The organism is Prevotella sp. DNF00663, from assembly GCF_001553265.1.
Taxonomy (GTDB): domain Bacteria; phylum Bacteroidota; class Bacteroidia; order Bacteroidales; family Bacteroidaceae; genus Prevotella.
Genome location: NZ_KQ960593.1, coordinates 57,672 through 115,342, shown reverse-complemented (window position 1 = coordinate 115,342; position 57,671 = coordinate 57,672). Strand labels below are relative to the sequence as shown.

At 44.0% G+C, this 57,671-nt stretch carries 44 protein-coding genes (2 of these 44 cut by a window edge); 19 read left to right on the top strand and 25 right to left on the bottom strand.

Going from position 1 to position 57,671, the window contains the following annotated elements:
* The 4 genes from HMPREF3034_RS01760 to HMPREF3034_RS01745 form a co-directional block, all read right to left on the bottom strand.
* Positions 1 to 355: the 5' portion of an ATP-grasp domain-containing protein gene (locus tag HMPREF3034_RS01760; RefSeq protein ID WP_231725582.1), read on the bottom strand. It extends 455 nt beyond the left edge of the window; 355 of the gene's 810 nt are visible here — the first part of the coding sequence; its start codon is at positions 353 to 355; the stop codon falls past the left edge of the window.
* Between the two features lies 1 nt (position 356).
* Entirely contained in the window at positions 357 to 1,082 is a 726-nt protein-coding gene (locus tag HMPREF3034_RS01755; RefSeq protein ID WP_036895830.1) for a sugar phosphate nucleotidyltransferase, read from the bottom strand.
* A 154-nt stretch (positions 1,083 to 1,236) separates the two neighbouring features.
* A complete protein-coding gene (locus tag HMPREF3034_RS01750) occupies positions 1,237 to 1,998 on the bottom strand; it encodes a GIN domain-containing protein (protein WP_062432663.1) in 762 nt (253 codons plus the stop codon).
* A gap of 291 nt (positions 1,999 to 2,289) precedes the next feature.
* Positions 2,290 to 3,558, bottom strand: a complete 1,269-nt coding sequence (locus HMPREF3034_RS01745; RefSeq protein ID WP_062432661.1) for a Gfo/Idh/MocA family protein — start codon at positions 3,556 to 3,558, stop codon at positions 2,290 to 2,292.
* Positions 3,559 to 3,772: 214 nt separating this feature from the next.
* Here HMPREF3034_RS01745 and epsC point away from each other — a divergent pair, with 214 nt between their 5' ends.
* From epsC to HMPREF3034_RS01685, 12 genes are all read left to right on the top strand, one after another.
* A complete protein-coding gene (gene epsC, locus HMPREF3034_RS01740; protein WP_062432659.1) occupies positions 3,773 to 4,669 on the top strand; it encodes a serine O-acetyltransferase EpsC in 897 nt (298 codons plus the stop codon).
* Positions 4,670 to 4,686: 17 nt separating this feature from the next.
* Positions 4,687 to 6,150 carry a THUMP domain-containing class I SAM-dependent RNA methyltransferase gene (locus HMPREF3034_RS01735; RefSeq protein ID WP_062432657.1) on the top strand — a complete coding sequence of 488 codons (1,464 nt, stop codon included), beginning with the start codon at positions 4,687 to 4,689 and terminating at the stop codon, positions 6,148 to 6,150.
* On the top strand, positions 6,140 to 8,320 hold the full coding sequence (locus tag HMPREF3034_RS01730) for a S9 family peptidase (RefSeq protein ID WP_062432725.1): 2,181 nt from the start codon (positions 6,140 to 6,142) through the stop codon (positions 8,318 to 8,320). The genes HMPREF3034_RS01735 and HMPREF3034_RS01730 overlap by 11 nt, the downstream gene beginning before the upstream one ends.
* Positions 8,321 to 8,371: 51 nt before the next feature.
* Positions 8,372 to 9,640, top strand: a complete 1,269-nt coding sequence (purD, locus tag HMPREF3034_RS01725; RefSeq protein ID WP_036895839.1) for a phosphoribosylamine--glycine ligase — start codon at positions 8,372 to 8,374, stop codon at positions 9,638 to 9,640.
* A gap of 48 nt (positions 9,641 to 9,688) precedes the next feature.
* Positions 9,689 to 10,627 carry a hypothetical protein gene (locus HMPREF3034_RS01720; RefSeq protein ID WP_036895842.1) on the top strand — a complete coding sequence of 313 codons (939 nt, stop codon included), beginning with the start codon at positions 9,689 to 9,691 and terminating at the stop codon, positions 10,625 to 10,627.
* Positions 10,603 to 11,835, top strand: coding sequence for a metal ABC transporter solute-binding protein, Zn/Mn family (locus tag HMPREF3034_RS01715; protein WP_036895844.1), 1,233 nt, complete (start codon positions 10,603 to 10,605; stop codon positions 11,833 to 11,835). Before HMPREF3034_RS01720 ends, HMPREF3034_RS01715 begins: the two co-directional genes overlap by 25 nt.
* A gap of 3 nt (positions 11,836 to 11,838) precedes the next feature.
* Positions 11,839 to 12,549: a metal ABC transporter ATP-binding protein gene (locus HMPREF3034_RS01710; RefSeq protein WP_036895846.1), complete on the top strand. Its 711-nt coding sequence runs from the start codon at positions 11,839 to 11,841 to the stop codon at positions 12,547 to 12,549.
* 336 nt (positions 12,550 to 12,885) lie between these two features.
* Positions 12,886 to 16,242 carry a glycosyltransferase family 117 protein gene (locus HMPREF3034_RS01705; protein WP_062432654.1) on the top strand — a complete coding sequence of 1,119 codons (3,357 nt, stop codon included), beginning with the start codon at positions 12,886 to 12,888 and terminating at the stop codon, positions 16,240 to 16,242.
* A 6-nt stretch (positions 16,243 to 16,248) separates the two neighbouring features.
* Entirely contained in the window at positions 16,249 to 16,860 is a 612-nt protein-coding gene (locus tag HMPREF3034_RS01700; protein WP_036895850.1) for a polysaccharide deacetylase family protein, read from the top strand.
* Entirely contained in the window at positions 16,838 to 17,815 is a 978-nt protein-coding gene (gene queG, locus HMPREF3034_RS01695) for a tRNA epoxyqueuosine(34) reductase QueG (protein ID WP_062432652.1), read from the top strand. Before HMPREF3034_RS01700 ends, queG begins: the two co-directional genes overlap by 23 nt.
* Positions 17,808 to 18,557: a hypothetical protein gene (locus HMPREF3034_RS01690; RefSeq protein WP_062432650.1), complete on the top strand. Its 750-nt coding sequence runs from the start codon at positions 17,808 to 17,810 to the stop codon at positions 18,555 to 18,557. Before queG ends, HMPREF3034_RS01690 begins: the two co-directional genes overlap by 8 nt.
* Positions 18,541 to 19,011: a DUF4112 domain-containing protein gene (locus HMPREF3034_RS01685; RefSeq protein WP_062432648.1), complete on the top strand. Its 471-nt coding sequence runs from the start codon at positions 18,541 to 18,543 to the stop codon at positions 19,009 to 19,011. The genes HMPREF3034_RS01690 and HMPREF3034_RS01685 overlap by 17 nt, the downstream gene beginning before the upstream one ends.
* An 8-nt stretch (positions 19,012 to 19,019) precedes the next feature.
* On the opposite strand, the gene glmM is transcribed toward HMPREF3034_RS01685, so the two are convergent.
* The 8 genes from glmM to HMPREF3034_RS01645 all read right to left on the bottom strand — a co-directional run bounded on the left by glmM (position 19,020) and on the right by HMPREF3034_RS01645 (position 32,481).
* Complete coding sequence (gene glmM, locus HMPREF3034_RS01680) at positions 19,020 to 20,402, bottom strand: phosphoglucosamine mutase (RefSeq protein WP_062432646.1); 1,383 nt, start codon at positions 20,400 to 20,402, stop codon at positions 19,020 to 19,022.
* Between the two features lie 29 nt (positions 20,403 to 20,431).
* On the bottom strand, positions 20,432 to 21,067 hold the full coding sequence (locus HMPREF3034_RS01675) for a DUF4827 domain-containing protein (RefSeq protein ID WP_036895862.1): 636 nt from the start codon (positions 21,065 to 21,067) through the stop codon (positions 20,432 to 20,434).
* A gap of 75 nt (positions 21,068 to 21,142) precedes the next feature.
* Entirely contained in the window at positions 21,143 to 22,180 is a 1,038-nt protein-coding gene (locus HMPREF3034_RS01670; protein WP_062432644.1) for a DHH family phosphoesterase, read from the bottom strand.
* 317 nt (positions 22,181 to 22,497) lie between these two features.
* Positions 22,498 to 23,409, bottom strand: coding sequence for a glycosyltransferase family protein (locus tag HMPREF3034_RS01665; protein ID WP_062432642.1), 912 nt, complete (start codon positions 23,407 to 23,409; stop codon positions 22,498 to 22,500).
* A 99-nt stretch (positions 23,410 to 23,508) separates the two neighbouring features.
* Positions 23,509 to 25,875, bottom strand: coding sequence for a translocation and assembly module lipoprotein TamL (locus HMPREF3034_RS01660; RefSeq protein WP_036895869.1), 2,367 nt, complete (start codon positions 25,873 to 25,875; stop codon positions 23,509 to 23,511).
* Entirely contained in the window at positions 25,872 to 30,497 is a 4,626-nt protein-coding gene (locus HMPREF3034_RS01655; protein ID WP_062432639.1) for a translocation/assembly module TamB domain-containing protein, read from the bottom strand. The genes HMPREF3034_RS01660 and HMPREF3034_RS01655 overlap by 4 nt, the downstream gene beginning before the upstream one ends.
* Positions 30,498 to 31,066: 569 nt before the next feature.
* Complete coding sequence (locus HMPREF3034_RS01650; RefSeq protein ID WP_036895871.1) at positions 31,067 to 31,735, bottom strand: RluA family pseudouridine synthase; 669 nt, start codon at positions 31,733 to 31,735, stop codon at positions 31,067 to 31,069.
* Between the two features lie 74 nt (positions 31,736 to 31,809).
* The gene (locus tag HMPREF3034_RS01645) at positions 31,810 to 32,481 is read right to left on the bottom strand and encodes a DnaJ domain-containing protein (RefSeq protein WP_036895873.1); all 672 of its coding nucleotides are present in this window, start codon (positions 32,479 to 32,481) and stop codon (positions 31,810 to 31,812) included.
* Between the two features lie 98 nt (positions 32,482 to 32,579).
* On the opposite strand from HMPREF3034_RS01645, the gene HMPREF3034_RS01640 reads away from it, so the two are divergent.
* Genes HMPREF3034_RS01640 through HMPREF3034_RS01630 form a run of 3 tightly spaced genes read left to right on the top strand, consistent with a single transcriptional unit; the run spans position 32,580 to position 36,438 of the window.
* Entirely contained in the window at positions 32,580 to 34,337 is a 1,758-nt protein-coding gene (locus tag HMPREF3034_RS01640; protein ID WP_062432635.1) for a bifunctional metallophosphatase/5'-nucleotidase, read from the top strand.
* Positions 34,337 to 35,113 carry an NAD(+) diphosphatase gene (gene nudC / locus HMPREF3034_RS01635; RefSeq protein WP_036895876.1) on the top strand — a complete coding sequence of 259 codons (777 nt, stop codon included), beginning with the start codon at positions 34,337 to 34,339 and terminating at the stop codon, positions 35,111 to 35,113. Before HMPREF3034_RS01640 ends, nudC begins: the two co-directional genes overlap by 1 nt.
* A 23-nt stretch (positions 35,114 to 35,136) precedes the next feature.
* Complete coding sequence (locus HMPREF3034_RS01630) at positions 35,137 to 36,438, top strand: NCS2 family permease (protein WP_062432632.1); 1,302 nt, start codon at positions 35,137 to 35,139, stop codon at positions 36,436 to 36,438.
* 62 nt (positions 36,439 to 36,500) lie between these two features.
* On the opposite strand, the gene HMPREF3034_RS01625 is transcribed toward HMPREF3034_RS01630, so the two are convergent.
* From HMPREF3034_RS01625 to HMPREF3034_RS01615, 3 genes are read right to left on the bottom strand one after another with little or no spacing between them, the layout of a single operon-like run.
* Positions 36,501 to 37,142 (bottom strand): trimeric intracellular cation channel family protein, encoded by a 642-nt coding sequence (locus tag HMPREF3034_RS01625; RefSeq protein WP_036895879.1) that lies wholly within the window; start codon positions 37,140 to 37,142, stop codon positions 36,501 to 36,503.
* A gap of 4 nt (positions 37,143 to 37,146) precedes the next feature.
* Positions 37,147 to 38,103 (bottom strand): D-2-hydroxyacid dehydrogenase, encoded by a 957-nt coding sequence (locus HMPREF3034_RS01620; protein ID WP_062432629.1) that lies wholly within the window; start codon positions 38,101 to 38,103, stop codon positions 37,147 to 37,149.
* Positions 38,104 to 38,133: 30 nt separating this feature from the next.
* Complete coding sequence (locus tag HMPREF3034_RS01615) at positions 38,134 to 39,408, bottom strand: replication-associated recombination protein A (RefSeq protein WP_062432626.1); 1,275 nt, start codon at positions 39,406 to 39,408, stop codon at positions 38,134 to 38,136.
* Positions 39,409 to 39,547: 139 nt separating this feature from the next.
* Here HMPREF3034_RS01615 and HMPREF3034_RS01610 point away from each other — a divergent pair, with 139 nt between their 5' ends.
* From HMPREF3034_RS01610 to HMPREF3034_RS01600, 3 genes are all read left to right on the top strand, one after another.
* Positions 39,548 to 40,366 (top strand): hypothetical protein, encoded by an 819-nt coding sequence (locus tag HMPREF3034_RS01610; protein WP_036895883.1) that lies wholly within the window; start codon positions 39,548 to 39,550, stop codon positions 40,364 to 40,366.
* A gap of 325 nt (positions 40,367 to 40,691) precedes the next feature.
* Positions 40,692 to 42,380, top strand: a complete 1,689-nt coding sequence (locus HMPREF3034_RS01605; protein ID WP_062432623.1) for a putative transporter — start codon at positions 40,692 to 40,694, stop codon at positions 42,378 to 42,380.
* A 175-nt stretch (positions 42,381 to 42,555) separates the two neighbouring features.
* Positions 42,556 to 43,965, top strand: a complete 1,410-nt coding sequence (locus tag HMPREF3034_RS01600) for a threonine/serine exporter family protein (RefSeq protein WP_062432620.1) — start codon at positions 42,556 to 42,558, stop codon at positions 43,963 to 43,965.
* An 82-nt stretch (positions 43,966 to 44,047) separates the two neighbouring features.
* Here HMPREF3034_RS01600 and carB read toward each other — a convergent pair whose 3' ends face one another.
* The 5 genes from carB to uxaC form a co-directional block, all read right to left on the bottom strand.
* Entirely contained in the window at positions 44,048 to 47,272 is a 3,225-nt protein-coding gene (gene carB, locus HMPREF3034_RS01595) for a carbamoyl-phosphate synthase (glutamine-hydrolyzing) large subunit (protein WP_036895889.1), read from the bottom strand.
* 8 nt (positions 47,273 to 47,280) lie between these two features.
* Positions 47,281 to 48,357 carry a glutamine-hydrolyzing carbamoyl-phosphate synthase small subunit gene (gene carA / locus HMPREF3034_RS01590; RefSeq protein WP_036895891.1) on the bottom strand — a complete coding sequence of 359 codons (1,077 nt, stop codon included), beginning with the start codon at positions 48,355 to 48,357 and terminating at the stop codon, positions 47,281 to 47,283.
* Positions 48,358 to 48,377: 20 nt separating this feature from the next.
* A complete protein-coding gene (locus tag HMPREF3034_RS01585; RefSeq protein ID WP_062432617.1) occupies positions 48,378 to 50,264 on the bottom strand; it encodes an amidophosphoribosyltransferase in 1,887 nt (628 codons plus the stop codon).
* A gap of 143 nt (positions 50,265 to 50,407) precedes the next feature.
* A complete protein-coding gene (locus tag HMPREF3034_RS01580; protein WP_036895894.1) occupies positions 50,408 to 51,205 on the bottom strand; it encodes a polysaccharide biosynthesis/export family protein in 798 nt (265 codons plus the stop codon).
* 256 nt (positions 51,206 to 51,461) lie between these two features.
* Positions 51,462 to 52,865, bottom strand: coding sequence for a glucuronate isomerase (gene uxaC / locus HMPREF3034_RS01575; protein ID WP_062432615.1), 1,404 nt, complete (start codon positions 52,863 to 52,865; stop codon positions 51,462 to 51,464).
* 137 nt (positions 52,866 to 53,002) lie between these two features.
* On the opposite strand from uxaC, the gene HMPREF3034_RS01570 reads away from it, so the two are divergent.
* On the top strand, positions 53,003 to 54,037 hold the full coding sequence (locus HMPREF3034_RS01570; protein WP_036895897.1) for an asparaginase: 1,035 nt from the start codon (positions 53,003 to 53,005) through the stop codon (positions 54,035 to 54,037).
* Positions 54,038 to 54,046: 9 nt separating this feature from the next.
* Here the strand turns inward: HMPREF3034_RS01570 and HMPREF3034_RS01565 are convergent, their stop codons facing one another.
* The 5 genes from HMPREF3034_RS01565 to HMPREF3034_RS01545 form a co-directional block, all read right to left on the bottom strand.
* Positions 54,047 to 54,934, bottom strand: coding sequence for an AraC family transcriptional regulator (locus HMPREF3034_RS01565; protein ID WP_036895899.1), 888 nt, complete (start codon positions 54,932 to 54,934; stop codon positions 54,047 to 54,049).
* A gap of 12 nt (positions 54,935 to 54,946) precedes the next feature.
* Positions 54,947 to 55,834, bottom strand: coding sequence for a 4-hydroxy-tetrahydrodipicolinate synthase (gene dapA / locus HMPREF3034_RS01560; protein WP_036895901.1), 888 nt, complete (start codon positions 55,832 to 55,834; stop codon positions 54,947 to 54,949).
* Positions 55,835 to 55,973: 139 nt separating this feature from the next.
* Entirely contained in the window at positions 55,974 to 56,894 is a 921-nt protein-coding gene (locus HMPREF3034_RS01555) for a DMT family transporter (RefSeq protein WP_036895903.1), read from the bottom strand.
* Positions 56,894 to 57,631, bottom strand: a complete 738-nt coding sequence (gene truA / locus HMPREF3034_RS01550) for a tRNA pseudouridine(38-40) synthase TruA (protein ID WP_062432614.1) — start codon at positions 57,629 to 57,631, stop codon at positions 56,894 to 56,896. Before truA ends, HMPREF3034_RS01555 begins: the two co-directional genes overlap by 1 nt.
* A protein-coding gene (locus tag HMPREF3034_RS01545) for a hypothetical protein (RefSeq protein ID WP_036895991.1) crosses the window boundary here: on the bottom strand, positions 57,628 to 57,671 show its 3' end. It continues 400 nt past the right edge of the window; 44 of the gene's 444 nt are visible here — the last part of the coding sequence; the start codon falls outside the window, past its right edge; it ends in the stop codon at positions 57,628 to 57,630. The genes truA and HMPREF3034_RS01545 overlap by 4 nt, the downstream gene beginning before the upstream one ends.

Genomic DNA, 57,671 nt, shown 5'->3' with positions numbered 1-57,671 from the left:
AATAACCGTTTCGTCCCGTTTTTTCCGGCATAGGAACACCCATTGCCGCCATCATTTGCTCCAGTTTGGTACGCGAACAGTTCTCCACACTAACCGGAGAATTAATAACCAAAGTTCCCCGTTGCTCCAATAAGCGAAGCACTTGTAGCGTCTTGGGTAGGCGAGCCATAGAGAATATGATGTCGGCTTCAACACTCTCATCGAGCAATGATTCATCTATTACGACCATATCCATAGCCAAATGGTGTCCGACAGCCTCTAAAATCAGCCGATCTTTCTCCACAGAATTAGGTGAAAAGCGATCGTCTCGACGAACACCTACAACTTTTAACTCTCTCGTGTTCAACTCTTTCAAGTTATTGATTAGACAAAAACGTCTCTGCTTTTACTATATCCGACGCATGATCAACATCCATTACCTTCGAAAAGGCAAATGCTTTCAACCGGCGACCATCTCTAACCAGTCCGCGTTGGAAGTTGCGCATACGACTTTCTCCTCGCTCCATGCAGTCGGCAAGTGTATTGATTGCGCTCCCCGTCAAGCCATATATACCACCCGATATATACCGACATCCCTCTACAGAGTCATCATAGAATCCTGTCACATTCATCTCTTGATCGGTTCCTACATACAGCGGTTTCTCGTCATCAATGTAGTCTGTTACTCCCATCAGCCCATCTTCTCCCACTTCGATAGTCTTTTTAAAAGCTTGAATATAGTCAGAAAACTCATCCTCACGGAAGATTGTATCTACTGTAGTCAGCACGAACGGCCCATGAGTTAGATGCTTACTCAACTCAAAGAAGCTATGCATCGAACTTGGGGTAGACTTTACCAAGAAGTTCAAAGGTATAGGGCGCCCATTCAAACCATCCCTCTCAAGATTAACCAAATGTAAACTTACATCGGACATTTTGCTATTACAGATGACAAAAATCCTCTCTGCATCATTCGCCATAAAGATTCTTATCAGTCTATCAATCAAATGTTCATCCTGAATTCTAACTAGAGGCTTCGGCGCTTCCACCCCCTCTTGGGCCAAACGAGAACCTTCGCCGGCTGCAATAATTGCATAATCCATTAAAACTGTCAATATATTAAACAGTGACAAAGTTAAGCATATTCACTAAAAAGCAAAAACTTTTTAGCACATTTTTGTTTTTCACGATACACATTATGCACACCTAATCTAATAAGTGTGCATAACATACATTCTATTTCACTTGTGTTCTAGTCTATTTCCCTACACGCAAATCAGACACATCAATATCTCCTGTACCACGAAGTGATTGCTTCAACTGCTTGACTTGTCCCTTTAGGGTGATGTCACCCACACCCGCAAGTTCGCAATCTACCGTTCCACAACGATCTAAATTGGCATCTATATCGCCCGTACCATGTACACTAAAATAGGCACGAGCAGCATTTCGTAGGTTCATATCAATATCACCTACCCCCCGTACCTGCACATCGCTGCTCACTGTTTCTACATGTCCGAAGCGCATATCGCCTGCTCCATGAAGCTGAGCTGCAAAATAATCGCATACAATATCAGGCACATTCATATCTCCAGCACCCCGCAATATCAACGATAATGTATCAGTATCCAGTTTGCCATCAACTTCAAAAGAGCCGGCTCCCTTTAATTCGACAGCCGTCAAATCGGGAGATGAGATATAGATAGTAAGTTTTCCATCTTGATTATTGCCAAAAGGGAAAAAGTTAACGCTGTTCTTTTGACTCAAGACAATACGATTTCCGTCGTACGAAACCAATACGTTATTAACCCTATCTTTATCCCCTTCCAATCGTACTCCCAAAGTATCAGCCTGCTGATAAACAACTTTTCCCAACAGACGGGTTTCTATTTGTTCAAAAGGACGAACCTGAATGCGTCGTCCTATCTGCTCTTTCGAGCTGCTATTGCTATACGAACGACAACCTACTGTACCTAAAATAAAGACAGCAACCAATGCCAATGTCAATAATTTCTTCATCTCTATCCGTGTATTTATTTGATTCTAGATGTTTGACGTAGACTTACTTAGAAAAGTTGCAAGCCGATATAAGAAAATAGGATAAACTCATATGCAATCTTCATGGCAATCACCCATTTTACTGCCGAGTACAAACAGCAATGTTGCAAGGGGCTTTCAGCATTTCTGCAGGGGCTTGGCAGCAATATTGCCAAGCCCCTGCAGAAATCCAACTTATCTATCCTAAAGAAATAACAGTTATTGGATTGTAATGCTATTCGACTTACACCACTTCTTCAAATAAAAACAAGACTACACTTGTGCAGCCCCTCTTGTGAAATCTGGAACGCTTACTGGCATCGCCCCATGGGATATGGAGAGAGCCGACAATTCACTCACACAACACCATTCGGCCATATCATACACATCCATATCGAGCGGCAAGCCACGATGTAGACAATAAGCCAACCGATAATCCATATAAAACGACATACCACCACGTGGGTCTAGCTTGTGAGCCAAGGCTTGTTGCTCGCCGAAATAAGTAGGATAATGCACTTGAAGCAGTGGTTCCATCACATCGTTACTCAACACCTGATTAGCAAACTCCAATGGTAATTGCAACTGTTGGAGGCTACCCTCTGCCAACACTACTTGTGGATGAGGATATTTTGAAGCATATCCTTGTGTGCCGACAACTTTATATCCACGACTATAAGGGCGTGGATTCATCACATTATGACTGAGCGTAATAGTTTTTCCACACAATGTTCGAATAAGCATAGTGGTTTCGTCGCCATTCGAGAACTCCTCACATGGTTTATCCATCAGGCGCTGATACACTGCTCCACCGGTATAAGCATCGCTCTGCATAGCCACCAAATAATCGAAGCGATCAGTGCGATGAATATCAAGCAACTGGCAGAGTGGTCCCAATCCATGCGTGGGGTACACATCACCACAATGTGTTCGGTTGTATTCTATGCGCCAAGTCGTCCATTGGTCGGTCATAAAATGAGTGTAACCACCCTCCACATGCACAACATTACCGAATATTCCACGATGATATAACTGCCGAATAGCAGTTTCAAAATAATCGTATACAGAATTCTCCAACATCATACAATGCCGTCGAGTCTGCTCCGCCTTGTCTATCAACTGCCATATATCGGTCAGCGACAAAGCTGCCGGCACCTCTATGGCCACATGCTTGCCATGCTCCATAGCACATAGTGCTATCTTGGTATGGCTCTGCCAATCGGTACATATATATACAATATCGAGACTAGACAATGCACATAGCCGGGCATAACCATCTTGCCCAGAAAATAAAATCACGTTTTCCTTCCCAATGACAACAGCACATTGATTGACAAAATCGATATTAGCATCGCATAATGCTACGATTTCCACTCCATCAATATGCGACCATCGTTTGACAGCCGACTGTCCACGATACCCTAATCCTACAAAACCAATGCGTATTCTATCTAAAGGTTCCGTAGCCAACTGCAATACATCCTGTTGTCCTCTCTTTCGATTTGGTATGATAGTTGAAAGGGGTTGGGAATTCATCTTCATCTTTTCAAATGTTGATTATATGCTGCAAAGATATAGAAAAATAAGAATCTGACAGACAGTTCTGACAAATATGTGATGGTGGGACAAAGGATTACATTGTCTAAAAGTTGCTAAAAATCATAATTCACACATACAAAAAATAGCACATTCATACACTTATGCAGACAAAAAATGATTATCTTTGTTCCCAAATTATTGATACATCAACATCGGAATGAGTCATGAACATCTTACTCGTGTGTTGGCACAGACAGTAGAAGAGCTATCTGAACCACGCTCATTGAAAGGTTTGTTCCATCAACATCGCGACGGCGACCCTATTCCCTCAGGCAAGGTGCTTGAGGAAATCATCGATTTGTCACGTGCAATTCTATTTCCCGGCTATTACGGAAAATCTTCCGTAAATACCAATACCATCAAATTTCATATCGGTGTAAACGTCGAACGCCTTTATAAACTATTGTCCGACCAAATTCTGGCGGGCTTATGTTTCTCCGATTGTGATAAACAAGAGGATGAACATGTGATGGATTCACTTCGCCAATCGGCCGAAGACTTGGCCATGAAGCTCATAGCTAAGTTACCAGAAATCAGACAAACACTGAGCACAGACGTCATAGCTGCTTTCAACGGAGACCCTGCCGCTGACAGTTATGCAGAGATTATATCATGTTATCCGGTGATAAAAGCGCTGACAAACTATCGTGTGGCTCACGAACTATATAAATTAAACGTGCCTTTGATTCCTCGTATGATGACAGAGATGGCACACTCCGAGACCGGTATCGACATCCATCCGGAGGCCACTATAGGCCAATATTTCACCATAGACCACGGTACGGGTGTGGTTATCGGTGCTACCTGTATTATCGGAAATAACGTAAAACTCTATCAAGGTGTGACGTTAGGAGCCAAGAGTTTCCCACTCGACGAGAACGGAAACCCCATCAAAGGCATCCCACGCCACCCCATCTTGGAAGACAACGTAATAGTTTATGCCAACGCTACCGTATTAGGTCGCATCACAATCGGCGACAGTTGCATCATCGGAGCAAATGTATGGGTGACCGAGGACATGGAACCGCAGACGAAGAAATATAAGAAAAATTAAACATAGCAAATTAAACAATGGAATTTGAACTCATTGCCAAGACCTTTATGGGATTGGAAACAGTCTTGGCACAAGAGCTAACCCAACTGGGAGCAAACAATGTACAGATTGGTAGACGCATGGTTTCGTTTACCGGCGACAAGCGAATGATGTATCGTGCGAACTTCCAATTGCACACAGCTATTCGTATATTGAAACCTATCGCACACTTCAAAGCGAAGTCGGCTGACGATATGTACGAGGAAGTAAAGAAGATAGACTGGAGCAAATATATAGAAGAAGGTAAGACTTTCTCGGTTGATTCGGTGGTTTATTCAGAAGAGTTTAGAAACTCACGTTTCGTGACTTACAAGGTGAAAGATGCCATTGTAGACCAGTTTCGTGAGAAAACCGGCAAGCGACCCAATATCAGTGTAAGCAATCCGGACATCAGATTGAATATTCATGTAGCCGAAGATAAAGCCACACTGTCGCTCGATTCCAGTGGAGAAAGTCTTCATCGCCGCGGTTATCGACAAGAGTCGGTAGAGGCACCGCTTAACGAAGTACTTGCAGCGGGTATGATATTGATGACTGGATGGAAAGGCGATACCGACTTTATAGACCCAATGTGCGGTTCAGGTACCATCGTTGTGGAAGCCGCTTTAATTGCTAGAAACATCAGTCCGGGTGTATTCCGCAAAGAATATGCGTTCGAGAAATGGCCCGACTTCGACCAAGAAATGTTCGATGAGATATACAATGACGACTCACAAGAGCGCGAGTTCACACACCATATTTATGGTTACGACATTGATATGAAGGCCGTAAACACAGCAAGACTGAATGTTAGAGCTGCCGGACTTACCAAAGACGTAACGATAGAACAGCAAGATTTCAAGAATTTCACAAAGCCAGAGACCCCTGCTATCATGGTGATGAATCCTCCATACGGCGAGCGTATCTCCACACCTAATCTATTAGGCACTTATAAAATGATTGGTGAACGACTCAAGCATCAGTTTACAGGCAACGAAGCATGGGTATTAAGCTATCGTGAAGAGTGTTTCGACCAAATTGGCCTCAAGCCTTCTATCAAGATACCTGTATACAATGGAAGTCTGGAATGCGAGTTCCGCAAGTATGCTATGTTCGATGGTAGAATGAAAGAATTCCGTTCTGAGGGCGGTATCGTGAAGACTGAGAAAGAAAAAGCAGAAATGGCAGAGAAGCATCGCTTTAAGAAAAACCGCGAATTCAAGAAACGATTGGACGAAGAAGAAGAGAATGAAGCAGCCGATATTCGCTCCTTTAAATTCCATTCATTGGAACGTCGGGAACCTCGCCGGGCTGATGATGACGACTCACGTCCACGTAAACGCTTCACCAACGACCGCAAAGGCTCGTTCGGAAAGAAAGATTTTAAAGGTGGATTCGGTAAAGGTGACCGTCGCACAGGATTTGATAAAAGACGTAAAAGATTTGATAATGATGAAGATTAAGAGTTTACTTACCATTCTATTCATAGCAACCACGACCATGAGTCAGGCGCAATTAAAGCACTTTACCCTTGAAGATCTCAACTTCGGAGGTAACAATTATTATAATATGGTGCCCCAAAACCGTTACACAACATGGTGGGGAGACCAATTGGTGCGACTTGATGCCGACGCATGCAAGACTATTGATGCGAAGAATGGTAAAGAGAAGATACTCTTTAATCTATCAGATGTGAACAAGCATGTGGCCGATAGCTTGGGCAAAGTACATAGTTTATACTATGCAGAGTTCCCCTATAGCGGTAAGACGATAGTTCTATTGACCAACATGAAAAGCCGTCTTCTCTATGATTTTCGGAAGAAATCGGTTGTTTGGTCACAGTCTTTGACTGGACAAGAGCATGCAGATTGGAATGCCATCAGTAAGGCCGTAGCTTATGTGAAAGACTCTCAGCTCTACGTAAAGCAAGGAAATCGCACCGTACAACTAACCACCGATGGCAGTAATGACATCGTTTATGGACAGAGTGTACACCGCGATGAATTCGGCATATCAAAGGGAACATACTGGAGCAACGATGGTAATAAGTTGGCATTCTATCGTATGGATCAGAGCATGGTGGCTTCGTTTCCCCTCGTTGACATCCCCGAAAACGACTGGAAGCCCCAAGATGGGCAATCGCGCATGGCTACCCCTGCTCCGCTAAAATATCCTATGGCTGGCGAGACATCGCACAAAGTGACCGTCGGAGTATACGATTTGCAGAGCGGCCATACTGTTTATTTGAAAGCAGGTGACCCTACCGACCGCTATTTCACGAACATTTCATGGAGTCCAGATTCCAAGATTATCTACATGTTTGAGCTCAATAGAGACCAAAACGATTGTCGATTGGTGAGCTACAACGCCACTACAGGTGATAAGATTGCCGAACTTTATCGCGAGACAGATAGCAAGTATGTAGAGCCTCAACACCCTATCGTCTTTTTACCATGGGATCATTCTAAGTTCATCATGCAGAGCCAAAAAGACGGTTACAACCACCTATACTTGTTCAGTAGCGATGGTACGCAACTCAAACAAATTACCCAAGGCAATTGGGTGGTCATGGATGTGCTCGGATTCAATACCAAACGCCGCGCGATTATCATCTCTAGCAATGAGTGTAAGTCCATTCAAAAGAACACATGGCTTGTAGATATTGAGACAGGAAAGCGTGCTTTGATGGACAATGGTGCCGGTTGGCACACCGCAAAAATCAGCACTAGCGGACAATACATTCTTGATAACTATTCCGAACCGACTGTTCCACGCAACATCGACATCATGAATACGGAGAATGGAAAGCACATCCGCTACTTCACTGCGGTCAATCCATGGAAAGATTACGATGTTCCGGAATACAGTTGCGGCTCTTTGAAAGCCGCAGATGGTACCACCGACCTTTATTATCGTATGGTGAAACCTACCAATTTCGACCCAACGAAAAAATATCCGACTATCATTTACGTTTACGGAGGGCCTCATGCACACAACGTAGATGCCCGTTGGCACTATGCAAGTCGTGGTTGGGAGACTTTCATGGCGCAGAGTGGATACCTTCTTTTCATTCTTGATAACCGCGGAAGTGAGAATCGTGGCAAGGCTTTCGAGCAGGCTACATTCCGCCAACTTGGCCAAGAAGAGATGAAAGACCAAATGCAAGGCATCGCATACTTGAAGACATTGCCCTATGTGGATGCCGATAAGATAGGCGTACATGGCTGGAGTTTCGGCGGATTTATGACCACCTCGCTCATGACCAACTATCCCGACGTGTTCAAAGTGGGCGTTGCCGGTGGTCCGGTTATCGATTGGAAGTGGTACGAAGTGATGTATGGCGAACGCTATATGGACACTCCACAGAACAATCCGGAGGGATATGGCAAGACGAGCTTAATCAAACAAGCCAAGAATCTCAAAGGAAAATTGCAGATAATCATTGGCGAGAACGACCCCGTAGTGGTGCCACAACATGCCAAAGCATTTATCCATCAGTGCATATTAGATGGTACTCAGCCTGATTTCTTCATGTATCCGGGCGAGCCACACAACATGCGTGGGCATCAAAGTACCCACTTACACAAGCGTATCAGCCAATACTTCTTTGACTATCTGCCCGTAAATAAATAACAAGCATATTGGTGTAAGAATCTACATAACCCTTTAAATCCAACAACAACGATGAATATATTATTACTAGGAAGCGGAGGTCGTGAGCACGCCTTGGCTTGGAAGATTGCACAAAGCAACAAAGTAGACCAATTATATATAGCTCCGGGCAATGCCGGAACGGCCAACTGCGGCACCAATGTGAATCTCAAAGCCGACGATTTCGACGCTATCAAAGACTTCGCTTTGCAGAATAATATCCACATGATAGTCGTTGGACCGGAAGATCCATTGGTAAAAGGAATCTACGACAACCTGAAACAGGATGTAAGAACGGCTCATATCCCAGTTATCGGTCCCTCTAAAGCAGGAGCGGTACTTGAAGGTAGCAAGGATTTTGCAAAGGGTTTCATGATGCGACACAACATACCTACGGCTCAATATCGCACTTTCAACGGTACAAATATTGAAGAAGGAGTGAAGTTTCTTGAGACATTGAAAGCACCATACGTGCTCAAAGCCGATGGATTATGTGCCGGAAAAGGCGTCTTGATACTCCCTACACTCGATGAAGCCAAGCAAGAACTCCGCGACATGTTGGGTGGAATGTTCGGCGATGCCAGTGCTTCCGTGGTTATAGAGGAATTTCTCAGTGGTATCGAATGTTCTGTATTCGTACTGACGGATGGTAAAAATTACAAGATTTTGCCCGAAGCCAAAGACTACAAACGCATTGGTGAGCACGACACGGGGTTGAATACCGGTGGTATGGGAAGCGTTTCGCCGGTTCCATTTGCCACTAAAGAGTGGATGCAAAAAGTCGAAGATCGCATCATCCGCCCCACTGTTGAGGGATTGGCTACCGAAGGTATCGACTACAAAGGATTTATCTTCTTTGGCTTAATTAATGTTGATGGCGAGCCAATGGTTATAGAATACAACTGTCGTATGGGTGATCCAGAGACCGAAAGCGTCATGCTGCGGCTCAAGAGCGATATTGTCGAACTGTTCGAGGGCGTTGCCGAGGACAATCTAGACCAACGTTCGATTGAATTCGATGACCGTTCGGCCGTCTGTGTCATGCTTGTTAGCGGTGGTTATCCACAGCAATATGTCAAAGGTTATCCCATTTCAGGCATCAAAGATGTAGAAGATTCCATCGTCTTCCATGCCGGCACAGCTCTTAAAGAAGGCGAGGTTGTCACCAATGGTGGCCGTGTTATTGCCGTTAGCAGCTATGGAAAGGACAAAGAAGAAGCTCTCCAAAAGAGTTTCCGAGGTGCTCAAAAGATTATATTCAAGGATAAATACTTTAGAACTGACATCGGTCAAGACTTGTAATTCAATAACTATTATTCACTAAAAACATAACAAGGAAGGTATAGCAGATTGGTAAACAAGAGTTTACAGAGAAAAATTGCAACCAGTAGATACGCGCTCCCATTGACCAGCATCTATGCTTTGGGAGTGTGTGCCTATGCATTGATGGAGCATCAATTGTGGATTCAAACGGCTTGTTTGGCATTAGCCTCATTCATGATGGTACAACTTAACAATGCATATGCACTTATCCGTATTTATAGTCGTATGGTTTCCTGCTCCTTCCTCGTGCTATGTACGATGGCAGCTTTCTTGCTTCCATCCTTAGAAGGAAGCCTTTTACAGTTATGCATCATCGCTTTCTTCCTGTTTTTCTTTAGAGGATACCAAGATAATAGAGCCACCGGCTGGGTGTTCTATGCCTTTGCGATGTGGGGCATTGCCAGTATCTTCTTTGTTCAAATACTCTATTTTGTACCCATTCTTTGGGTGATACTCTACACCAACATCCTTGCCGGAAGCGTGAAAACCCTATGTGCCAGTCTGCTCGGACTGTCAGTCCCCTATTGGTTCCTAGCTGGTTATGATGTATGGATGGATAACCCTACGGAATTGATTTTGCATTTCCAGCAACTAGCCCTATTCCAACCTATAGGACAAATCCAGCAACTTCCATTCAACCAACTACTCACTTGCGGTTTCTTAATCATTCTTGCCATGACCGGAACTATCCACTTTTTCCGTCATAGCTACAACGATAAGATTAGAACCCGCATGTTTTATGAAGTCTTTGTCGTGATAGATGCAGCCGCGTTTATTTTCATTTTTCTACAGCCTCAACACTATTCTGAGCTACTACGCATCAGCATTATCACCACAGCACCACTCATTGGGCACTTCTTAGCACTCACTCGTACGCGGATAACCAACATTGCTTTCTGTATGATGTTGGTCATAGCACTCACTCTAACAGCCATCAATCTATGGGTTCCATCACTGAGTTTCTAATCAATTGGGGCAATTGGGGCATGCTGTTGGCTGCCTTTTTGGCCGGTAGTTTCTTACCATTCAGCAGCGAAGCCGTTATGCTAGGACTGTTGGCTGCCGGTTTGAAACCTTGGCCTTTAGTATTTTCTGCTACCATCGGCAACGTGATGGGCGGACTCTTCAACTACAGTGTAGGGCGCTTAGGGCGTCTCGACTGGATAGAGAAATATCTACATGTAAGTCCAGAAAACCTTAATCGTGCCACGAAATTCATGGGTGGACGAGGCGCTTGGATGGGATTCTTCGGTTTCATACCTTTCCTTGGAAGTGCCATCACCATTGCATTAGGGCTCATGAGAGCCAATTTTTTTATTTCAACTATTAGTATGAGTATGGGAAAGTTTCTAAGATACGTCATCCTTATCCTGTCAGTGGCCTCACTGACTTCGTGTACGGGTGGCAAAGTAGACAATCAACGCACCATCATGGTGTCCATAGAGCCCCTTCGTTATTTCACAGAACAGATAGCAGGCGATAAGTTCAAAGTCATCACCATGGTACCCAAAGGTGGCAATCCCGAAACCTACGAGCCCACGCCTAAGCAAATGATGGAGCTCTCGAAGAGCGATTTGTTTTTAAAAATAGGCAATATCGGATTTGAGCGCACATGGATGAAGAAACTCATAGCCAACGCTCCGCACACCATCATGGTAGATACATCAGACGGTATAGCCCCTGTGAAGACCCTTAATGGCTTCGACGACCCCCATACATGGATGAGTGCAACCAATGCCCGCATCATTGCCATCAACATTTTCAACAAGTTAAAAGAGATAGATTCGCGAGACAGCCTCTATTTCAAGCAGAATTTGGAAAATCTACTAGACCATATCAGCATGGTAGACAACGAGGTGAGAGAGCATATCACTCAGGAAAAGGCCAACGCTTTTCTCATCTATCATCCCATTCTCACCTATTTTGCCCGCGACTATGGGCTTACTCAAATACCTGTTGAGGAAGAGGGACACGAGCCAAGTGCTGCACAACTGCAACAAGTCATTCGATTAGCCAAGCAAAAACAGGTAAAAGTCATCTTCGTACAAAAAGAGATAGCCAATCGAAATTTGAACGTTGTTGCAGCTGGAGTAGCTGCAAAGCAATCTATCATCAATCCACTAGGCTACCATTGGGATCAAGAGATGGTTCATATTGCAAAACTTTTGAAGTAAGACATGGCACAACCAATCATCGAACTCAACCATATCTCAGCCACCTACGGAGCTGTCATGGCATTGGAAGACGTGTCGTTGAAAGTCTACGACCACGACTATCTAGGCATCATAGGGCCTAACGGGGGTGGCAAAACTACGCTCATGCGCGTCATACTCGGCCTGATGAAGCCACAAACAGGAGAAATTATCTACCGACGCGAAGGCAAAGTTGTAAATGAACTTTCCATGGGTTATCTGCCACAATATAACAAAATAGACCGCAAATTTCCTATTTCCGTATACGAAGTGGTACTCTCCGGACTCAGCAGACAGAAACGTTTTCTACATCCCTACACCAAAGAACAACACCAACAGGTACGTCACGCCATTGAAAGGCTGGAGCTCGAAGGACTCGAAAAACGACACATTGGACAGCTCAGCGGTGGCCAATTACAACGTGTATTATTGGCGAGAGCCATTGTTTCCAATCCCGAAGTCGTGGTATTAGACGAACCCAATACCTACATCGACAAACGTTTCCAAAAACAGATGTACGAGATGCTGCACCGCATCAATGACGATTGCGCTGTCATTGTGGTAAGTCACGACATCGCCGAAATCATTGAGAACGTGAAACACGTAGCTTGTGTCAATCGCACACTGCATTATCATGAACACACCGACATACCCATAACCAAAATAGAACAGCATTTTCTATCTATCAGACCATAGAAGTGGTCTATAAAAACTCACCATTCCTCACTCCTAAATCCCCACTCTTAACTCCAGACCTCGTCAACTTGTCTACTCGTTAACTTGTCAACGAAATGACTGCAAAGCCTCGGCAACTTTCCTGCCTAGCCTCTTCAGCATTTTTGACAAGCCCCTGCAGCAATACTGCCTAGACTCTGCAACAAAATAAGTTTGTGAGTTTATAAGTTCATTAGTTAATGAGTTACGCCATAAGAGAGCCTAAATAGCCATACAATAATGTTTAAAAACGCAAGCAATATTTTGCAATATGCTTGATTTAATCTATCTTTGCAATCATTATTCACAAACAAATTTATGAGACAGTACAAATTAGTGGACAATATACTTGGATGGGTTGCATTCTTTATTGCGGCATTCGTATATTGTTCAACAATTGAACCGACAGCCAGTTTCTGGGACTGTCCAGAGTTTATCACTACTGCATTTAAACTCGAAATCGGACACCCACCCGGAGCACCATTCTTCATGCTCACCGCAAACTTGTTTAGTCAGTTTGTCAACGAGCCTTCACAAGTAGCTCGAATGGTGAATACAATGAGCGCATTATTGAGTGCTACGACCATCATGTTCCTCTTTTGGACCGTCACACACTTAACCCGTAAGCTCATCATGAAGGACTGGGACGAGCTCACAACAGCCAAATTGATCATCATTGAAGGTGCAGGTTTGGTCGGTGCATTGATTTATACATTCAGCGATACATTCTGGTTCTCAGCCGTAGAGGGTGAGGTTTATGCCTATTCATCGGCCTTCACAGCCATTGTATTCTGGCTCATATTGAAGTGGGAAGACCACGCCGACGAACCTCATAGTGACCGTTGGCTCGTGCTCATAGCCTATATGACCGGCTTAAGCATTGGTGTACACCTGCTCAATTTGCTGTGTATTCCGGCTATTGTACTGGTTTACTGCTACCGCAAGTTCCCCAATATCGAACTTAAAGGTTCACTGTTCGCACTCTTAGGAGCGTTTGTCATTGTGGCAGCCGTTCTTTATGGTGTCGTTCCGGGAATCATTACCGTGGGTGGATGGTTTGAATTGTTGTTCGTCAACGTACTCGGATGCCCATTCAATACAGGTGAGATTGTCTACATCATTCTCTTGGTAGCTACCGTCATTTGGGCTATTTACGAGAGCTATACCGATCAAAGTGAGAAACGACAAAATCTGGCTTTCATGCTTTCTGTTGCCATGTTGGGTATTCCTTTCTTTGGTAATGGTGTGGGCGCAGCCGCAGTTGGTATCATCGTATTGGCAGTATTGTGGTTTGCCCTCAACCTCAAAAAGACAGAGGGAAAAGCAAAGGTGAGCTACGTCTCGGCTCGTATAAAGAATACAACCTTACTCTGTATGCTCATGCTGATGATTGGTTACTCCAGCTACGCGCTTGTTGTCATCCGCTCATCGGCCAATCCACCGATGGATCAGAACTCTCCTGAAGACATCTTCACGCTCGGAAATTACCTGAGTCGCGACCAGTATGGCGACCGCCCATTGGTTTATGGACAGGCCTACACATCGCAGGTGGCATTGAAAACAGACGGCAATATGTGCCGACCTGTTACCAAACAGGGTGCACCTATCTATAGTCGCAAGGAAAAAGCCAACAAAAACGAGAAGGATTCTTACTTCATCGTAAGCCATAAAAACAAGTACCAATATGCACAGAACATGTTGTTCCCACGCATGTATGATGCTCCCCACGCCCAAGCCTACGAAGACTGGATGGGCGGTGTAGACGGTTACGACGTGGCATATGATCGTTGTGGGGAAGCCATGACGGTGAAAATGCCTTCACAACTGGAGAATATCCGCTTCTTCCTCTCCTACCAATGCAACTTCATGTATTGGCGTTACTTTATGTGGAACTTTGCCGGAAGACAGAATGATATACAAGGTAACGGAGAATTGGAGCATGGTAACTGGATTACCGGTATTCCTTTCGTGGACAATGCACGACTGGGCGACCAGAGCAAACTGCCCGATGACTTAAAGAATAACAAGGGACACAATGTGTTCTATTGCCTGCCTTTGTTGCTCGGATTGCTCGGATTGTTCTGGCAAGCATGGCGTGGACAACGTGGAATACGCCAGTTCTGGGTGGTATTCTTCTTGTTCTTCATGACTGGTTTAGCTATCGTTATCTATCTGAACCAAACACCTATGCAGCCACGTGAGCGCGATTACGCCTACGCCGGTTCGTTCTATGCATTTGCAATTTGGTGTGGTATCGGTGTCGCAGCAATCTATGACCTCATCAAGAAGTACCTGCATGTAAGTGGAACTGTCGTAGCTGCCGGCGTATCATTGCTGGCATTGCTCGTTCCAATACAAATGGCAAGCCAGACATGGGACGACCATGACCGCAGTGGAAGATACACTTGCCGCGACTTCGGACAGAATTATCTGATGACATTGCAAGATAAAGGCAACCCCATTATCTTTACCAATGGAGATAACGACACCTTCCCGCTATGGTATAATCAGGATGTAGAGGGTGTTCGCACAGATGCACGCGTCTGCAATCTCAGCTATCTACAGACCGATTGGTATATCGATCAGATGAGGCGTCCGGCTTACGACTCCCCTTCTGTGCCTATCACATGGCCTCGACTCGACTACTGTTCAGGTACCAATGAGTATGTATCGATTCAGCCCGAAGCAAAAAAACAGATTTTGGAGTTCTATAAGACCAATCCAGAAGCAGCCAAGAAGCAATTTGGCGACAACCCGTTTGAATTAAAGAACATTCTGAAATACTGGGTACGCTCAAAGGATGCTGATATGCATTTCATCCCTACCGATACCGTATATGTAACGGTTGATAAAGACGCTGTGCGTAAAAGCGGTATGTTAATGGCCAGTGATACCATCCCTGATCGCATGGTTATCTCTCTAGCTAACAAGGATGCGCTCTACAAGGGCGACCTGATGATGCTCGAAATGATAGCACAATGCGACTGGAAACGTCCTATTTACGTGGCTCTGACAGTAGGTGAAGACAACTATATGAACCTTGGTGACAACTTCGTACAAGAAGGATTGGCCAATCGTATTACTCCTTTCACCACCAATAAACCCGGTGCTAAGCGCTACGATACGGAGAAAGTGTACAACAACTTGATGAATCGTTACAAGTTCGGAGGCCTCTCCAAACCCGGACTTTATCTCGATGAAACGGTCATACGCATGTGTTATACACATCGAAATCTATATGCCGAACTGGCCAATCGACTCATTGCCGAAGGACAAAAGCAGAAGGCTTTAAAGGTATTAGAGAAGGTTGACAAAGAGATTCCAAGCTATAATGTACCCTACAGTGCATCATATAACGGGTCTTATCTGTATGCCATAGGGGCTTTGGATTTGGCTCGTGCATATGCTCTTTTGGGCAAAAAGCAGCAATCCATGACCATTATGAATGACGTATGGAAGCATTCTAAGCAACTCATGGAGTGGTACTTGAGCCTCAATGCCGATCGATTTGCACAATCAATGAGCGAATGCCTCCGCGAGATGACTATTATGCGACAAATTGCAGACGACGCTCCTATGGTTGATAAGAAGCTGGCTGGCAAGTGGAACAATATGTTTAACACCGTATTTGCACGTTATCGAGCAAAAGGTGGAATCTTACCAAACAGGGATTAAAGGCGCATGCTAATTGAACAACCTGCTAAATGGCTGCGCTGGTTATATCCCGGTGCTATTTGGAGAATGGATCCTAACGATCATTCAGTGTATCTGACGTTCGACGATGGACCCATTCCCGAATCAACACCTTTCATTCTTGAGACCCTGAAGAAGTACAATGCGAAAGCCACTTTCTTCATGGTTGGCGAGAATGTGTTGCGCCATCACGATCTCTACAACCAAATATTAGAGGACGGACATCAGGTTGGAAACCACACATTCAATCACATCGGAGCTTTCAAACATTGGACATTCACTTACGCTATCAACACGCATAAGGCCAATGAATTGATACATGCCCATCTATTCAGGCCTCCCCACGGTTGGTTAAGACCCAGTGAATACTGGTGGTTGAAGCGTGGTTACAAGATTATCATGTGGGACTTAGTCACTCGCGACTACTCTAAATGGCTGTCAGGCGAGGATGTTTTGAACAACGTAAAGCGTTATGCGCGTAACGGTTCCATCATTACTTTCCACGACTCTCTTAAAAGTATCGATAAATTAAAGTATGCTTTGCCGAGAGCTTTGGAATGGTTGCAAGAGCAAGGATATGAGTTTAAAATCTTCGAATAAGCAAGAATTAAGCGAAATAATAAAAGCCGAGGCTAAAAACCTCGGCTTCTTTGCTTGTGGCATTGCGCAAGCCGACAGAGTAGACGAGGCTACAGCATGTCACGTCAGACGCTGGTTGGATGCAGAATATTATGCCGGTATGGCTTATATGAATAACTATACCGACAGGCGACTCGACCCTCGACTGCTCATGGATGGACTCAAGAGCATCGTATGTGTGGCATTAAACTATGCTCCGGCACATGATTTTGAGGACGGAGAACTTCGTTTTGCCGCTTACGCATTGGGGCAAGACTACCACGATATCGTGAAAAATAAACTCAGAGAGTTGGCAGATAAGATAGGAGTAGAAAACTATCGTGTGTTTTGCGACAGCGCTCCTGTGCTCGAACGATACTGGGCTGCGCAAGCAGGATTGGGCTGGATAGGCAAGAATCATCAATTGATTATTCCCCATGCAGGCAGCATGTTCTTCCTTGGAGAGTTGTTTTTAGACATTGAGTTGGAATACGATGAACCAGCAAAGAACCGATGTGGAAACTGCCATCGGTGTATAGACAACTGTCCGACAGGCGCTCTACAAGAAGGAAAGGAACTCAATGCACTTGCTTGTCTGAGTTATCAGACCATTGAAAATCGCAATGATATACCACAGAAATATGCATGTAAGATGGGAGAAACCATCTATGGATGCGACCGTTGTCAACAAGTATGCCCATGGAATCGCTTCGCTCATCCCAACGATACACCCGAATTGCAGCCCAAAGAAGAACTTTTGCGTATGAAACGGGGCGATTGGATAAATCTAAGCGAGGAAGATTACCGCAAACTTTTCAAAGGGAGTGCTGTCAAGAGAGCCAAATATGCCGGACTCATGAGAAATATCAAGGCCGCTACTTGCGATTATGAAGGAAATGAATTAACTTTGGATACCAAACAACAAGACGATGAATAGCAAACACGTAAACAGTTATCAGGCCACAACCGCATTGATAAGGGCATTCTTCGAAGCCTTTACCATGGGCATCATGGATAGTCTCTACCCTACCGACGACACCGACAAGAAATACAACCCGCGTAACATCAAGCAAGCAATGCTGGAACATTACGACCAGATTGCAGACGCTTTCTTCATGATAATGTTCACCATGTTCATCCGATTGAACTACCGTGACGTAGCAGATGCACAACAACGACTCACCAAAGAGTTTGAAACGAAAAAGCCAACAATGCAAGATTACCTGCGTTTTGCATGTAAAACACAGAAGTTGTACGATGCTATGGTCACTGAATACAAGCAAAATTTCGACTACTTACTGCGTGGAAAGTTCTATGATGTAGCCGAATACCTGAAGCAATATACGCATGGCAACCAACTGTCTGTAGCCAACGAGCCACTTGCTATCAACTTGATGGTGCGCACAATCCTTAAATCCTACACTACAGGCATCAAACTTTCAAAAACCAAGAAAGCCTCACTCCATCAGCCAACTATCCTCCGTTTGCTGATTATCAACATCCATTTACTCATCAATGACAGCCAACTTAAACCCGGAGAAGCCAATTTAAACGAGCTATTCCTCACTGCTTGTGGTAGCGAAACCAACATGAACGTGATGTTGAACACCCTTGATGAAACCTATCAAGAGCTTATCAAAGAAGAAGGAATCGTCTCTACCAATGACCAATCAAATTAGAAAAGAGAACCTCAAAAAGACAGCATTGTATGGCCGTATGAAACAAATAACGCAGTATCTAGACCAATATTATCTAGACGCGGTGATTGGTTTCGTACCCGGCGGAATCGGAGATACGGTCGCAGCCCTATTTTCTCTCGTCCATATCTACTTCAGTTTGTTCAAGCTACGGTCCATTCCACTCACGCTTGCAATACTCAACAACACGCTGCGCGATGTGCTATTGGGCTTGATTCCTTTCTATGTTGGCAACGTAATAGACTTCTTTCATCGCGCCAACAGCAAGAATATGCAACTTCTAGATGGCTTTATCAACGATGATAAAACCGTTATAAACGAAGTGAACAGAAAGGCTGCCCTTTCTGTTCTAACCCTCGTTGTATTAATCTTGATGATTATTGGTATGATATGGAGCCTCATTTGGCTCGCCAAACAGATTTACCTCATTTGGTAATTCCATTTTTATTGCATATCATAAACCACCTGCATCAGTTTCTTACCAATGGCATCGGCCTCTTCCATTGTTGCAGCTTCACTGTAAACACGGATAATTGGCTCGGTATTACTCTTACGTAAGTGAACCCACTTATCGGGGAAATCAATCTTGACACCATCAATATCGGTCACTTGTTCGTCTTTAAACATCTCCTTCACCTTCTCCAAGATAGCATCAACATCGGTAGATGGAGTCAAATCAATGCGATTCTTAGCGATGAAATAGTTAGGATAGCTAGCACGAAGTTCGCTCACCTTGCAGCCCTTATGAGCCAATAAAGACAAGAAGAGGGCAATACCTACAAGTGCATCACGACCATAATGGCTTTCAGGATAGATAACTCCACCGTTGCCTTCGCCACCAATAACAGCGTTCACAGCCTTCATCTTGGTTGTAACATTTACCTCTCCAACAGCAGCGGCAGCATACTGACAACCATATTTCTCCGTAACATCACGCAAAGCACGCGTAGAACTCAAATTACTTACGGTGTTACCGGGTGTATGCTCGAGCACATAATCAGCCACAGAAACAAGTGTATATTCCTCGCCATACATCTTTCCATCCTCACAAATGAACACCAAACGGTCTACATCGGGGTCAACCACAACGCCCAAATCGTATCCGCCCTTGGCTACTTCGGTCATGATACCCCCCAAATTCTTCTCCAATGGTTCCGGATTATGAGCAAAATCGCCATTTGGTTCACCATTCAATAAAGTGTATTCCACGCCTAATGCTTCAAACAAATGAGGCAGGATAACACCACCAACACTGTTAACTGTGTCGACAGCTACCTTGAAATGAGCATTCTTAATGGCTTCTACATCAACCAATTTCAATGCCAGCACCGACTCTATGTGTCGCTTATCAAATGTAGAATCGGCTGTATACTTACCTAAGTGGTCTACATCAGCATACTCAAAGTCTTCTTTCTCAGCCAAAGCTAACACTTCATTACCATCGTCTTTGGTCAAGAATTCACCTTCATGATTCAACAATTTCAATGCATTCCAATGACGTGGGTTATGACTGGCAGTCAAAATAAGGCCACCAGCAGCACCACTCATACGGACAGCGAGTTCGGTTGTTGGAGTCGTTGCCAATCCAATGTCAAGCACATCGTAGCCAATACCCATCAAAGTACCGCATACTACGTTCTTAACCATCTCACCAGAGATACGTGCATCGCGCCCAACCACAATCGTATTGCTGCTAGACTGCTTGCTACGACGAATGAAAGTTGCATAAGCTGAAGTGAACTTGACGATGTCAAGTGGATTCAGTGTGTCGCCCGTAGAACCACCAATCGTTCCACGGATACCTGAAATAGATTTTATTAATGTCATGGATTAAGGTTTTAACTATGTTGTTTTTATTAGATATCTCGTTGGAATGTCAACTCAAAGAGACTGGGATAGACCGCACGAGAAGCCGCCAATGTACCTCGATCACTAGGAACAATAATCTTTACTTTGGCTATTTCTTCATTCTCTTTAGTTTGGCGTCCCAACTTAATATAGGGGAACACCGACATCCAACCAGTCGGAACTGAAGTGCTTTTATAAGCAGTAAACATCACACTATTGCGACTATCAAACACACCGGTGTATGTTCCACTGGTATTCCAAACCGTCATTTTATCCGAAATCATCGAATAATAAGCTACATTATTACTCAAGATGACAGAGTCGGTCATCAAGTTTGTCTCTGTAAAACGACACAACACATTAGCAGTCTCACCTTTCTTAATAGGCTTACCTGCTCCCCTCCTGACTATCTGCAAATAGATTCCGGAGCTTTCAAGTAGCACAAATTCGTTCTTACTGACATCGGTAGTTGTATCTTTAAAGAACTCCGATTCATTAATAACATTGACTTTTTCCTTCGCAAGATACTGAGATATAGCTGTACGTTCTTTCTTCTTCTTATCTGCATACGTCTCATGATCGCGACAAGAAGCAAAGATAATGACACCTATCAAGGCGAGAAAGAGGAATGTAAATTTCTTCATTGTGTTGTATGTTATCGCACAAAGGTACAAAAAAGATTACTATTTATGATTGACCTTACATGTTTTATAAAACTTTTAACCTTTTAAAAAACTCTCATAATGGGCTATGGCGCGACGTGCTATCTGCTCTGCTTCGGCCATAGAGCAATGTAGTTTTCCACCTGCAGCATTCATATGGCCGCCACCATTGAAGAATTCAGCAGCCAAAAGGTTACAAGGGAAGTCGTCGACCGAACGTGTACTCACCAAAACAGTGTTCTCGTGACGGTCGTCTTCACGCAGAGAAATAGAGAGTTTCAGCCCCTTGATACGTAAAGGTTCGTTCACCAAGCCTTCCAAATCGCCCTTGATGAAATGGTAGTCTTCCATATCTTGCTTAGTAACGGCAAAATAAGAAGCATGCAAATCTTCAAAGACATTTAGCTTTTGACTCATCAAATAGCCTCGGAAACGAATGGCCCAAGAACTATAGTTGTTGAATACTTGCCGATAAATCTTATCCTTATCAAATCCTTTGGTCAAAAGTTGACCAATGATAAAGTAAATTTCCGGACGCGAAGAATTATACGTAAACCCACCCGTGTCGGTCATCATGCCACAATAGATAGGCACAGCTATCTTCTTGGTCATCATATCGAAGGCTCCCAATTGCCATATAATGCGGAATATCATCTCCGAAGTACTGCTCATTTCCGGATGAGATACCGTCAAAACTGTGTCCATATCAGGATTCAAATGATGGTCTATCATAATCTTCTTGGCAGGTGATGCCGTGAGCACTTGTTCCATATCTTCCACCCTACCCGGCACATTGAAGTCGAGACAGAAGACCAAGTCGGCCTGTCCGAACAACTTTTCCACACTCTTTGGATGGCGATCATGGCGCACAATACGCTCCACACCGGGCAGCCATTTCAGGAAATCGGGGAAGGCATCGGGTATAACCAACGTAGCTTCTTTGCCTGCTTGACGCAGATACTCGGTCCATGCCAGCGACGAACCGATGGCATCTCCGTCCGGTCCTTTATGACAACACACCACTATATGATTCGATTCTCCAATAGCCTGCTGTAATTGTGCAAGTTCAATGTCGTTTAGAATGTTCATTTGCATAGTGCTGCAAAGGTAATAAAAAAAAGAGAATGCCATAGCCGGAGAGCCACACATTCTCTTAAAACAGAATACTCCTATCACTCCAAACTATTCACTTCTCACTCCTAACTCAATAAATTCTCACTCCTAACTCATCACTCTTAACTCCCTGCAACGCCCCTGCAGCATCACTGCCAAGGCTTTTCAACAAAAATGCCAAGGCTCGGCAGCATCGCTGTTAAGCCTTGGCATCAAATCAAAAGAAGCATCCTCATGCTCGAATAGTAATCTTATCAAGTAGCAACCTTGATACTATCACGAGCCAAGGAGTATCTCATTTAGAACAATTTATTAGGGTATACGCCTTCAGAAACAAGGCTCTGAATGCGATCTACAGTAGCTTGACGGTCAGCAGCATAGGTTACACCGAACCATTTACTTGTAGTATCAAGTACCTTAACGGTAGCAGTACCTTCGTTCACGAGCTTATTGACCATCAATGGAATGAAGAACTCAGCCTTCAAGTTTTCCATGTTCTTGGGGTCGCTAAGGAACTCTTTGAAGTAAGCATCGCTATGTTCGAAGTAGTCGGGAGTGAATCCCCACATGTTCATAGACACAGGTGTGTTGTCTTCAATGGCTACCCATTCACCATTTTCATCTTTATAAGACACCTTACCATCCACACGCATAATCTCAGTACGCTCTACTACAGTAGTCAGATTGCCTTCCTCGCTCTTGGCACAGACTCCACGAGCCACCGTACCATTATCGCTCAACGTGTTACCTACACGGAAACCTACCATAGAATACTGATTCTTAGCTCCCTCAGGCAGGTCGGCCAAGAACTTACCAATAACCATAAAAGAGTCACGATTGTAGAAATCGTCGCAATTGATAACACAGAAAGGTTCGTTAATGATTCCCTTAGCCATCATCACAGCATGGTTTGTACCCCATGGTTTTTCTCTTCCTTCGGGTACACTGAACCCTTCGGGCAGACTATCTAGTGCTTGATAGCACAGTTCGGCAGGTATATGACCTTCGTATTTAGACAATATTTTCTCGCGGAAATCCTGTTCAAAGTCCTTACGAATCACGAAAACAATTTTTCCAAAACCGGCTTTCATGGCATCATAGATAGAATAATCCATGATAGTCTCACCATTAGGACCTAATCCGTCTAACTGTTTCAGTCCACCATAACGACTGCCCATTCCGGCAGCAAGAAGCAACAAAGTTGGTTTCATACTATTGATTTTTATGTATTTTGGTATATATAGATTTTCTTTTATGCAAAAGTAAACAATTATAATGAGAACCCGAACATTTCCACAAAGGTTATTTTGCTAGAACGGATAGCCCACAGCAAGATGTATACTCTGTGCATCCTTGAAGCTGGAGACATTGTAGAACCCGCTTTTTCCGGTATCATAAGGCACGTGGAGACCTATTCCCCAGTCCACACGAATGACAAACATGCCCATATCATAACGCAAGCCAACACCTGTTCCCACCGCCATATCGCGGTAAAAGCGATTCAACTTGAACCGGGATTGGGGACGTGCCTCATCTTTTTTCAGTGTCCAGACATTGCCGGCATCCAAGAATACAGCACCATGAAGGCTTCCGAAGAGTTTCGTACGGTATTCCGTGTTGAACAAAAGTTTCAAATCGCCCGTCTGTTCTATGTAAGAATACTTGGAAGACGTAGGTTTGTAACGTCCCGGTCCGATGCTCCTGACCGTAAACGCACGCACACTATTGGCACCACCTATGTAGAATTGCTCGTAATAAGGGGCTTTCGTAGCATTTCCGTAGCTCCATATTGCACCGGCAGAAGCATGTCCCACGATATAAGAAGACTCTGACAAATGCCACAACTTCACAAAGTCGCCCTCCAGCTTAAAGAATTGTGCGAAAGGATTCTTAAACATCTTCTTATTCTTATCGTCCCATTTCTTACCCGCAACCATATATCCCAACGAGATTAGATTGCCGGCCTCGCTCACTGTAGCCGACCAAGTGATAGGATTACGATAAGTAGATGGGCTGGTATACTGATAAGTATAGCTCATCTTTGGTACGAATTGGTCGCGCATAGAAACCTGCAAATAGGCATTTGTATTTAACAGGCTGTCAAACGCATGTGTCGTACTCGTCATGTATTCATAAGAAAGTATCAAGGGACTAAAGCTGTGATGAGACTGTGCACTGGTCCAAAAATCATACGTAAGTTCGCCGGATACCACATGTCTTTTGTAGTATCCGGCTCTGTTAAGCACATCTGATGAAGCTTTAAGAGTTGTTGTCGGCATGAAATAATAATGTCGACGATTGCGGTCAAGCAGCTTGGTATAATCTCGACGGAATCCAAACAGATTCCTAGGTGTCAACAATCGAGGAAGTACCAAAGCCACGTCTGCACCATAATAATAAGAGTTTATCTGCGCAGCAGCACCTTCAGAGCGATGGGCTGTCTGCCATTCGTAAGAACCATGAACGTTAATATCGAGCTTTTCACCGCCACGGAAAGTGTTCAACTTGGTAAAACCTAGTACGAGTTCAGGCCCCATCCGCCCCGTAGTCTTACCTTTTGCATTGGCTCCAACATAGAAGTCATACCTCTTTTCCATCACACAATTGACAGACAAATCGAGGGTATCCGTCTCCGTATCTTCGCTTCTTTTAGTGAAAACCAAATCGCTATTGGCAAACAATCCTGTGCCTTGTAGATACTTGGTTGTCTCTTCTTCATCGGCCAAACAGTACAACTTACGTGGACGAAGACGCAGACCACGTAGCAAAACACCTGTTCGTATGGGCGATTTACGACCGTTATAGTTAATGGTTATAGCTCTTCGGGTAGTCGAATTGTATAATGTATCAAGGAAAGAACGTCTCAGATTATATGTCACCTTGCCTATATACCATTTCGTAAGTACATCGGTATCCAAACTATCTGCCATCTGTAGCTTGAGTGCAACCTTGCCTTTAGCATTCAAAGTATCTGCCAAATAAGAGCTATAACCTGCTTGTTGGTAATAGAAACCATTGTTACGGAGCAATCGGGCAATGCGCTGACGCTCGCCATCCAGTGTAGATACACTGAACGGATACCCCCTCTTGATGAGCGCATCGGCTCTACTAGCACGTATAAGACTATCTGTTGTCATCGGAAAGTTTGTGTATTGCAGTGTATCTACTGTCCACAAATGTCCCATATCGACCGTATAAGAGAGCTTGGCTTTCTTTGGATTATGTCCGGTTTTGATGTTATAAGTCACCTTTCCATTGAAATAACCGAACTTCTTGAGCTGAGATTCGGCCACCGAAGAGCGCAAATCAGGATTCACTTGGCTCATTAGTTTAGGCTGAGTGCCAAATGTTTTCGTCATCCATTTGCCTAAAGTAGACTCCGATTGAGAAAAGGCATTCCATATCCAAAGGCGTATTGGGAAAGGCGTACGGTAATAACTGCTGCCAAAAAGCGATCCATTGGGAATGGCAGCAAGTGCCGATTCCATTTCCAACTGAGTGGTTTCAGCATGCAAATTCTTTTCGTAATTGGTGTATTGTATCTTCTCTAACCCCGTATAAAGTTGTTCACCATCGGGGATAGCGCTTGTTGAAGAACATGAAGTCAACTGTGTTGCTAACAGAACAATGGCTCCTAACAACACTTGCACGACTATCTTATTGGCATTCCTTTTCATTTTTTCTTCTTCATTTTTACTGAATCGGCAGGCAATGCAGGCAGTTCATTCCCCTTAGGAGTATTGAATCGGAATATATCTTTGAAGTGATCAAGTTTCCGACGCCACTTAAAACCGACCCCATATTCCCCGATTAATCCTTCCAACCAGTCGTAGGTGCTGTTGTTATAGAACAAACGGAGGTACTTACTCGACTTTTGGTCAAGTCGATATTGCATTTCCACGTTGTCAAAGAAAGTATTGCTACGAGTTTGTTCCAACTCCGAACCAGTGGAAACTTTACCTCCTACGATGATTTTCAAACGATTATTCCACAGTCGTTTAGCAAAACGGAAGTTATAATCAGTATGCATTGCACCACTCGAAGTAGTGGCATTGTCGACACTCATGCCTATATCAAGACCCATAGAACGCATGGCTGTGCCGGTAATCTTGCTGATTTCACCCTGTAAGAATGAACTCAATGCACTGTTCATAGAGAACGCATTGGTGTTTCCATCGACCAAATACATACCCGAAGCAAGCATGGTAATGGCCACTTTACCCCTACCTTCGGTCGACATCGTGTTCAATTCATTAGCTATTGTCATATCATTGGGGGCATCAATAATAAACTCTACGCCCGGTTTATTGAGTGTTTTACTCAACTTCACACCACATGTAAAGTCCACAACTCGCCCATTGCTGCCCGATTCATTGACCGTTGCTTTCACGGTTTCGGTCGCCGTAATATGAAGATTCGGGTTCATTGGATCGCCCGTAAAGCTTAGATAACTCCCATCTTGAATGTTAAACGTCTTCAAAGGAATAACCGGTAACGAGTATTTCATCTCACCGCTGTTAAGCGTATAACGCCCTTTCAGCCCGACAAAGTCTACTGCATTATACGTCATTTGTAGGTCGCCACCCCCCATTAGGTCTATATAATTGGTCTTATCTGCGTTTAATGCACACACGACATGGGCTCCCTCATCGATACTAATGCCCAATGCCATATTGAAACCTTCGGGCTTTGGCCGTTCAACAACTTCTTGTATAGAGTCTTGAAGGTCTGTAAACTTCACGAGTTCATCTAGTTGTGTGTCGGTAGAAAGCTCTGAATCACGGAGTATATAAGTCATATCCGTAGAGCCAAGAACATTCAATTTGCCTCTCAACTGTAGGTTCTCAACACGTCCATTCATTCTTCCGAAGAAGTCTACATAGGCTTTACCAAAAGTCTCGGAACGCAAGTTTTCCTTAGCATCTATCAATAAGAAGTTGTCCGCACGCATTCTTACATCCATCAACATGTTGTCTAAATCGGCGAAATCCAGATACCCTGACATTATTAACGGACTATCGTTATGCGAATACATCATGAAGTTTTCGAAAAGTAATCGACTGTTTGTGATGGTCACAGGGTCATTATCGAATCGCATTTCCACTCCATACGGCTGGCTAACCAAGTAAGCAGAATCCACATACAGTTCTCCATTGACATTCGGTTTGCTCAAACTTCCCTTGACATCTAGGCTTCCTTCGGCATATCCTTTGAACCCAAACAACTGCTGAGGGATAAATCCATTCACCATCAACAAGGGCAATTTATCGAATCCAAGCGTTGCATCTAGATAGCCATCTCCCTTAGATAGATATGTACCTTTGACCGTTGCCACCTCCGAACCATTGTGCATGAGAATGCCATCTACATAATGACTACCATCAGCCTTAGGCATATAGACGAACTCAGCACCCACATTGCCCATCGGACTCTTTTCATATACCATATTATCTATGGTCATATTAGATGATACCGACAACTCATCTTTGGTCTGTATCAGGTGATAATCGCCATTCAAGATACCCGCTAAATCAGGCGTATAAGGCACTACCGAGAGTACTTTCTTTAAATCAAACTGATTCAAACTGAACGTTATGTCCTGCAATGCTTCCTCGTTTTCGTCATCAGAATAAACCTGTACGCCCATTCCATCAGCCGAACGTAACTTCAAATCAGCCCTTACGCGTCGGTTATCACCCAAGAATACGAAGTTACTATCGTTCACCGAGAAAGTCTTATAGCCCAATACTGGCTGGTCATCCAAATGCAATTGAATGCCATTCGACTCCATAGAAGCTGTCAAACCGACCCCTACTCCAAGATTATCTTTGGCATCATAGAGCCTTACTTTGAGGTTAGCACCCCGTTCATGTAGCCCTCCATCGAAGAGCGCATTAAATACATACTGTGGATTTCTAGCATTGTTGCGCACCTGAGCATAATATGTAAAGGCATTATTCGTAGAATAAATATTAAACCGAACAGTATCTAATAGCATACTATCAGCTACCAATGAGTCGATTTGCAAGCGACCATTAAGCCCTGTTACATGCGAAGACACCACATTAATATCAGCACTTGCGAACTGATAACCATAACGATTGAGCATATGTACAAAGAAGTTATCCTTGCCACTCACCAAATACAAGTTGGCATCGGGCAATCTTTGCCACAACTTCACTTGGTCTATCCGCTTGTTCTTGAGTTGCAATTGCACTTCTTTCATGAAACTGTTAGCCTGCGCCATCAATCGCTCATAACCTCCACGACCATTCATCTTCAAGTGGAAATCACCGCAATTGAGCACAGCATGAGTTGTATCACGGCGCGTCAACATATCTATATCCAAGCCACCGGGTCGATATATCTGCTTCCCATCGTCTATGACAACATCTTGCATGGTACCTTTGACCATATAAAAGTGCTTCATATCGATCTGCAAAGCTACATTGGCACGCATTGAAGCAGTCAAAGGCGTCTCGGCAATGCGTAGATGATAGAAGTCGGCTTTATCTAGATTGCACATCACTTTAGCATCCACATGCTTGCTATTCAATTTTGCATCCAGATGTATATTACCTTTCAACAAGTCGTTTTTACTCACAATATCGGCACGAGCAAGCCCACGATTCACCGTAGCATCAGCCGTCGTGTTGTCTAGATTATACTTCCCGTATCTGAATTTCTGTATACGTGCCTTGGCCACAAGATGTGTTCGGGGCGAAAGCATGTCTGTCCCGACACCCGAAACATCTACAAATCCGGTAAAAGGATGTAAATCCATGTTGGGAACAAAGTTCTGAAGTGGTAGCTGCGAAGCCGTGAGACGAGCCGTATAAGACATTCTTGACGCGTCGAAACGAGCAGTTCCGCTCAATCTACCGCCTCCTTGACCGGCCACAAAAGTTGATGCATAGCTCTGTCCATTCACTTCTACATGCCCATTAAACGTGATTCCACTCGGTACTCGAACCGTTTTCATCAGTTCCCTGTCCAATAATGCGGTCAGGAAGTCCATCCGATAGCTCGCAGCTTTCAAGTCCAAGCTAGCTTTCATATGCTTGGCATCAGTGGGATTCTGTATATATCCGGTAGCTCGGACATCGAAGGCAGAAGGTAATTTTACGTTCAGACCCGCCAAAACAATACGTTTCATATTACCTCGCACCACTCCATCGACAGATAAAGGATAGCTGGGCCACGCCCTACGGAATGCTGGCGGCATGTCGTTCATGAATATCATAAGGTCTTGTTTGCCGAATCTTCCATGCACGGTAGCATTGAATTTCCCGGGGGAGGGATCGGCAAAAGTATTCAAGTCCATATCCAAATCACCATGAAGCGATGATTCCGACGTCTTAAATGTAACCTTTGAGAGATACAACTTCGTCGAATCCATCAGCACACGCCCAGCTATTTGCTGCACTTGCAAGCCACTTTTCTCGTCGAACTGGCACTCACGTAAGTTCATAACAAGCTTCGGATTGCAATAATCCAAGGAATCTAGGCCCAGCGATATATTACTGATTGATAGATGATTATAATCTAATCCTTTAGCGAATATTTCAAAATTGTTATCATATTTCAGCCGTCCTGCTGTCCAATCAAGTTTCCTTACCTGATACAACTCTTTGTATAAATCAAAATACCCCCCTTCAGCCACAGCCTTACCCATATAAGCTTGCACTTGCAAGGTGTCGCCCGGCATGTGTACAGTCACGTCTGTACGCTCCACATTAAGCCTATTCACTGATATCTTCCAGTAGCTTTTCTGCTGTGAAGTGTCCGGTGGAACAGTATCACTCAACTCAATATTCACTCGTGCATCTTTCAGATTGGCATCGTCAATCTTCACAGAATCGGCCTTCAAATCTATACCATGAGCTTTCAGATTGAGTTCTCCGATCGTACCTTTCACCCTTGCCTCGTGAATAAAGTTAGTCGTATTCACTTTTAATTGGATGAATGCGAGTTCGTCTATCTGCACTTGTTGCTTGAGTAAAGGCCAAAGTTGAATATCGGCTACAACCTTACGGATGTCTGCCACCGTATCTTTTTGCTGTGGAAGAGAATCATTCTGCTGAATCACCTTGATGCCTTCGACTCCCAAATCAAGCGGAAACTCCAGATTCACATGCTCTACAGAGATTTCCATACCGGTTTTTTCAGAAGCATAGGCAGCCACTCTAGCTACCGCCCAATTCTGAAAGGGAGGGAAATAGAGCAACAATGCGAACACGACAAACAAGAGTATCGGCGTCAGAATAACGACAGCGACCCACTTCAGCTTCTTTTTCATAGAAATCTAATACTGTTTTCGGGCAGCAGACAGCCCATTCTTAGCTACATGCAAAGTTAGCTATTTTTTAATAGAATGGCGAATGCCTTCAGCTATAATTTTCAAAAAGGCCTATATTATAATAGGTGGGATAAGCCTATAACTGCATTATTTAAGGTTCTCGATACTGATCTACCGATTCCAACTTACCATCTCTGAGCTCCAAAGCCTACATTAATTACAGTAGAGACGAGCGACCTCCCATCTCTACTACAACTACCAGTATCTTTCACCCATTCACATCTTTTCCCTAATATTTATTTACTTGTCTACTCGTCAATTTGTCAACACATCATTACCATTACTATTTGTATCTTCCAAACTCTTCACTTCTCACCCCTAGCTCCTCACTCTGAAATTACTGCAGTGGCTTGGCAACATTCATGTCTAGGCTCGGCAGCAATACTGCAAGGGTTAGTCAGCAAAACTGCCACGGCCTTGCAGTCAGGTAGTAGACAAGTTAACGAGTAGACAAGAAACAAAACTTTGAAACGAGGAAGGATAAGTTTAAAAGGCATAAATGGCTACTTTCACGGCGCAATAGCACTCCACAAACGGTCTTCGGGTAATGGAGCTACAACACACAATGACTCTTTAGACACAGGATGAACGAACGCTACTTGATGCGAGAGCAGTGAGATACTGCCGTCGGGATTGCTACGCTGAGCCCCATATTTCAAATCGCCTTTGATAGGCCACCCCATTGCTGCGAGCTGACAACGTATCTGATGATGTCGTCCAGTGAGCAATTCTACCTCTATCAACGTATAGTTGTCCGACCTACCTATTACCTTATAATTTAAAACAGCTTTCTTCGAACGTGGCACTTCATGGTCGTAAGCATAGCTTTTGTTCTGCTTTTCGTTGCGCACAAGCCAATGTGTAAGGGTTCCTTCGAGCTGTTTGGGTACGTTACGAGTAATAGCCCAATAGGTCTTATGCACCTCTCCGGTACGGAACATCTCACTCATTCGCGAAAGAGCCTTGGATGTTTTGGCAAAGACAACGAGTCCCCACACAGGCCTATCTAGCCTGTGTATCACACCTATAAATACATTACCCGGCTTTTGGTATTTCTCTTTGATGTATGCTTTCACCGTCTCGCTAAGCGGTGTATCGCCAGTCTTATCGCCCTGAACAATCTCTCCACTACGTTTAGAGACGATGATGAGATGATTATCTTCGTAAACTACTTGCATCGTTTTATTTGTTTATACGAATACAAAGATACAAAAAAGGATGAGAATGCGAACAATTCTGCATCCTCATCCTTTTATCCCTGTTGCATCTGCCGAAGCAATTGCTTCTGTCGTTCGGTCAATCCCGTGGGCAGAGTGACGTTGTAGGTGACTATCAAGTCGCCGAAAGTACCGTCTCCCCGATTCATTCCCTTGCCACGCAATCGCACCTTTGTGCCATTCTGTGTTTCGGGTTTAATCTTCAACTTAATCTTAGTTCCATCACCCAACTGTACGATTACCTCGCCACCAAGCAAAGCTGTATAAAAGTCTATGTTCACTTCGGCATTCACACTACCCGAACTTTGCCGAGCCGAACGACCAGTATTGGCAGTTCGACCACTTCCAAAAAGGTCTTTAAAGAAACTGGAGAAACCGCCTCCACCAAAGCTATTAAAGTCGAATCCCTCGAAAGGATTACCACCACCGGCCGAAGACCACTGGTAGTTTCCACCACCTCTGCCACCATTAAACATATCGGCCTCGCGCCACTTCTCACCATATTGGTCGTATTTGCGGCGTTTCTCAGGGTCGCTCAACACATCGTAAGCCTCGTTTAATGCTTGAAACTTGGCTTTCGCTTTCGGATCATTGGGATGCAAATCGGGATGGAACAGCTTTGCACGCTTCCTATAAGCCGCCCTGACATCCTTTTGTGGGATGCTCTTATCGACGCCTAGAATCTTGTAATAATCTATAAATGCCATAATTTCTGTACTCTTTTATTCTTTAATAAGAAGTAAGCAAAAACCATGCCGCATTCATAAAAAAACGCTATCTTTGCACACATAAATGAAAAAGCAAAATGAAAAGAATCTTCATTGCATGTCTCATGGCTCTCTGCCTTTCCACATACGCCATGGGAAAGAATAAAACCATCAATATCAGAGTGATTGAAACGAGCGATGTACACGGAAGTTTTTTCCCTTACGATTTTATCAATCGCAAACCAAAAGCAGGTACATTGGCTAGAGTGAGCAGCTATGTGAACTCGCTACGCAAAGATTATGGCAACAACGTAGTGTTGCTCGACAATGGCGATATACTCCAAGGACAACCTACATGTTACTACTATAACTACATAGCTACGCAAGAACGGAACGTGGCAGCAGACATTATCAACTACATGAAGTATGATGCCGAGTCCGTAGGAAACCACGATGTAGAGACAGGACATGCTGTGTACGACAAATGGATAAAAGAGATTAACTGCCCCATGTTGGGTTGTAACATCATCGATACCAAGACTCAAAAACCGTATGTAAAGCCTTATACCATATTAAATAAGGATGGTGTGAAGATTGCTATCATCGGTATGCTGACTCCGGCTATCCCCAGTTGGCTCTCTAAGAATCTATGGTCGGAACTCTACTTTGAAGATATGGTAGTTTCGGCACGTAAGTGGGTGAAGACAGTTCAAGATACCGAGCATCCCGATATCATTATCGGCCTCTTCCATAGTGGTAAAGACAACGGTATCAAGACAGACGAATACGAGGAGAACGCTTCACATCGTGTAGCCAAAGAGGTACCCGGATTCGACCTCATATTGTTCGGTCACGACCACACACGTTCTAATGAGACTATACAAAATGTGGCTGGTAAACTGGTAGTTTGCCTAGATCCAGCTAACAACGCTATTACTGTGGCTGACGCAGAGATTACCGTCACCCTCAACAAAAAGGGTAAGATGATTGACAAAAAGGTCGTAGGAAAACTGGTAGATATGATTAATCAACCTGTTGACGAGGCTTACATGGCCTACTTCAAAGATCATATAGACAAAGTGAATACCTTTGTTAATCGTGAAATAGGTAGCTTTAAGAACACCATTTATACACGCGATAGCTATTTCGGCAGCTCTGCTTTTACCGACTTAATACTCAATTTGCAATTGCAGATTACCGGTGCCGATGTAGCCTTCAACGCTCCTTTGGCTTTCGATGCAAGCATCAAAGCCGGCACGTTGCATGTATCTGATATGTTCAACCTGTATAGGTTTGAGAACCAACTCTACGTGATGCGGCTCACAGGTGAAGAAATTCGTAAGCATTTGGAGATGAGTTACGATCAATGGGTGAACACGATGAAGAGCCCGAACGACCATCTTTTACTTTTGGCCGATACCAAAGGAGACCAACAACGACTTGGTTTCAAGAACTTTACATTCAACTTTGACAGCGCTGCAGGAATCATCTATGAGGTAGATGTGACTAAACCCGACGGACAAAAGGTACGTATTATCAGTATGGCCGACGGCCGTCCGTTCAAAGAGAATGAATGGTATAAGGTAGCTATCAACAGCTATCGGGGAAACGGTGGAGGCGAGTTGCTCACACGAGGAGCAGGTATTCCGCGTGATAGCTTGGAGAGTCGTATCGTCTGGAGAAGCGAGAAAGACCAACGATACTACTTGATGAAGGAAATAGAAAAGACGAAGGTAATGGATCCGAAGCCCAATAACAACTGGAAATTTATACCGGAAGCATGGACACGTGAAGCTGCTAAACGCGACAGTATGCTACTCTTCGGCCGCGCACAAGATCCGAAAGACATTAAATAATGAAGACTTATTGGTTTGTATTTTGTAAATCAGACATTCTATTAGAGTGTCGGGAAGACGGTAGTTGTTCCATCCCATGTGAAGAAGAACCACCTGTTGCCCTCAAACCATGGACACATGTAATCAACATTCCAGCCTTAGAAGACGGTACACCGGCCAAGGCTTTCAGCGTTGATGCGCCAATAACAGATTATCCGGGATTCAAAATGTGCGGATTACGCGCATCGTATTATGAACTAAGCATGGAACTTTACCTGAAAGCAGGTAAATGTCATGAGCTGTTATATTGGGATAAGAATACGCAATTCTGTGGTGTTTGTGGTGCCCCAATGCGCATGCATACCGACATCAGTAAGCGTTGTACATCGTGTGGAAAGGAAGTTTGGCCCCAGTTGGCAACCGCTATTATCGTGTTGATACATCGCGATGATGAAGTCTTGTTGGTTCATGCGAAGAACTTCAAGACCAATTTCTACGGTCTTGTAGCCGGTTTTGTGGAGACAGGTGAAACCTTGGAAGAGGCAGTTCATCGCGAAGTGATGGAAGAAACTGGCATCACCATCACCAATCTGCGCTATTTTGGGTCGCAGCCGTGGCCCTATCCCAGTGGATTGATGGTAGGTTTTAATGCCGACTATGTGTCCGGTGAAATCAAATTGCAGACCGATGAGCTGAGCAAAGGGGCTTGGTTCACTAAAGAGACCTTACCTACCATCCCCGAAAAACTAAGTATTGCCCGCATGATATTGGACGACTGGCTAACTAACAACAAATAAATCCTTTAACATAAATAATCAATATGAGTTTTCTTGAAAAAGCACTTGGATTCAATCCACAGACCATGAAGGTAAAGACGGAGCTTATTGCAGGCGCCACAACCTTCTTAACGATGAGTTACATTCTTGCTGTTAACCCCGCTATCCTAGCTACAACAGGTATGGATAAAGGTGCATTATTCACCGGAACGGCCATAGCTGCCGCCATAGCCACGCTCTTGCTGGCTTTCATGGCAAAGCTTCCATTTGCCCAAGCACCCAGTATGGGACTGAATGCATTCTTTGCCTACACCCTATGTCAGGCTATGGGATACACTTGGCAACAGAGTTTGACCATCATGTTGATAGAAGGTATCATCTTTATCTTGATTACTTTCTTAAACGTCAGAGAAATGATTCTCGACTCAATCCCGCTGAATCTGCGTTACGCCATCAGTGCCGGAATCGGTATGTTCATCGCTTTTATCGGATTAAAGAATGCCGGTATCATCGTAGCCAAGGAAGGAACATTCGTTGGTCTAGGTGCTTTTACACCTGAATGTATATTAGGGCTCATCGCCATCTTGGGCAGTGGAATCCTCATGGCAAGGAATGTGAAAGGCTCTTTGTTCTATGGCATCTTGGCAGCAACCATCATTGGAATCCCCATGGGAGTCACTCAAATGGAGTCAGGATGGTCTCCCGTCTCCACTCCACAGGATATATCACCTGTCTTTTGGAAGTTTGATTTCGACGGATTGATGAACTTCAACACGGTCATCGTGGTGTTCACACTTCTTATTGTCAACGTTTTCGATACCATCGGAACACTCGTTGGCTTATCAGAAAAAACCGGTATCGTAGAAAAGGACGGTAGCATTCCACATGTAAAAGAGGCCATGATGAGCGACGCTATCGGTACAACTTGCGGTGCAATGCTAGGTAGTTCCACTATCACAACATACATTGAGAGCGCTTCAGGAATTGCTGAAGGCGGTCGAAGTGGACTCACCTCGTTCATTGTAGGATGCCTGTTCCTGCTCAGTTTGTTCTTGAGTCCGTTATTCTTGGTTATTCCCAGCGCAGCTACCAGTGGTGCATTGGTACTTGTAGGAGTCTTGATGATTGACTGTGTAAAGAAGACTAACCTTAGCGATGTGAGCGAAGCATTCCCTGCTTTCATCACAATGATTACGATGGTACTTTGCTATTCTATCGCAGATGGTATCTGCTTAGGTATCCTTGCCTATGTCATCATCAAGTTATGTACAGGACAATTCAAGGCGCTCAACCCCATGTTGATAGCTCTATCCATTATCTTTATCCTGAAATTTGTATTTGAATAAATAATCAAACAAGCATAAAACAATAAAGCCCGACACTTGTCGGGCTTTATTGTTGGTAAATATCAACCTCCATTTTCATCTTTCAAAATAGGCAATGATATATGGTATCGAACGGCCAAGAAGCGAATGACGCAGATAATCAAAAACGTAACAATAGACGCTATACCCACATTTACCTCTAAAGAGACAAGCCCCCAATACACCAAACCGCCTGAGATACTAGCCATGGCGTAAATATCTTTCTGGAAAATAAGCGGTTCTTTATTGAGAAACACATCTCTTATCACTCCACCAGCGGCTCCGGTAATGCATCCCATGATGATGGCAACCCAGAAAGGATAACCGAATTGCAAGGTTTTCTGCATACCGGCAATGGTAAACAGAGCCAAACCTATGGTGTCAAAAACCAACCACGCATTGTCCAACTTATTAAGTGACCGTGCAAAAACAATCACAAACAACTGCGCAATAACCGTACAAACGATATAAATAGACGATGTCATCCAGAAAGGAGTGGTTCCTAACATGACGTCGCGCAGCGTTCCGCCACCAATAGCAACAGCAAATCCACACACAAAACCGCCAAACCAATCGAAATGTTTAGCCGCCGCCTGACGGATACCTGATATAGCAAACGCGAAAGTACCGACGAATTCTAGAACTTGTTGAACCGTACGAACAACCTCAGGATCTTGATAGAACATGTTATTATGAGTTTACTACATGAATAGGATGGCCATCAATAAAAGCTTTCACATTCTCTACGCAAATATCAACCAAGCGTTTGCGTGCCTCAAAAGTGGCCCATGCCACATGCGGAGTTATAAAAGCATTGGGCTGACGGAGCAATGGATTGTCTTTACGAGGAGGTTCCTCGTACATCACATCAGCCCCATATCCAGCCAATTGGCCACTTTCCAACGCGTCAGCCACATCTTGCTCATCAACCAACGGACCACGCCCGGTATTGATAATAATAGCACCTTGCTTCATCATCTTGATGGTTTCCTTATTAATCATCTCCCTTGTTTCGGGCGTAAGTGGACAATGCAAAGTCAGAATATCGCTCACAGAGAGCAGTCCATCAAGCGTTGTTTTCTGAATGCCATCAGGTAAATCAGCCGAATTCTTGCTTGTATAAGCAAATACATCCATTCCGAATTCCTTAGCAATCATTGCTACTTTCATACCAATATTGCCTAATCCAATGATACCAAGCGTCTTACCGGCAATCTCATGTAACGGACTATCCCAATAACAAAAGTCGGGATTGTCGCTCCATTTGCCTTGTCTGTTAAGCTCAGCATAATGGTCTACCCGATTCATAATATTAAGAATATGGGCAAAAGTCATCTGCGCCACACTATCAGTGCTATATGCCGGAATATTTGTCACGACAATACCACGTTTCCGAGCTGCCTCCAAGTCTATGGTATTATAGCCTGTTGCCATCACACCAATATACTTCAACTTAGGCAATTGGCTCATTTCTTTCTCACGAATAGACACCTTATTGGTCAGTACCACGTCAGCATCTTTGGCTCGTTCTACAACTTCTTTGCCCGTAGAACGTTCATATTCCACAAATTCGCCTAATGATTTCAACCCTTCCCAAGACAGATCTCCGGGGTTGATAGCATGAGCATCCAATTCAACGATTTTCATTTTATTAATATCTTTATACCTTTATATATATTACTTCTCATATCTATCACCCCAAAAACGAGTCATGCGATCTTTCAACTTCGTCTCTACCGCATTGGGTTGTGCATGCCATAACCTGTCGTTCACCAGTTCATCGGGCATATACTGTTGCTGTACGAAGTGCTCAGGATAGTCATGACTGTACTTATAACCATCATGATAACCCAACTGTTTCATCAGTTTGGTCGGAGCATTACGCAAATGTAGCGGCACAGGAAGGTTTCCTGTCTGTCGCACTTTCTCCAGCGCTGCATCAATACCAAGATAACTTGAATTGCTTTTGGCACTCGTAGCGAGATACACAACAGCCTCCGCCAACGGGATACGCCCCTCAGGCCAGCCTATTTTCATGACCGCATCGAAAGCCGCATTAGCCAATAACAAAGCGTTGGGATTGGCTAATCCTATATCTTCGGAGGCACTAATGACCAGTCGACGAGCGATAAATTGAGGGTCTTCACCGCCTTCTATCATCCTAGCCATCCAGTATAAGGCTGCATCAGGGTCGCTCCCACGGATGCTCTTGATGAATGCCGAGATGATATCGTAGTGCATTTCCCCCTCTTTATCATAGGCCAAAGGGTTCTGTTGCAGCCGGTTTACTACCAAGTCGTCGGTAATCACCACATCGTTCTTCCCCTCAGACTCTACTACCAGTTCCAATATATTCAGCAATTTACGCGCATCTCCACCACTATACCGCAACATGGCTCCGGTCTCTTTCAGTTCTATACGGCGCTCTTTCAAATATATATCCGTCGTAATAGCTTTATGGAGCAGTTCCAATAAATCGTCTTGCTCCAACGATTTCAAAACATACAACTGACAACGTGACAACAACGGCCTAATCACTTCAAACGAAGGATTCTCCGTCGTAGCCCCGATCAATGTCACCACCCCCTGCTCCACTGCACCAAGCAAGGAGTCTTGCTGCGATTTACTAAACCGATGAATCTCGTCAATAAACAAGATTGGCGATGCGGTATTGAAGAATCTGCTTTCCTTGGCCTTTGCTATGACGTCGCGAACGTCCTTTACTCCACTTGTCACAGCGCTTAAAGTATAGAACGGAGTGTCTAACTTATTGGCAATAATACGTGCAAGTGTAGTCTTTCCAACACCCGGTGGTCCCCATAACAAAAATGAGGAAATCCTACCTGTGTCTATCATTTGGCGCAATACGGCTCCCTCTCCTACGAGATGTTTTTGGCCGACATAATCGTCCAAAGTTTTGGGTCGCATTCGCTCTGCTAACGGTTCACTCATATATGTATGCAAAAATAGAGAATAAGGAGGAGAAATACAAAAATTCCTTTTGAAAAGTTTGTGAATATGATACAGAGTATGTACTTTTGCAGCGCTATCCAAGACTGAGTTTAAGGTAAGATAAATAGCAATCACACATATGAGACAACAGAAAGTATTAACCCTAAAGACGCTAAGCAAAAGCAATGTATGGGATATTCAGGAGAATGACATATTCCGTATGTGGGAGGCTGCTGAGAAAGATGCAGACCTCAAGGATAACACGAGACATTACATAGATGTCATCAAAAGCGCATTCGATGCAGAAGAAATTAAGATTGATAAACCAGAGGTCATCAGGAAGTATGAAGACCGCGGATTCAAGATTGGACGCATCAGAATAGACGAAAACAACAAGAACAAGTGGGCATTGAAGAAACGCACCATCATGCGTGTATCCGATCTTACCTACGAAAATATACACCATATCTCTGCTACAAAGTTGCTAGAATGCATCGACCGAAATTTTGGCGGTGGCTGGGATTCACTTTCACAAAGCATCAGAGACATCATCGAACATGGTTTCGACATCAGCACTACTACTCTTCCCAAAGACAGACTACACAAGAAAGGTGGCATGTATGAGAAGAAGGTAGCCGACGGATTTGATGTGCTTGAAATTCCAAAGGGTGGATGGATTGAAGCCATCTTCGCTAAAGAGAAGCCTGAATTAGAAAGACCAAGGGTAAGATTTGATAGTGATGACGATATGGATAAGTTGGATTTAGATGGAGATACCATTGATACCGATGATGAAGACTTACCGGAAATCAAGGATAGTTACAACGAGCCCGATGACGATGAGGATGTTTTCGACGAAGACAAATTGACAGAAGAGAGTTATCGCACGACCTTTGAGGAAAATCCGGACGACCTCAATATGGAAGCCGAGGATATGTCTGACGACGACAACTATTAAACAGAAAGATATTACAAACGACCATCAGGGGAATCGGGCTAAACCCGATTCCCCTTTTATTGTGCCTATCTCCCATCCTCAAGTTCCTTATTTCCCACTCCTAATTTCTCCCCCTTAACTCGCTGCAAAGTCGAGGCAAGCATGCTGAACAAGCACTGCAGCAACGCTGTTCGGCCATTGCAGTAACGCTGCCGACACTTTGCAATAAGACAACTATGGCTATCGAAAATACTAATAACAGCACTCTCTGAATATAATTACCACCACTTGATGTTCTATATTAAATGTAATAACTTTGCAATTGCAAAATCAATTACGATCAATCATGGAAATTATCGAGCACTTATTTCAAGGAATGCCCGGACTATGGGGTGGCGGTGTAGCCCACTCCGTACTTATTCTATCCCTTGTTATAGCAATGGGATTGTCGCTAGGAAAAATCAAAATAGGTAATGTATCGCTTGGACTGATGTGGATACTCTTCTTCGGTATCCTGTTCGGCCAATTCAATTTGAACCTCGATGAGCATCTATTGCACTTCATGAAAGAGTTTGGACTAATTCTCTTTGTCTACTCTATCGGTATGCAAGTAGGTCCAAGTTTCTTCTCTTCATTCCGTAAGGGTGGTAAAACACTTACCATGCTAGCCATCATCACGATATTCTTGAGTGTGATTATCACCATCACGCTGCACTTCACCACGCAGACTCCTATCACCACATTGGCCGGTATACTCTCCGGAGCCGTGACCAATACACCGGGACTAGGTGCTGCTCAGCAGGCAAACAGCGACTTGAACGGTATTGATGCACCGGAAATCGCACTAGGTTACACCGTAACTTATCCATTAGGTATATTCGGTGTCATCTTAGCTTTCATGCTTTTGAGATACATCCTTAGAATTAATAAGGAAGAAGAAGATGAGGATGCACGCACCGGATTAGGACACTTGGAGGAGTTAAGCGTAAGAACATTCACTGTAGAGGTGACCAATGAGATGATTGATGGCATGACCATCAAACACATTCGTCCTATGGTGAAACGCCAGTTCGTCATCTCGCGTATTGTCCATGCCAATAATGCAGCTCACAATGCACTCGTCAACGGACAAACAACCATTCATCTTGGCGACAAATTGCTGATTATCGCCAACCCTAAAGACATTGAACCTATCATCGCACTGATGGGTAACTCCATTGAGATGGACTGGTCTCCATACGAGAAAGAGTTGATTTCGAGAAGGATTCTAATTACCAAACCGGAACTAAACGGCAAAAGTTTGGCTCAATTAAGAATCAGAAGCAACTTCAATGCTAACATTACGAGAGTGAATCGTTCGGGTGTAGACCTTGTAGCCACACCACAATTGCAACTCCAGATGGGCGACCGTGTGACGGTTGTCGGCTCAGAATTAGCCATAGGACATACCGAGAAGATACTCGGTAACTCCATGCGACGCCTCAATACACCAAACATTATCTCCATATTCTGGGGTATTGCATTAGGTTGTATACTAGCAAACGTACCCTTCGTGATACCGGGTATTCCTGCACCTTTGAAACTTGGACTGACTGGTGGACCGCTTGTCGTAGCCATATTGATGGGATGTTTCGGTCCTAAATATCGCATCGTGACCTACAATACCATCAGCGCCAACCTCATGATACGCGAGATTGGTATCTGTATCTTCTTGGCGTGTGTGGGCTTGGGAGCCGGTAACTCGTTCGTAGAAACTGTTATCAGCCGACAAGGAGCTACTTGGATAGCCTTCGGTTTCATCATCACACTGCTTCCAATCTTAATAGGTGGACTCATAGGTCGCTATGTATACCATCTCAACTACTTCACGTTGCTGGGCGTATTATCGGGTGCCAACACCAACCCGGCAGCACTGGCATACAGCAACGATTTGACTACGACCGACTCGGCTGCCATAGCTTACGCGACCGTATATCCGTTCTCGATGTTCTTACGCATCGTTACGGTACAGATAATGATATTTGCAATGGGGTAAAGAAGATTAGTATTTTAGATTTAGACAAGAATTAACCCATTCTACAAGTCTGCTATCTACAAAATCGATAGCAGACTTTTTATATTTCTTCAGAAACATATTTACGTCAATATTTATTTGACTAACTTTGCACAGAAAATTCAGATAACATCATTTCAAAGACTACAAAAGAAGCATGGATAATAATTGTAATTCAGAAGCAATCGTCATTAAGAAGTTAGAACTACTCTTAGACACAGGATGTCTCCTCATGTCGAGTAACGCCGACACAGCTCGTATTTCGCGCAATATGAAGCGTGTTGCCGCATTCTTAGGCATCATTGAGGAAGACATGCATATCTACTTTAACTTTAATATCTTGATGGTCAACGTGTGTATCGACGGCCATTTATACAGCAAATACAAGCGTTGCGACAAACACGGCATCAACATGGCCACCATCACTGCCATCAGTAAACTATCATGGCTGGCTATAAAGGAAGACTATTCGCTCGAACAATACGAGGAAGCATTGAATGAAATCAAGAACAAGAAGAACAGTTATACCGATTGGGAAGTAGCAGCTTGCAGCGGATTTGCCTGCGGTGGCTTCTGTATACAGTTCGGATGCGACTGGACCGCCTTCTTCTATGCTTCAATAGCAGCCATGTTTGGCATGCAACTGAAGACATACTTGAATAAGAAAGGGTCGAACACGTATGTGAATATTGCTATTTCGGCTTTCGTAGCAACACTCATTGCTTGGCTATTTGCCAACTTCTCACTCTCTACAGAAGTTATGGCTGCTATGCCTGATATGCTGGCTTCGGTACTTCATACAGACACTCCGTGGCATCCATTGATGGCATGTACGCTATTCATAGTGCCGGGTGTGCCCATCATCAATTCAGTAAGCGACATGCTGACAAATTACGTCCAGATAGGCATAACACGTGCTGTCATCACGCTTATGTTTGTTCTGTCTATGGCATTTGGTATCGCATTAGCGATAGAAGTATGTGGTATCGACAACTTTGTCAAAGACCTGAGTATGATACCTCACCACACTTATCTTGAATTCTCTATTGCCGCAGCCATCTCGGCCATGGGATTCGCAACCATATACAACTTCCCCAAACGTCTGTTACCGGTATTAGCCATAGGCGGAATCATCGCTGTCTGTACACGAAACTTCGTGAATCTAGGTCCCAGTACTGATAATATAGGATTGGATATGGGCTTGATTACAGGTTCATTTGTGGGTTCGGCACTCATCAGTATCATCTGTACGCAAGCCATGCATTGGTTCCACATGCCTCATCACTGCCTGTCTATACCCTGCGTTATCCCTATGATTCCGGGCGTATTGATGTATCGTTCACTGTTTGCATTCATCGATATGCACGGTATTGTGGGCGAGGTAACGGTGGCTATGTACAATGGTATCAGAGCTACACTGATTATCTTGTTCATCGCCATAGGCTTGGCTATTCCCAACATCTTCGTTCGTCGAATGGTAACACCGAAGCGCAATAAGAAGCTTCTCGATATGGTGATAGAGCGACAGCGAAAACACGAAGCTGCCACAGAGTTGAAACAAGCATAAGGAAACTACTGATAAAGCACAAAGAAAAAGAGCGGATGCCCTACCGGACATCCGCTCTTTATATATTATATGGCCTAGCTGATTAATATTCAGACCAACTCTTAATCTCTATTTCATCCAAAGGTACGCTACAGAAAGCATGAATGAAAGCACTTGCCAAACGACTGTTGGTAATCAATGGAACGTTCAAATCAATAGCTGCACGGCGTATCTTGTAACCGTTGGTAAGTTCATGAACCGTCAAGTTCTTAGGAATATTAACCACCATATCAATCTTATGCTCATGTAACATGGTCAAGGCTTGGGGCTCTTGTCCTTCTTCTGACGGCCAGAAAACGCGTTCGTTTGCCACTCCATTCTCTGCAAGATACTTGCTGGTACCACCCGTTGCATAGAGTTTATAGCCATGTTCGACCAATTCTCTAGCAGCATCAAGCATACCGGCCTTCTCCTTTGCACCACCCGTAGAGAGCAGAACGGTCTTAGCAGGGATACGATGGCCGACGCTAAGCATACTCTTGAGCAATGCATCATTGGTATCGTCACCCAAACAACCAACCTCTCCAGTAGAACTCATATCCACTCCTAAGACCGGATCGGCCTTCTGTAAACGGCTGAAAGAGAACTGACTGGCCTTAATTCCTACGTAGTCGAGGTCAAAAAGGTTCTTATTTGGTTTCTCTACAGGGAGTCCCAACATCACTTTGGTAGCCAGTTCGATGAGATTAATCTTCAACACTTTGCTGACAAATGGGAACGAACGTGAGGCACGAAGATTACATTCGATAACTAAAATATCGTTATCACGAGCCATAAACTGGATATTGAAAGGACCGCTAATATGCAGTTCTTTAGCTATCTGGCGACTCACATGCTTGACACGACGAACAGTTTCAACATACAACTTCTGCGGTGGGAAAGCGATGGTAGCATCTCCTGAGTGCACACCGGCAAACTCTACGTGCTCACTGATGGCATATGCAAGAATCTCACCATTGCGAGCTACGGCATCCATCTCGATTTCCTTGGCGTGCTCAATAAACTTCGATACAACCACAGGATGGTCTTCACTGACGTTAGCAGCAAGTTGTAAGAACTTCACAAGTTCCTCTTCGTTAGAGCAAACATTCATCGCTGCCCCCGAAAGAACATACGATGGGCGAACCAATACCGGAAATCCTACACGCTCGACAAACTTTCCGATGTCGTCCATACTGGTCAAAGCACTCCATTCGGGTTGGTTGATTCCATTGCGAGTAAGCATGGCTGAGAACTTAGCGCGGTCTTCAGCGCCATCAATATCTTGCGCCGCCGTACCAAGAATAGGTACATTTTGCTCGTCGAGCTTCATGGCTAAGTTGTTCGGAATCTGCCCTCCTGTGCTGACAATGACACCATGCGGAGTCTCCAATTCAATGATATCCATGACACGTTCAAACGTCAATTCATCGAAATAAAGACGGTCGCACATATCATAATCGGTAGAAACAGTCTCCGGATTATAGTTAATCATCACCGAACGGTAACCTTCTTTGCGAATAGTATTCAAAGCTTGAACACCACACCAGTCGAATTCTACTGAGCTACCAATACGGTATGCTCCCGACCCAAGCACGATAATAGAGCGCTTATCCTTCTCAAAGTCAATATCATTCTGTACTCCTGCATAGGTCAGATAGAGATAATTAGTCTGCGCCGGATACTCTGCTGCCAAAGTATCTATCTGTTTTACCACCGGCAATATGCCATAGTTCTTACGCAGATTTCGTACCAATAGCTGTGCCTTGAACATGTTATGGAGTTCTCCTTCAAGCCCTACGGCACGCGCAATTTGGAAATCTGTGAAGCCATAAACTTTGGCTTTCTGTAGCAATTCCTTATCAAGTGTATTGATATTGCATGTCTTCAACTGCTCATCAATATCAATAATATTCTTCAATTTCTGCAAGAACCACTTATCAATCTTCGTCAATTCATGAATCTGATCAACAGTATAGGCCTTGTGCATAGCCTTTGAGATGACGAAGATGCGCTTATCGGTAGGTTCTTTCAAAGCTGCATCAATGTCTTCTATTTCCAATTCCTTGTTCTCGACAAAGCCATGCATGCCCTGCCCTATCATGCGTAAGCCTTTTTGGATGGCTTCTTCGAAGTTTCGACCGATAGCCATTACCTCTCCGACAGACTTCATGGAAGAACCCAATTCCTTGTCTACTCCACGGAATTTTGACAAGTCCCAGCGTGGAATCTTGCACACTACATAGTCCAATGCAGGCTCAAAGAAAGCGCTGGTAGTCTTTGTAACAGAGTTCTTTAAGTCGAACAAACCATATCCAAGACCTAACTTTGCAGCGACAAAAGCCAAGGGATAACCGGTCGCCTTAGACGCTAATGCAGACGAACGGCTCAATCGTGCGTTCACCTCAATGACTCTATAGTCTTCGCTCTTGGGATCGAATGCATACTGAACATTACACTCTCCGACGATACCGATGTGTCGAATGATGCGTATAGCCAATGCTCTCAACTTATGGTATTCGCTGTTTGTCAATGTCTGAGAGGGCGCAATGACGATACTTTCACCCGTATGGATGCCCAAAGGGTCAAAGTTTTCCATGTTACATACGGTAATACAGTTGTCGAAACGGTCGCGTACTACCTCGTATTCTATTTCCTTCCAGCCCTTCAAACTTTTCTCAACAAGTACCTGAGGTGAGAAAGAGAATGCCTTTTCTGCAAGCTTATCTAGTTCTTCTTCGTTATCAGCGAAACCACTACCAAGTCCTCCAAGGGCATAAGCAGCGCGAATAATCACCGGATAACCGAGTTCGCGAGCAGCTTTACGAGTCTTTTCAATATTGTCACAAGCCTCACTCTTGATAGTCTTGACATCTATTTCGTCCAGTTTTTCAACGAAAAGTTCACGGTCTTCTGTATCCATAATGGCCTGAACGGGAGTTCCTAGTACCTGTACATTGTACTTTTCTAAGATGCCACTCTTATAGAGTTCCACACCACAATTGAGTGCTGTTTGACCTCCAAACGACAGTAAGATACCATCAGGACGCTCCTTTTCGATGACACGTTCAACGAAGTAAGGCTGCACAGGCAGGAAATATATCTGATCGGCAACACCTTCCGATGTTTGAACAGTTGCAATATTAGGATTGATTAATACGGTATAAATACCCTCTTCACGCATGGCTTTAAGGGCTTGTGAACCCGAATAATCGAACTCACCGGCCTCTCCAATCTTCAAAGCACCAGAACCTAAGAGGAGTACTTTCTTTATCTTTTCATCTTTCATCTTCTCTTTTACTTTAAGGTTGCAACAAAATCATCAAATACAAACTCCGTATCTACGGGACCGGAACATGCTTCCGGATGGAACTGACTAGTAAACCAAGGATTCGTCTTATGCTTGATTCCCTCGTTACTTCCATCATTCATATTCACAAAGAGTTCTTCCCAATCTTTTCCGATGGTCTTGATATCAACGGCATAGCCATGGTTTTGACTGGTCACAAAGCACTTATTCGTGCCTACCATACGCACCGGCTGGTTGTGAGAACGGTGTCCATATTTCAATTTATAGATGGATGCACCACCTGCTTTAGCCAAGAGTTGGTTACCCATGCAGATACCGCATATCGGTTTACGGCTCATACTGATTTGCTTACGAATCACATCGACAGCCTCGGAACACATATCCGGGTCACCGGGACCATTACCCAAGAAGAGACCATCAAACTCCATTCCGGTATAATCATAATTCCAAGGCACTCGAATCACTTCTACTCCGCGATTAATCAAGCAACGAATAATGTTGGCTTTCACGCCACAATCCACGAGAACAACCTTCTTTCCAGCACCCTCATTATAACGAATAATCTCCTTACACGAAACCTTATCCACGAAGTTTACGCCTTCATAATCAGCTTCAGGAATATTATCGGGCTCATCGTCAAAGATAATTTTCCCCATCATCACCCCATGAGAACGCAACACTTTGGTCAACTCTCGCGTGTCAATGCCCGTTATTCCCGGCACATGTTCGCGTTTCAACCAGTCGGATAAACTCTCTACGGCATTCCAATGAGAGTACTCTTCACTATAATCAGCAACAATAATGGCAGAAGCATATATCTTATCACTCTCCATAAAAGTGGGCAAACCGGATGGCTCAACCGTAAATGCAGGCACACCATAATTACCTACAAGCGGATAAGTCAACGTCATCAACTGCCCGGCATAAGATGGATCTGTAAGACTCTCCGGGTATCCCATCATGGCAGTATTGAATACAACCTCGCCCGCTACAGGCGCATCGTAGCCGAAAGACTTGCCATGAAACTTTGTTCCGTCTTCCAATATTAATGTTACTTTCTTCATTCTATTCTCTTTATTGAATATTATTCACTCTTATACACATTCTCAAAGTAATCCACAAAGGCCTCATTACACAACTTTGTACCACCGGGAGTAGGATACTTACCAGTAAAATACCAATTACCTCTGTGATTAGGTATAGCCATCTGCAAGCCCTCTATAGACTGATAGACCAACTCCACAGGAGTCTTCATACCCTCAGGACGCAACATCTCAACAATCTTATTGTTGATTTCTTCGGTCGTGAACGGACTATAAATTTCCCTCACTCCATTCTTCATTTCATCCTTCGACTTCTCTAGTTCGGCCTTACATGAGCGATATACATCCTCTATCACATGTTGCAAACCACGTTCCTTAAGCAATTGAATGGTTGCGCGGAACACACAGAATTCCTCCAATCGAGGCATATCAATACCGTAATAATCGGGGTATCTAATCTGTGGAGCACTACTAACAATAACTATCTTATGAGGATGAAGCCTATCCAAGATACGCAAAATGCTCTCCTTCAACGTCGTACCACGTACTATACTATCGTCTATGATAACGAGATTGTCTACATGAGGTTCAATACTTTCGTAGGTAATATCATAAACATGTGATGCCAAATCGTTGCGCGAGTTACCCTCAGTAATAAAGGTACGAAGTTTAATATCCTTCCATGCCACCTTCTCACTGCGTACATCTTCTTGCAGAATACTCATTAACTCTTCATGACTTGGCGTATGTCCAAGGTTCGACAACCTTGCTATCTTCTGCTCGTTAACATAGTTCTTGAATCCATCAAGCATACCATAGAAGGCAACCTCGGCTGTATTCGGAATGAACGAGAACACAGTGTGCTGCGTATCGTTGTCGATGGCTTTTAAAATAGGTTGCGTAAGCTGCTCACCTAGCTTCTTACGCTCCTTATATATATCGCGATCGGAGCCACGACTAAAATAGATTCGTTCGAAAGAGCAGGCTTGACTCTCTTTAGGTTCCAACACTTGTTCGATGGAACACTCACCATTCCGCTTCACCAACAATGCGGCACCGGCTGGCAGCTCTTTCACATCGTCACATTCCAAATCAAATGTTGTCTGCAATACAGGGCGCTCACTGGCCAATACAGCAATCTCGTCGTTGATATAATAGAAAGCCGGACGAATACCCCAAGGGTCGCGCATAGAGAACATCTCGCCCGAACCGGTGAGTCCACAGACTACATATCCACCATCAAAGCCGGTCATGGACGTCTGCAACACGTTAGACATCTGCACGTTGTTCTCAATGTATTCTGTAATATCCATGCCCTCTAAGCCTTGCGCTTGAGCCTGAACGAAATTCCGTTCAACTTCTCTATCCAGCCTATGACCTAGTAATTCGAGCATGATATAACTGTCACTATAAATACGTGGCCACTGCCCTTGTGCCCTCAAGCGACCGAAAATCTCATCAATATTAGTCATATTGAAGTTTCCACACAGGCACAGATTCTTCGCACGCCAGTTGTTTCTACGCAAGAACGGATGCACGTACGAGAGACCACTCTTGCCAGTCGTAGAATAGCGGAGGTGTCCCATATACATTTCTCCCGCAAAAGGAACGTGACGTTTCACGTATTCCACGTCGTTCAACTTCTTCGGAGAAAAGTCTTTAAACGAGCGATGTACCTCGCCAAAGATCTCTGTAATGGCTTTCGTACCTTCTGCTCTCTGACGAAACATATACTCTTGTCCGGGCTCAGCTTCCAGACTCACGCAGGCCATACCGGCACCTTCCTGCCCTCTGTTATGTTGTTTCTCCATCATTAAGTATAGCTTGTTCAAGCCATACATCCATGTACCGTACTTTTGCTGATAATATTCCAGAGGTTTCAGCAGCCTCACCAAGGCTACACCACATTCATGCTTTAGAGTTTCCACTATTCTATATTCCTTTTAACTACAGTTTCCCTATTATACAAATGGCGCGACAACATGGTCGCACCTTATGCCTCACAGAAGCTCAAATCAAAAAAGTGAAAGACTGAAACCATAACCTTATCAATCTTTCACTTTCTCTTTGTTTATCTTACAATATTTATTACCAACGATGCTAAACTAGTTAGAATACCAATAACCGAGAACCAAATGGTTGTCGAAGAACCAATAGCAGCATTCTGTGCCTTCACCTTATTGGGTTCAACATACAGAATATCATTTTGTTGTAGATAATAATATGGAGAATTAATCAAGTTCGCATCATTCAAATTGAGGCGATGAGTTTCCTTTCTTCCGGTAGCATCTTCTCGGATAAGCATCACATTGTCGCGCTTACCATAAATGGTCAAGTCGCCCGCTTGCGCCAAAGCCTCTACCACACTCATCTTTTCAGTAGACACCGGCACTACTCCCGGATGGCCGACTTCACCGATAACAGTAACTCGATAACTAGCCATCGAAACCGTCACAATTGGATTTTGAGATTTAGCCAAGTAAGGAGCTATCTTCTCTTTGATTAAGTTCTGGCACTGATACTTCGTCAATCCTACAACATGCAACTTACCAACAACCGGAAAGTTAATGTTACCTTCATTGTCTACCAAGTAGCCTTGAAGCGAGCCATAGCCGCTGCTAATTTGTCCGCCCGAACCGATCGTGTTCTGAACAGAGAGGTTGAAAGGTGCAGCCACATCGGGATCGGTCGTGATAACCGTAATAGTAAGCATGTCTTTCGGCATGATTTTCGCATCGTAAAGACCTTGAGAAGCCTGCAAACTTATAGAATCAATGTTCTGAAAATAAGCTACATTCTTCGCACCAGAGCAACTACCTAATACCAAGACAGCCGCAATAAAGAGTAGAATCGTTAGAGTTTTTTTCATAACTACAATAATAGCATAATTATCGTTTAATATTGTGCAAATATAATTGTATTTTTTTAATTTGACAAGTTTTTATTCCAATAAAATGTTTGCACCTTTTAAGTTTAATGACTACACCCACATGAGCCTTCATTAACATACATGTAAAAGCATGAAAATAAGAATATCAACTCACTGCAGGGCGTCGGCAACATTGCTGCATAGCCCTAACAGCATCGCTGCCAAGCCTCTTCAGCAAGCTTGCCAAGTCCCTGCACTAATACAACTTGAAATAATTGCGTGCATTATTATAACTAATGTCTTCCACCATACGAGCCAATTCAGCTTGGTCATTAGGTATCAATCCACGCTCAACATCATTACCAATGATGTTACAAAGCAACCTTCTGAAGTACTCATGTCGGGGATAACTCAAGAAAGAACGGGAGTCGGTGAGCATCCCAATAAACCTACTTAGCAGTCCAAGGTTCGACAAAGCATTGATTTGGCGGGTCATTCCGTCTAACTGATCATTGAACCACCAACCGGCACCAAACTGCATTTTCCCCGGCACACTGCCGTCTTGGAAGTTTCCCATCATCGTTGCCACCACCTCATTATCGCAAGGATTCAAGCAATAAACGATGGTACGCGTCAGCATTCCTTTCTGATTCAGTTCGTCAAAGAAATGACTCATGGCTCTCGCCGTGCTAAAAGTACCAATGGAATCAAATCCAGTGTCAACGCCAATTCTACCAAGCATCAGTCCATTATTGTCGCGAATAGCACCATAATGATATTGTTGTGTCCAATCAGACGCAGCATCCATTTCTGCACACATGGTCAAAAAGGCATGCTTATATTGCCGTATTTCAAGTGCAGAGAGCATTTGTCCGCGCATCGCCTTCTCAAAAATGGTCTCTACTTGGCTATCCGTATAAGGCTCATCATAAAATTCTTCGATACCATGATCGGAGAGTTTACAGCCGTTTTCGGCAAAGAAATCATGCCTTTTTTGCAAGGCATCGACCAAATCGGAGAATCGTCTGATGTCTATACCCGATACCTCAGAGAGTTGTTTAACATAGCCAGCATACTCCTTTTTCTCTATATTCATGGCCTTATCCGGGCGCCATGCGGGTAACATTCTCACTTCAAAGTCGCTCTGGAGAGTTGCTTGATGATACCGTAAATCATCTATCGGGTCGTCGGTAGTACATACCGTCTCCACATGGTAATGTCTCATCAGTCCTCTAGCACTATATTCCGACGAAGCAAGTTTCTCATTACACTCGTCGTATATCTCACGTGCCGTCTGCGGAGAAAGTAGCTTCGTGATACCAAAAGCGGTCTTCAACTCCAGCTGACTCCAATGAAACAGGGGGTTACGATAGGTATAAGGCATTGTATCGGCCCATTTTTCAAACTTCTCCCAGTCCGAAGTCTCATCGCCGGTACAATACTTTTCGGGCACTCCATTGGTACGCATGGATCTCCACTTATAGTGGTCGCCACCCAACCACAGCTCCGTGATACTGGCGAAACGATGGTCTTCGGCTACCATCTTGGGATTCAAGTGACAGTGATAGTCTATGATTGGCTTCTGTGCAGCATGATTATGATACAATTCTTGGGCGACAGTGGTCTCCAACAAGAAGTTCTCATCCATAAATTCTTTCATCGGTAATCGAATATTCTTTATATGTTATGACAACGAGTTCGTCTGTCTTAGATTGTAATGCAAATATAATTCATTTTTTTTGTGTAGCTAAGTAATTTAAGCTATATTTGCATTTCAAACGAAAGAAATAACGACACATGAAAGATTCAAAGGTTCTTTTGATATATACAGGCGGGACTATCGGCATGGGACAAAACCCGAAGACAGGCTCACTGGAGCCACTTGATTTCAACCATTTCATTGGTAAGATTCCCGATTTTGCCCTGCTATCGGTTGGCGTAGATGTATACCAATTCAGCGAACCAATTGATTCTAGCGACATGTCTCCACATCTTTGGAGCACACTTGTACAAATTATCAGTGAGAAATACGGCGAGTACGATGGCTTCGTCGTGCTACATGGTACCGATACGATGGCTTATACAGCCTCGGCATTGTCCTTTATGCTGGGCAATCTTACCAAGCCTGTGATACTCACAGGTAGCCAATTGCCCATCGGACTGCTTCGTACCGACGGCAAGGAGAATCTCGTTACAAGTATCGAGTTGGCCTCTATGAAAAACATAGATGGGCGCCCGGCTGTCCCAGAGGTGTCGATATATTTTGGCGGGAAGTTGATTCGAGGCAATAGAGCGACCAAGCAGAATGCCGATGGATTCAATGCTTTCGACTCATTCAACTATCCCCACCTGTGCGATGCAGGCGTAAACTTCACCTTTCACGACCATCATATCCTCACGCCCGACTACACTAAGCCCATGATTCCGCACATTTCGATGAACCCGAATGTTATCGTATTCTCGCTCTTTCCGGGCATACAAGACAGCATTGTGGGACACGTCATTGACGCACCAGAGCTAAAAGGTATCGTCATGAGGAGTTACGGGAGTGGCAATGCTCCACAAAGTCCATGGCTTGTGGAGCTCCTGACCAAAGCATGTAAACGTGGAATAACAGTCGTAAACATCAGTCAATGCATTTCGGGAACAGTAGAAATGGCTAGATACGACACGGGATACCAACTCAAGGAAGCCGGTGTCATCAGCGGATATGATAGTACTGTGGAAGCAGCCGTCACCAAATTGATGTATCTGCTAGACATCTACGACAACCCAAAGATAATAAGAAAGCAGATGAATACCTGTATTGCAGGCGAAATAACAGTCAAATAAACAAGCCGACTAGACGATAACGCGCGTCTTATGATAGTTCTCTCTGAACCCAGAAGGAGAACAGTCTTTGCGCTTTTTGAATATTCTATTGAAATTACTAAGATTGTTGAATCCGCATTCATAGCTGATTTCGGAGATGCTCTTTGCCGTATCTACCAGCATACGCGAAGCATATCCTAAACGAATATCGATAATGTAGTCGGACAAACTACGCCCTGTATGCAACTTAAAGAAGCGACTGAATGCACTCGGACTCATACCAACCATCTCTGATAATACCGACAATCGAATCTCATCCATGTAATTCTTACTGATGAAATTCTTCACCTTGAGGATGCGACGGCTATCATCTTCCACTGAAATTTTGGCGAAACTAGACGACGAAAGTGTACGGGCATCAGAGCATTTTGAAAGTTCGTAGAGGATTGAAAGGAACTGAGTGACAGCATAAAATCCATCTTGTATGGCACTCAAACCGTCCAACATCTTGTACACGCGTACGATAGCACTCATCGGAAAGCATAGCCCTTTACGCGCCTCCACCATCATCTTACGCATGCTAACAAACGGATTTCGACCAAAGAGATTGTCTTCCGTCATATTAAAATCGAACTGAACGGTAATCTCACGAATATCCTCACTGCGACATTCATGCTGTTCCCAGACATGTTCCAAGTCGGGACTAGTGATTAAGACAAGGTCATATTCACCTATTACTTCGCTGGAATCGCCCACCACTCTCTTCACTCCGGCAGCGCGTTCCACAAAATTCAACTCGTATACTTCGTGATTGTGGATAGGGTATGTGAATTCTTTCTTATGGCGATCGGCAATGTATAGCACGTCTTTACCCATAAGAGGAGTTATCTCATGAATTACTCTCCTATCCTCACTCATACCATATAGAGTTTAAATTCGTAAATCTTTCAAAATTGCAGACATCTTCTGTCGGGTCTTAATCGTTGTTGGAACCAACGGAAGACGAAGCACATTCTCTATCATTCCCATATCACTTAGCAAGGCTTTCACACCGGCCGGATTGCCTTCTACGAACAGAAGACTGTACAATTCGGTAAACATGTGATGGATTTTGCGTGCCGGTTCAAACTCACCCTTGAACTCCAAACGAATCATTCGTGAGAATTCTTTAGGCAAAGCATTACCGATTACCGAAATAACACCGGCTGCCCCACTGGCTACCATAGAGAATGTCAGGGCGTCATCACCACTGATTATATCGAAATTATCGGGCTTTCCTTTGATGATTTCGTCCACCTGCTCAAGACTACCACTTGCTTCTTTGATACCCACAATGTTGGGAAAATCCTTCGCTAAACGTATGGTTGTCTCCGCTTTCATATTGATTCCCGTTCTTCCGGGAACATTATAAAGGATGATTGGCAACGGACTTGCTTCGGCAATAGCCTTGAAATGCTGGTACAAACCTTCTTGTGAAGGCTTGTTATAGTAAGGGCAAATACTCAGAATACCATCAATCCCACTCCAATCCGTGGTCTGAATCTCTCGTACTACAGCCGCCGTATTATTACCACCGCAATACTTCACGATCTTCACACGGCCTTGATTAACAGTCTTGACAAGCTCGGTTATTTTATCTTTTTCCTCTTTCGACAAACAAGGAGACTCACCTGTAGTGGCCAAAATACACAGGAAATCAGCGCCATTGCTAATCTGATATTCAACCAAACGCTTCAATGAGGGGTAATCTACCTCCCCTGTTAATGTAAAAGGAGTTATCACAGCAACGCCTAAACCCCTGAAAATATTCTGTGCCATAGCTTCTATATATTCCTTAGATGTTCCGTCAAGTTCTCATTGCAAAGTTACATGATTTCAATAAATGTGCAAAGAAAAACACTCAAATTATATCAATCTCGAAATAGAAGTATTGTTTTATGCAACAATGATACACTTTCTACTTCGATCCGATATACAAGAATATCATGCCGAGCAGGACAAAGAACAAGTCTAAAGCCTTAGCCTTAAGGTTCTTTTCATGGAAAATCATCGCACCAAAAAGGAAACTTACCAACACACTTCCCCTTCTAATCATCGACACAATAGATATCATGGCATCGGGTTTAGACAGTGCATAGAAATAAACAAAGTCGGCTATAGACAGGAAAACAGATATCATGATGATACTCCAATCCCAATGAAACGGTGTCGTATGCTTACGAGTGGGCAGCCAAATGAGCAACATCATCGCTCCCATCATTCCCATTTGATAGATATTGTACCAACTTTGCACCACCATCCGATTCAAACCGACTCCGCTGTCAGCTATTCCGGCCATCAAATATTTATCATACAAGCCACTGACAGCACCCAATATGGCAGCCAAAAGCAATGAGACCACCCACTTGTTATGCTTAAAATCGATACCTTCACGCTTCCCACTTCGGCTTAACATCCACAATGAAAAGATGGCTAAAAGCACACCAGCCCACTGCCAAACGTTCAATCTTTCCTGAAAAACGAGCATTGCTCCCACCAACACCATCACCGGACGAGTGGCATTAATAGGCCCTACAATGGTGATAGGGAGATGTTTCATCGAGAAATAACCAAACACCCAGCTTGATAATACAATACAAGATTTCAGCACAATATACTTATGTACGCTCCAATCGGATACCGGAACATAAAACATATTGTCGTCCAATACATGCGTAAATGCCGAAAATAAGATGAAAGGAAGGAATATACAAGAACAGAAAATAGTGTTCAGAAACAACACTGGAATAACCGCATTTCCCCGCAATGCTTTCTTTTTAAACACATCATAGAATCCTAACAGCGCAGCTGATAGGAATGCAAACATTAACCAAGCCATCAATATACCACCTTTTCTAAGAACAAAGCTTTGGCCGGCATACTCTCTCCGGCATTCGAACGGTTACCTTTCTTTACCACTTCATCAAACTCTTCAAGTGTCAAACGATGCTTCCCAACATCCAACAACGTGCCCACCACGGCTCTCACCATGTTACGCAAGAACCGATTAGCGGTAATAACAAACATGTATTGCTTATCGGGTAGCTCCATCCAATGGGCTTCAGTCACATCGCACAACGTCGTTTTGACATCGGTATGCGTCTTACAAAAAGCTGCAAAATCTTTCACCTCAAGCAATCGACGAGCCGCTTCATTCATCAAATTGAAATCGAGTGGGTATCTCAATTCACAGGAATAAGCATTCAAAAAAGGATTCTTACCTTGATGAATGAAATAATGATAGGTGCGACTTTTGGCACTAAAGCGTGCATGCAAGTCATTCTCTACCTCCTCTATCTTATCTATTGAAATATCACGGGGCAACAAACTGTTCATCCGATAGGCCAATTGGGAACATTCAAACACCGCTTCGGTATCGAAATGTGCTGCCATCATGCGGGCATGAACGCCGGCATCGGTCCTTCCTGCGCCCACTATCTCTACCTGTTCGCGCAATAATAGCGACAAAGCTTTCTGTATTTCGTTCTGTACAGAGTTGCCATTAGGTTGTATTTGCCATCCATGATAACGCGTGCCATCATATCGCAGCCATATAAAATAACGTTTTTCCATCATCTACCCCTAGCTGCTCGTCTGAAAGCCTGCCTATGAAAGC

Coding starts and splice junctions, on each gene's coding strand:
- HMPREF3034_RS01675 (WP_036895862.1), bottom strand. CDS start 21,067: ATGAAGAAATTTACATTCCTCTTTCTCGCCTTGATAGGTGTCATTATC.
- carB (WP_036895889.1), bottom strand. CDS start 47,272: ATGAAAGATGAAAAGATAAAGAAAGTACTCCTCTTAGGTTCTGGTGCT.
- HMPREF3034_RS01670 (WP_062432644.1), bottom strand. CDS start 22,180: ATGCAAATGAACATTCTAAACGACATTGAACTTGCACAATTACAGCAG.
- HMPREF3034_RS01640 (WP_062432635.1), top strand. CDS start 32,580: ATGAAAAGAATCTTCATTGCATGTCTCATGGCTCTCTGCCTTTCCACA.
- dapA (WP_036895901.1), bottom strand. CDS start 55,834: ATGGCACAGAATATTTTCAGGGGTTTAGGCGTTGCTGTGATAACTCCT.
- HMPREF3034_RS01705 (WP_062432654.1), top strand. CDS start 12,886: ATGAGACAGTACAAATTAGTGGACAATATACTTGGATGGGTTGCATTC.
- HMPREF3034_RS01665 (WP_062432642.1), bottom strand. CDS start 23,409: ATGAAACCAACTTTGTTGCTTCTTGCTGCCGGAATGGGCAGTCGTTAT.
- HMPREF3034_RS01645 (WP_036895873.1), bottom strand. CDS start 32,481: ATGGCATTTATAGATTATTACAAGATTCTAGGCGTCGATAAGAGCATC.
- HMPREF3034_RS01605 (WP_062432623.1), top strand. CDS start 40,692: ATGGAAATTATCGAGCACTTATTTCAAGGAATGCCCGGACTATGGGGT.
- HMPREF3034_RS01745 (WP_062432661.1), bottom strand. CDS start 3,558: ATGAAGATGAATTCCCAACCCCTTTCAACTATCATACCAAATCGAAAG.
- HMPREF3034_RS01615 (WP_062432626.1), bottom strand. CDS start 39,408: ATGAGTGAACCGTTAGCAGAGCGAATGCGACCCAAAACTTTGGACGAT.
- HMPREF3034_RS01690 (WP_062432650.1), top strand. CDS start 17,808: ATGAATAGCAAACACGTAAACAGTTATCAGGCCACAACCGCATTGATA.
- HMPREF3034_RS01620 (WP_062432629.1), bottom strand. CDS start 38,103: ATGAAAATCGTTGAATTGGATGCTCATGCTATCAACCCCGGAGATCTG.
- HMPREF3034_RS01755 (WP_036895830.1), bottom strand. CDS start 1,082: ATGGATTATGCAATTATTGCAGCCGGCGAAGGTTCTCGTTTGGCCCAA.
- HMPREF3034_RS01600 (WP_062432620.1), top strand. CDS start 42,556: ATGGATAATAATTGTAATTCAGAAGCAATCGTCATTAAGAAGTTAGAA.
- glmM (WP_062432646.1), bottom strand. CDS start 20,402: ATGACATTAATAAAATCTATTTCAGGTATCCGTGGAACGATTGGTGGT.
- HMPREF3034_RS01650 (WP_036895871.1), bottom strand. CDS start 31,735: ATGCAAGTAGTTTACGAAGATAATCATCTCATCATCGTCTCTAAACGT.
- HMPREF3034_RS01555 (WP_036895903.1), bottom strand. CDS start 56,894: ATGGCTTGGTTAATGTTTGCATTCCTATCAGCTGCGCTGTTAGGATTC.
- HMPREF3034_RS01715 (WP_036895844.1), top strand. CDS start 10,603: ATGGGTTCCATCACTGAGTTTCTAATCAATTGGGGCAATTGGGGCATG.
- truA (WP_062432614.1), bottom strand. CDS start 57,631: ATGATGGAAAAACGTTATTTTATATGGCTGCGATATGATGGCACGCGT.
- HMPREF3034_RS01750 (WP_062432663.1), bottom strand. CDS start 1,998: ATGAAGAAATTATTGACATTGGCATTGGTTGCTGTCTTTATTTTAGGT.
- HMPREF3034_RS01735 (WP_062432657.1), top strand. CDS start 4,687: ATGGAATTTGAACTCATTGCCAAGACCTTTATGGGATTGGAAACAGTC.
- HMPREF3034_RS01565 (WP_036895899.1), bottom strand. CDS start 54,934: ATGAGTGAGGATAGGAGAGTAATTCATGAGATAACTCCTCTTATGGGT.
- nudC (WP_036895876.1), top strand. CDS start 34,337: ATGAAGACTTATTGGTTTGTATTTTGTAAATCAGACATTCTATTAGAG.
- HMPREF3034_RS01685 (WP_062432648.1), top strand. CDS start 18,541: ATGACCAATCAAATTAGAAAAGAGAACCTCAAAAAGACAGCATTGTAT.
- carA (WP_036895891.1), bottom strand. CDS start 48,357: ATGAAGAAAGTAACATTAATATTGGAAGACGGAACAAAGTTTCATGGC.
- queG (WP_062432652.1), top strand. CDS start 16,838: ATGAGTTTAAAATCTTCGAATAAGCAAGAATTAAGCGAAATAATAAAA.
- HMPREF3034_RS01710 (WP_036895846.1), top strand. CDS start 11,839: ATGGCACAACCAATCATCGAACTCAACCATATCTCAGCCACCTACGGA.
- HMPREF3034_RS01625 (WP_036895879.1), bottom strand. CDS start 37,142: ATGTTCTATCAAGATCCTGAGGTTGTTCGTACGGTTCAACAAGTTCTA.
- HMPREF3034_RS01655 (WP_062432639.1), bottom strand. CDS start 30,497: ATGAAAAAGAAGCTGAAGTGGGTCGCTGTCGTTATTCTGACGCCGATA.
- HMPREF3034_RS01730 (WP_062432725.1), top strand. CDS start 6,140: ATGAAGATTAAGAGTTTACTTACCATTCTATTCATAGCAACCACGACC.
- epsC (WP_062432659.1), top strand. CDS start 3,773: ATGAGTCATGAACATCTTACTCGTGTGTTGGCACAGACAGTAGAAGAG.
- HMPREF3034_RS01580 (WP_036895894.1), bottom strand. CDS start 51,205: ATGAAAAAAACTCTAACGATTCTACTCTTTATTGCGGCTGTCTTGGTA.
- HMPREF3034_RS01570 (WP_036895897.1), top strand. CDS start 53,003: ATGAAAGATTCAAAGGTTCTTTTGATATATACAGGCGGGACTATCGGC.
- HMPREF3034_RS01610 (WP_036895883.1), top strand. CDS start 39,548: ATGAGACAACAGAAAGTATTAACCCTAAAGACGCTAAGCAAAAGCAAT.
- HMPREF3034_RS01630 (WP_062432632.1), top strand. CDS start 35,137: ATGAGTTTTCTTGAAAAAGCACTTGGATTCAATCCACAGACCATGAAG.
- HMPREF3034_RS01700 (WP_036895850.1), top strand. CDS start 16,249: ATGCTAATTGAACAACCTGCTAAATGGCTGCGCTGGTTATATCCCGGT.
- purD (WP_036895839.1), top strand. CDS start 8,372: ATGAATATATTATTACTAGGAAGCGGAGGTCGTGAGCACGCCTTGGCT.
- uxaC (WP_062432615.1), bottom strand. CDS start 52,865: ATGAAAGAATTTATGGATGAGAACTTCTTGTTGGAGACCACTGTCGCC.
- HMPREF3034_RS01660 (WP_036895869.1), bottom strand. CDS start 25,875: ATGAAAAGGAATGCCAATAAGATAGTCGTGCAAGTGTTGTTAGGAGCC.